Annotated in this window: 33 protein-coding genes and 2 tRNA genes; 24 read left to right on the forward strand and 11 right to left on the reverse strand. The window is 48.3% G+C overall.

Annotation, left to right across the window (positions count from 1 at the left end):
- The 4 genes from Q8W22_RS14890 to Q8W22_RS14905 all read right to left on the reverse strand — a co-directional run.
- Nucleotides 1–276: hypothetical protein (locus tag Q8W22_RS14890; RefSeq protein WP_305452877.1), on the reverse strand; the 276-nt coding region annotated here is incomplete at its 3' end.
- Between the two features lie 48 nt (nt 277–324).
- Entirely contained in the window at nt 325–912 is a 588-nt protein-coding gene (locus Q8W22_RS14895) for a DUF2057 family protein (protein ID WP_303434396.1), read from the reverse strand.
- 275 nt (nt 913–1,187) lie between these two features.
- On the reverse strand, nt 1,188–2,126 hold the full coding sequence (locus Q8W22_RS14900) for a porin (RefSeq protein ID WP_303434397.1): 939 nt from the start codon (nt 2,124–2,126) through the stop codon (nt 1,188–1,190).
- 130 nt (nt 2,127–2,256) lie between these two features.
- Complete coding sequence (locus Q8W22_RS14905; RefSeq protein WP_305413140.1) at nt 2,257–3,243, reverse strand: TRAP transporter substrate-binding protein; 987 nt, start codon at nt 3,241–3,243, stop codon at nt 2,257–2,259.
- A 394-nt stretch (nt 3,244–3,637) separates the two neighbouring features.
- On the opposite strand from Q8W22_RS14905, the gene Q8W22_RS14910 reads away from it, so the two are divergent.
- The 6 genes from Q8W22_RS14910 to Q8W22_RS14935 all read left to right on the forward strand — a co-directional run bounded on the left by Q8W22_RS14910 (nt 3,638) and on the right by Q8W22_RS14935 (nt 10,840).
- Nucleotides 3,638–5,500, forward strand: a complete 1,863-nt coding sequence (locus Q8W22_RS14910) for an ATP-binding protein (protein WP_305413142.1) — start codon at nt 3,638–3,640, stop codon at nt 5,498–5,500.
- Complete coding sequence (locus Q8W22_RS14915) at nt 5,497–6,852, forward strand: sigma-54 dependent transcriptional regulator (RefSeq protein ID WP_303434400.1); 1,356 nt, start codon at nt 5,497–5,499, stop codon at nt 6,850–6,852. Before Q8W22_RS14910 ends, Q8W22_RS14915 begins: the two co-directional genes overlap by 4 nt.
- A gap of 378 nt (nt 6,853–7,230) precedes the next feature.
- Nucleotides 7,231–7,764 (forward strand): TRAP transporter small permease, encoded by a 534-nt coding sequence (locus Q8W22_RS14920; RefSeq protein ID WP_303434401.1) that lies wholly within the window; start codon nt 7,231–7,233, stop codon nt 7,762–7,764.
- Complete coding sequence (locus Q8W22_RS14925; RefSeq protein ID WP_305452878.1) at nt 7,764–9,152, forward strand: TRAP transporter large permease; 1,389 nt, start codon at nt 7,764–7,766, stop codon at nt 9,150–9,152. The genes Q8W22_RS14920 and Q8W22_RS14925 overlap by 1 nt, the downstream gene beginning before the upstream one ends.
- 458 nt (nt 9,153–9,610) lie before the next feature.
- Nucleotides 9,611–10,105, forward strand: a complete 495-nt coding sequence (locus Q8W22_RS14930; RefSeq protein ID WP_303434428.1) for a TIGR00645 family protein — start codon at nt 9,611–9,613, stop codon at nt 10,103–10,105.
- Nucleotides 10,106–10,213: 108 nt separating this feature from the next.
- Nucleotides 10,214–10,840 carry a MarC family protein gene (locus Q8W22_RS14935; RefSeq protein ID WP_305413145.1) on the forward strand — a complete coding sequence of 209 codons (627 nt, stop codon included), beginning with the start codon at nt 10,214–10,216 and terminating at the stop codon, nt 10,838–10,840.
- Between the two features lie 13 nt (nt 10,841–10,853).
- Here the strand turns inward: Q8W22_RS14935 and Q8W22_RS14940 are convergent, their stop codons facing one another.
- Nucleotides 10,854–11,063, reverse strand: a complete 210-nt coding sequence (locus Q8W22_RS14940) for a hypothetical protein (protein WP_303434405.1) — start codon at nt 11,061–11,063, stop codon at nt 10,854–10,856.
- Nucleotides 11,060–12,283, reverse strand: a complete 1,224-nt coding sequence (locus Q8W22_RS14945; protein ID WP_305452879.1) for a GNAT family N-acetyltransferase — start codon at nt 12,281–12,283, stop codon at nt 11,060–11,062. The genes Q8W22_RS14940 and Q8W22_RS14945 overlap by 4 nt, the downstream gene beginning before the upstream one ends.
- A 152-nt stretch (nt 12,284–12,435) precedes the next feature.
- Between Q8W22_RS14945 and Q8W22_RS14950 the strand changes: the two genes are divergently transcribed.
- The 3 genes from Q8W22_RS14950 (at nt 12,436) to Q8W22_RS14960 (ending at nt 16,466) form a co-directional block, all read left to right on the forward strand.
- On the forward strand, nt 12,436–12,894 hold the full coding sequence (locus Q8W22_RS14950) for an HIT domain-containing protein (protein ID WP_303434407.1): 459 nt from the start codon (nt 12,436–12,438) through the stop codon (nt 12,892–12,894).
- Between the two features lie 20 nt (nt 12,895–12,914).
- Nucleotides 12,915–13,715 (forward strand): hydroxyacylglutathione hydrolase C-terminal domain-containing protein, encoded by an 801-nt coding sequence (locus tag Q8W22_RS14955; protein WP_303434408.1) that lies wholly within the window; start codon nt 12,915–12,917, stop codon nt 13,713–13,715.
- A 309-nt stretch (nt 13,716–14,024) separates the two neighbouring features.
- Nucleotides 14,025–16,466, forward strand: coding sequence for a glycosyltransferase family 2 protein (locus Q8W22_RS14960; protein ID WP_305452880.1), 2,442 nt, complete (start codon nt 14,025–14,027; stop codon nt 16,464–16,466).
- 572 nt (nt 16,467–17,038) lie between these two features.
- Here Q8W22_RS14960 and Q8W22_RS14965 read toward each other — a convergent pair.
- On the reverse strand, nt 17,039–17,740 hold the full coding sequence (locus tag Q8W22_RS14965; RefSeq protein WP_305452881.1) for a uracil-DNA glycosylase family protein: 702 nt from the start codon (nt 17,738–17,740) through the stop codon (nt 17,039–17,041).
- A 185-nt stretch (nt 17,741–17,925) separates the two neighbouring features.
- Between Q8W22_RS14965 and aspS the strand changes: the two genes are divergently transcribed.
- The 5 genes from aspS to Q8W22_RS14990 all read left to right on the forward strand — a co-directional run bounded on the left by aspS (nt 17,926) and on the right by Q8W22_RS14990 (nt 24,201).
- On the forward strand, nt 17,926–19,710 hold the full coding sequence (gene aspS / locus Q8W22_RS14970; protein ID WP_303434411.1) for an aspartate--tRNA ligase: 1,785 nt from the start codon (nt 17,926–17,928) through the stop codon (nt 19,708–19,710).
- Between the two features lie 217 nt (nt 19,711–19,927).
- Complete coding sequence (locus Q8W22_RS14975) at nt 19,928–21,310, forward strand: DUF1566 domain-containing protein (RefSeq protein ID WP_305452882.1); 1,383 nt, start codon at nt 19,928–19,930, stop codon at nt 21,308–21,310.
- Nucleotides 21,303–21,836 carry a DUF1566 domain-containing protein gene (locus tag Q8W22_RS14980; RefSeq protein WP_303434413.1) on the forward strand — a complete coding sequence of 178 codons (534 nt, stop codon included), beginning with the start codon at nt 21,303–21,305 and terminating at the stop codon, nt 21,834–21,836. Before Q8W22_RS14975 ends, Q8W22_RS14980 begins: the two co-directional genes overlap by 8 nt.
- 85 nt (nt 21,837–21,921) lie before the next feature.
- Nucleotides 21,922–23,670 carry a DUF1566 domain-containing protein gene (locus tag Q8W22_RS14985; RefSeq protein ID WP_305452883.1) on the forward strand — a complete coding sequence of 583 codons (1,749 nt, stop codon included), beginning with the start codon at nt 21,922–21,924 and terminating at the stop codon, nt 23,668–23,670.
- A gap of 57 nt (nt 23,671–23,727) precedes the next feature.
- The gene (locus tag Q8W22_RS14990) at nt 23,728–24,201 is read left to right on the forward strand and encodes a DUF1566 domain-containing protein (protein WP_305452884.1); all 474 of its coding nucleotides are present in this window, start codon (nt 23,728–23,730) and stop codon (nt 24,199–24,201) included.
- A 152-nt stretch (nt 24,202–24,353) separates the two neighbouring features.
- On the opposite strand, the gene acnB is transcribed toward Q8W22_RS14990, so the two are convergent.
- Nucleotides 24,354–26,957 carry a bifunctional aconitate hydratase 2/2-methylisocitrate dehydratase gene (gene acnB, locus Q8W22_RS14995; RefSeq protein ID WP_305413153.1) on the reverse strand — a complete coding sequence of 868 codons (2,604 nt, stop codon included), beginning with the start codon at nt 26,955–26,957 and terminating at the stop codon, nt 24,354–24,356.
- Nucleotides 26,958–27,301: 344 nt separating this feature from the next.
- Here acnB and pdxB point away from each other — a divergent pair, with 344 nt between their 5' ends.
- Nucleotides 27,302–28,444 (forward strand): 4-phosphoerythronate dehydrogenase PdxB, encoded by a 1,143-nt coding sequence (gene pdxB / locus Q8W22_RS15000; protein WP_305452885.1) that lies wholly within the window; start codon nt 27,302–27,304, stop codon nt 28,442–28,444.
- Nucleotides 28,445–28,468: 24 nt separating this feature from the next.
- Here pdxB and Q8W22_RS15005 read toward each other — a convergent pair whose 3' ends face one another.
- Together Q8W22_RS15005 and Q8W22_RS15010 are read right to left on the reverse strand one after the other, a co-directional pair.
- Nucleotides 28,469–28,891: a hypothetical protein gene (locus Q8W22_RS15005; protein ID WP_305452886.1), complete on the reverse strand. Its 423-nt coding sequence runs from the start codon at nt 28,889–28,891 to the stop codon at nt 28,469–28,471.
- 29 nt (nt 28,892–28,920) lie between these two features.
- Complete coding sequence (locus Q8W22_RS15010; protein ID WP_303434419.1) at nt 28,921–30,138, reverse strand: pyridoxal phosphate-dependent aminotransferase; 1,218 nt, start codon at nt 30,136–30,138, stop codon at nt 28,921–28,923.
- A gap of 272 nt (nt 30,139–30,410) precedes the next feature.
- Here Q8W22_RS15010 and msrB point away from each other — a divergent pair, with 272 nt between their 5' ends.
- The 7 genes from msrB to Q8W22_RS15045 all read left to right on the forward strand — a co-directional run bounded on the left by msrB (nt 30,411) and on the right by Q8W22_RS15045 (nt 38,743).
- Nucleotides 30,411–30,851, forward strand: coding sequence for a peptide-methionine (R)-S-oxide reductase MsrB (msrB, locus tag Q8W22_RS15015; protein ID WP_303434420.1), 441 nt, complete (start codon nt 30,411–30,413; stop codon nt 30,849–30,851).
- Nucleotides 30,852–31,066: 215 nt separating this feature from the next.
- Nucleotides 31,067–31,810 carry an ABC transporter permease gene (locus Q8W22_RS15020; RefSeq protein ID WP_305452887.1) on the forward strand — a complete coding sequence of 248 codons (744 nt, stop codon included), beginning with the start codon at nt 31,067–31,069 and terminating at the stop codon, nt 31,808–31,810.
- Complete coding sequence (locus tag Q8W22_RS15025; RefSeq protein ID WP_303434422.1) at nt 31,807–32,466, forward strand: ABC transporter ATP-binding protein; 660 nt, start codon at nt 31,807–31,809, stop codon at nt 32,464–32,466. Before Q8W22_RS15020 ends, Q8W22_RS15025 begins: the two co-directional genes overlap by 4 nt.
- A 21-nt stretch (nt 32,467–32,487) precedes the next feature.
- Nucleotides 32,488–33,753: a lipopolysaccharide biosynthesis protein gene (locus Q8W22_RS15030; RefSeq protein WP_305452888.1), complete on the forward strand. Its 1,266-nt coding sequence runs from the start codon at nt 32,488–32,490 to the stop codon at nt 33,751–33,753.
- 3 nt (nt 33,754–33,756) lie between these two features.
- The gene (locus tag Q8W22_RS15035) at nt 33,757–35,367 is read left to right on the forward strand and encodes a polysaccharide biosynthesis/export family protein (RefSeq protein ID WP_303434424.1); all 1,611 of its coding nucleotides are present in this window, start codon (nt 33,757–33,759) and stop codon (nt 35,365–35,367) included.
- A 13-nt stretch (nt 35,368–35,380) separates the two neighbouring features.
- Nucleotides 35,381–37,588: a glycosyltransferase family 2 protein gene (locus tag Q8W22_RS15040; RefSeq protein ID WP_305452889.1), complete on the forward strand. Its 2,208-nt coding sequence runs from the start codon at nt 35,381–35,383 to the stop codon at nt 37,586–37,588.
- A 3-nt stretch (nt 37,589–37,591) separates the two neighbouring features.
- Nucleotides 37,592–38,743 carry a glycosyltransferase family 2 protein gene (locus tag Q8W22_RS15045; RefSeq protein ID WP_303434426.1) on the forward strand — a complete coding sequence of 384 codons (1,152 nt, stop codon included), beginning with the start codon at nt 37,592–37,594 and terminating at the stop codon, nt 38,741–38,743.
- 259 nt (nt 38,744–39,002) lie between these two features.
- Here Q8W22_RS15045 and Q8W22_RS15050 read toward each other — a convergent pair whose 3' ends face one another.
- Nucleotides 39,003–40,220: a glycosyltransferase gene (locus tag Q8W22_RS15050; RefSeq protein ID WP_305452890.1), complete on the reverse strand. Its 1,218-nt coding sequence runs from the start codon at nt 40,218–40,220 to the stop codon at nt 39,003–39,005.
- Nucleotides 40,221–40,772: 552 nt separating this feature from the next.
- Between Q8W22_RS15050 and Q8W22_RS15055 the strand changes: the two genes are divergently transcribed.
- Both Q8W22_RS15055 and Q8W22_RS15060 read left to right on the forward strand, forming a co-directional pair.
- A tRNA-Glu gene (locus Q8W22_RS15055) sits at nt 40,773–40,848 on the forward strand.
- A 41-nt stretch (nt 40,849–40,889) separates the two neighbouring features.
- A tRNA-Gly gene (locus Q8W22_RS15060) sits at nt 40,890–40,965 on the forward strand.
- Nucleotide 40,966 lies beyond the last annotated feature (1 nt).

The following is a 40,966-nucleotide window of genomic DNA, read 5'->3' on the forward strand; positions in this document are numbered from 1 at the left end:
TTCTGGCTCATGGTTGGCACCTCTGTTGGTGAAGAGTTTATCTCTTCTTGAGGTGTCCGGGATATTCAACCAGAACAACCCGGCGATATGGTGGCTGCCGGACGTTGTCTGGTCGGGCTGTTGGGTCAACCCAGGCCTGAGTTGCTGTTGCGGCCATGGTTGGCCAATGATCCAGCGCATCGGGTCTGTCAGCCGGATACGGTCGCGACAGTATTGGCCAGTGAAGGCTGGCAGCAGTGGTTGCTTAACCAGAGTATTGATGGGCAGTAAGCGCATAAACGCAGCAACTCTTGCCTGATCGGTGGGGAGTTGCCTTGCGGGATGTTATTGCTGCTGCTGTAACCACTGCTGGAAGGCGGCCTTGTCATTGTCGCTACTGGCGGCCCAGATATCCTGTAGCTGTTCCAATCGGGTGACACCGCCCTGAATGCTGTCGGCTGCGACGTAGGTGACATTATCTTTCTGCTTGATAACCGGTTGGCCGGTGATTTTGTGATTATCACCAATCAGCCAGATCGGAGAGCTGCTTTGTAATTCTTCGGCCTGGTCTCGGTCCCTGACTGGGGCATGGGTCAAAACATAGCGTTGGCTGGCACGAAAATCACTGTCGATGGCAACCGGTTGCCAGCGAATCAGATAGCCGGATTCGTCAGGCGTATTCCAGTTTTCTTCGTACTGCACCACGATGCGCTGGCTGCCTTCGGTGAGCAACAGTCGGTATTGGCCGGTGTAGAGGTTGGGTGAGTCGACATTCTGACCATTGATTGCCAGTACTCGCAGGGTTGACGGCACAATGACCTCGACATCGCCCTGGCCCAGGGTAGGGAGGTCGTTCGACGGCTGCACGGAGGAGACCGAGCAGGCCCAGAGCAGGGAGGTCATGGCAACGAATATGGCTTGCAGAATTTTCATTAGTACACAATCTTCAGTAGCAGGTGTTGGGTAGTGTCTGGTAATGCCTTTGGGTGGAGTCTTCTGACCGTATACCGGTGAGGTACTGGATGGCGCTGGTATCGTGTCAGTATCAAAGACCAAAAAGCCCACTCAGCAGAGTGGGCTTATGGGGGCTACGATAGCTCATCAGATTGCGTCAGCCCATACCACACAGGTCTTAAGTGCTCTCCGTATCCGTGTTACTACCTGTACTACGACGGAGGGAGTATGGGCCGATGATTTCTGTTAGCGACTCAGAAGTCGTAGCGCACACCCAGCTCGGCCAGGGTTTTGGCATCGCCATGGTCGCGGACAGTATCCAGGCGCTCAACCGACAGCCAGACTTGCATTTGCTTGTCGAGGGCGTTGACGTATTCCACTTTTTTGGAGGCCAGATCGCCGCTGTCATCACAGCTGTTCAGAGCGTAACGGGCGTGTACTTTATGGACACCCATTTTGTAGGCACCGTATACCGCGTTGGTGGCAGTTGCTTCACCTGAGCAAATGTTGCTGGTGGTGAAGTCGTAGTCACTTTGGGCGCGTTGGGTAAAGGCAGACAGTGTCAGCTGGTCTGCGGTGTACCAGACGCGAGCACCCAGCAGCATGCCTTCGTTGTCACCGGTCTTGTCTTTCAAAAGCGCAACCTGGCCTTTGAAATTGCCAGTCTTGTATTCGGCACCGGCTTGTAATGAGTCGATGTTGTTGCCGTCAGAGCTGTTGCCGGAACCGGTATTTTCGGTCTGGATACCAGCACCGACCGTCAGGCCACCGTTTTTGTAGTAGTAATGGGTCAGGCCGTCATCACGAATGCTGTACATACGCAGGCTGTCTGAACCATTGCTGAAATAAGCGCCACGAACAAATTTGTGCCATACCGTGGTTTGTGAACCGTGGTACAACTCACCAAATTTGCCTTTGATACCGACGTAACCCAGACGCAGGCTCAAGCCTTCTTTTTGGTGGTAGTGGTCAACTTCGTATTCCAGCTGGGCAACAGCGGTCAGGCCGTGGTCCAGCTTTTTGCTGCTTTTGATACCAATACGAGACAGTTCGTCATCGCTGCCGATGGCTTTGTCGTCTTTATTCAGGGCAATCCGGAGAGAACCGTAAAAATCCACGTTGGCTTCTGCGGCGAAGGCAGCGGTGGTCATCAGGCTCAGGGAAATGGCTGTTGCGATCCTGGTCAGTTTCATTGTTTCACTCTCATTATTGTTATTGGCCTATGGCCGATCTTCGTTATCAACACATGTGCGTTATTACCGGCCTGAATGTTTCAGGGCCGGTAATGGGCAGGGTCATACAAGGTCGTACAAGTAGAAGGTCTTACTGGTTGTTGGCTTCCAGAGCGGCGCCAATCAGGTCTGGACCAATTTCGTCGGCAAACATGTTCCAGACAGGTTTCATGGCATCAACCCACTGTTGACGCTCGGCATCTGTCAGGGTCAGTACGGTTGTTTTGCCGGAATCGATGATTTTTTGACGATCTTCAGCATCTTTTTGCAGGGCAATGGTGTTGCCGTATGCGATGGATTCATCCATGGCGGCTTTCAGCTTGGCGCGAACGTCGTCAGACAGGCCGTACCAGAATTCGGCAGAAGTCACGACCATGTAGTCGAGCAGACCATGGTTGGTTTCGGTAGCGTATTTTTGAACTTCAAAGAATTTCTTTGAATAGGTGTTGGACCAGGTGTTTTCCTGACCATCAATGGCTTTGGTTTGCAGCAGGGTAAATACTTCAGAGAACGGCTTTTTCAGCGGAATTGCTTGTACGGCTTCAAACTGAGCCTGCAATACATCGGATGTCATGATGCGGTACTTCTGACCGGCAATGTCCGCAGGCACACGGATCGGGTTGCTATCGGTCAGCTGTTTCATGCCGTTGTGCAGGTAGCCCAGACCAACCAGCAGTTTGCTTTCCATGGATTTCAGCAGTTTCTGACCTTCAGGGCCTTTTTGAAAGCGATCAACAGCGTTGATGTCTTTGAATAGGAAAGGCAGGTCGAAAATTTGCAGTTGGTCGGTGTACTTCTGGAACTTGGACAAGGCTGGCGCAGCGATTTCAACATCACCCAGCTGCATGGCTTGCAGGACGCTGGAGTCAGTGAACAGCTGTGAGTTAGGGTATACCTTGACTTCAACCTGACCTGGTAAAGCCGATTCTGCCAGCTCCTTGAATTTCAGGGCCATTTGGCCTTTGGGCGTATTTTCTGCCACGACGTGGGAAAACTTGATTTCAATCGGCGCGGCTGCGGCCTGATTAAACGTTACCAGGCTGGCGCAAGCCAGAATAGTGGCGACTAAGGTTTTCATGGACGATCCTCACTCTTAATTTTTATTGGTGTATTGGATGTTGAATATTCTGGAAATGTCCTGGAATAAGTGTGTGACCAGAACGATTTCATTAGGGTGGGAGGGTAAGCAACCAGTATGCCAATCAATTGGTCTGAATGGGGATGTTAGCCGTTTGGCTAATGCCTCTGCCTTGCGGTAGCTATCGTTGAGCGAATGCTTAAAATGCCGTTGCTGCGGGGCTTGTACTGGCTCAACCCGGTATTTTGCGGGGCTGGGCTAAGGCTCCAGGAGCTGGTCCGTCATCTGCTGTGGCCATGACGGGCAGTGCGCCAGAGTAAATGTCCGGTCTGTTTTTTATTTTTAAGGGTGTTTTTATGCACGTTGAATATATCAAATGGGTGGAATGCCACCCATGATATCGGCGTTTGATCATGACTCGAAAGATGAGCCGCTACATCTGGTACATGAAGGTGAGCGGCGTTCCATGACTTTTTTGTTGACGGCGTTGCTATTGGGCTGGGTGATCAGTGTGGTGCTGGTGATTGCCGCGGTCTGGCAGGTGCAAGAGGAAGAAGCGCTGGAGGAGCTGGCGGCAGACGCGACGGTAATGGCAGGCAGTATCAGTCAGCGCTTGCAGCAATACAGTGGCATCGCTGATGCTGTGTCGAATTTGCGCACGCTGAAAACCGTGCTGGGTGCGCCGGTTCCTGCTGGGCTGGATAAATTGAACCGGTTTCTGCAGCAAACCAATCGCAGTCTGGGCAGCGATACCCTGTTTGTTCTGGGTCTGGATGGCGAGGTTATTGGCGCGAGCAATTACGGCACCGAGAACAGCTCTGTTGGGCATAACTTTGCCTTTCGACCTTATTTTCAACAGGCGGCACTGGGGGAAAGCGTCAGTTATTACGCCGTGGGTATGATTACCAAAGGCCGCGGCTATTATTTTGCCGCGCCGATTCGCAGAGAGGGTAAGGTCCTGGGAGTGGTGGTGGTGCATGTTCTGCTGGAGTCGGTGTTTGAGCGTCTGGCTGCCGGGCAGAATGACTTTTTGCTGGTGGGCTACGACTCGATTATTTTTGCTTCTTCGAATCCGGATTGGCAAATGCGCAGTCTGCAGCGCTTGCCAGAAGCACAGCGCGAGGCGATCCGGCAGTCGCGCCGGTATGGTGATTATTCGCTGTCTCCCATCGCCAATCATTCTGACCGTACGCCCGATGTCTTTAACGATACCTATGTTCAGCTGGCTTCCGGGGGTGTGGTGCAGCGTTACCTGGTAGGGCGGGCGCTGGTGCGGCAAGCCGGTTGGCATGTATTTGCCCTGATGCCGCGGGTGGCGTTGCTGCAGCGTATCTTGCAGTTCTGTGTTTATTATACGCTGGTGTACGGCTTGCTGGTTCTGTTCTGGTTGTATTGGCGCAAGCGCACCGAGGTGCAGCGACATGTCAACAGTATGAATATGGAGCTGGAGCGGCGGGTGTCGTCGCTGACGTCAGAATTAACCGAGTCCAATACCGAGCTGCAGCAACTGGTGGCGCATTACCAGCGTACCCAGAGTGAACTGGAAGCGACCCAGGATCAGCTGATCCAGACAGCCAAGCTGGCGGTATTGGGAGAGTTGTCGGCCGGTATCAATCATGAGCTGAATCAGCCGCTGCTGGCCTTGCAGACGTATGCCGAAAACAGTCAGAAATTGCTGGCCCGGGAGCGTTTTGGGCTGGTGGCCGATAACTTACATGAAATCCTGCAGATTACCGATTCCATGCACGCCATTGTGTCGCGCTTCAAGGTGTTTGCGCGGCGCTCGCCGCCGGACCCCCGGCTGGTGGATGTTAATGAAATCATCTCGGCGGCGCTGATGATCATGAAACCTCTGTTAAGGAAGGCTGGTGTGGGTATTGGGGTGGAATTACCCCCAAATGGGCAAATGATCCTGTGTGAGCCGGTGCAGATCCAGCAGGTATTGATCAATTTGTTAACCAATGCGTCGGAGGCCATGGAAGGCATCGACGACGCCAGGGTTCTGGTTCGGGTAGAAGATTGTGATGGCCAGATCCGTATTCTGGTGATCGACAATGGCCCGGGGATTGCTAAAGAGCTGCAAAGCAAGATATTTCAGCCTTTTTTTACCACCAAAAGCAAAGGGTTGGGAATCGGTTTGGCATTGTCACGGCGGATTCTGGAAACCCTGTCGGGCAGTCTGGTCGCCGAGTCTGATACCCATGGCGGAACGGTTTTTGTGATGACGCTGCGCAAACATAAGGGAGTGGATGAATGATCGAAGTCTTGGTCGTTGATGATGAAGAAGGCGTGCGCAAGGCGCTGGCTCAAACATTGGAAATCGAAGGGTTTGAGGTGATCACCGCCGCCAACGGCAAAGAAGCGTTGGCGCACGTCACAGGAGACTGGTCGGGCGTGGTGATCACAGACATTAATATGCCAGTGATGGATGGCATGGAATTGATGCATGAAATCCGTCTGGTGGATGCCGATATGCCGGTCATCCTGCTAACTGGCCATGGTGATGTGTCGATTGCGGTAGAAGCCATGCGTCAGGGGGCGTATGACTTTCTGGAGAAGCCGTTTTCAACCGACCATCTGCTGGAGACGGTGCAGCGCGCCCACGAAAAACGCCTGCTGACCCTGGAAAACCGCAAACTGCGTGAAGAAGTCGAAGTGCAGTCGCGGCCGGGGCCTCGCATTATCGGTAATCATATCGATATGAAAAAGCTGCGCGACACCCTGAATCATATTAAAGATACACCGGCGGACGTGCTGATTAATGGTGATACCGGCTGCGGCAAGGAGCTGGTTGCGCGTTATCTGCATACCCATAGCAAGCGCAGCGACAAGGCCTTTGTGGCGATTAACTGCGGTGCGATTCCGGAAAGCCTGATTGAAAGCGAGCTGTTTGGTCATGAGGCCGGAGCCTTTACCGGAGCCGGGAAAAAGCGCGTAGGTAAATTCCAGTACGCAAATGGCGGGACGCTGTTTCTGGACGAAATTGAAAGTATGCCGATGGTGCTGCAGATCAAGATGTTGCGGGTGCTGGAAGAACGCAAGGTCGAGCCTCTGGGGGGGAATCAGCAGATTGATCTGGACGTTCGTGTGGTGGCGGCGACCAAGGTTGATCTGAAGGAAATGAGTGATCGGGGAGAGTTTCGGCTCGATCTGTATTACCGCCTGAATATGGTTCAGGTGCATATTCCGCCGCTGCGCGACCGGCGTGAAGATGTTCCTGTGTTGTTTGAGCATTTTGTCTGGGCGGCCGCTAACCGCTACGGCTCGGAAGTGAATGCCCTGACGGCGGGTCAACGGCAGAACCTGCTGGCCCATGACTGGCCCGGTAACGTGCGTGAGCTACGTAATCTGGCGGAGTGTTTTGTGCTGCTGGGTGGCGAACGGGCGTTCGATAGCTTGTTGAAGTCTGGTGGGACAGCAGGAAGAATTTCGCTGTCGGAGCAAGTCAGTCGTTACGAAGAAATGCTGTTGCGGGAAATCCTCTCACGCCATCAGGGACGACTGAAAGACGCCCAGGAAGAGATGGGGCTGGGGCGCAAGACCTTGTATGAAAAAATGAAAAAATTTGGTTTGGACAAGGAAATGTTCAAGCAGGCAGGGGATGACTAATACCCAAATGACGCTTCTGATGGGTGATTTTCCACCCATTTTTGAAGGTAAATGGCTCTCGGCTGAAAACACTGGACGGCTTTTCGGCTGAATTTATCCGGGCACTTCCGTGTCCGGGGCAGAAATCTCCTCTTCGCTATTTTTTTGCCATTTAACCGGCCCTGCGGCCAATGCCGCGTTAAAAGTCAGGGTTTATCCTTGATGCAGCCACGTTGTTGTGGTCCTGGGTTCGGTCTGGTTCTCGTTTGTTGCAAAAACCATCGCAATATCGCGCTATTGATTTATTTGTTGGCATAGCTATTGCTGATGCCGTGGAGATAACAATACGTACGATTTTCCCGCAGGCCACCTCGGCCGAAAACAATAAAAGGAGAACAGATGGTGAAGTTTATCAATCGTCTGGAAGATATATTGATTGGCTCATTGCTGGTCTGTATTACCTTGCTGGTGTTTGCTGAAGTGGTTATGCGCTTTGGTTTCAGTACCGGTATTCATTGGGCTCAGGAAACGACGCTGTTTATGTCGGCCTGGATGGTATTGCTGGGGGCTGCCTGGGCAGTACGAGAACGTTCCCATATTTGTGTTGATGCTCTGCTGGAACGATTTTCTGCCAATACCCGTAAGTGGGTAATGTTGTTCTCCATTGCTGTCGCGCTGGTTTATTGCGCTTTGTTTTTACAAAGTTCCTGGGTGTATGTCTCCAAGTTACATCTGATCGGTATCGAGCTGGAAGATATTCCTATTCCCAAGTGGACCGTGGTGTCTGGTCTGCTGGTCGGGTTCAGCCTGCTGGCTCTGCGTTTGGTTGAGCTGGGCGTGGCCGTCTGGAAAGGCGAGGCCAATGGTTTCCATGAACACCGGGAATCACTGCTGCATGAAGATGGCTGTGATGAAGCAGAGGAGAAAGCATAATGGTCGCGTTAACCCTGTTCTTGTTGTTGTTTGTCGGTATGGCGCTGGGCTTGCCGATTGCTGTGGCGCTGGGCTTCTCTTCCATGACCGCCATTTTGCTGTTTACCAATGATTCCATGGCGTCGATTGCGCTCAAGCTGTTTGAAGCAGTTTCTGAGCACTACACCTTGCTGGCGATTCCGTTCTTTATTCTGTCGTCTTCTTTTTTGTCATCTGGTGGGGTTGCCCGTCGTTTGATTGATTTCGCTACGGCGGCGATTGGTCACGTTCGTGGTGGTCTGGCGATGGCGTCAGTACTGGCCTGTATGCTGTTTGCCGCGGTATCCGGTTCTTCCCCGGCGACAGTAGCCGCGGTAGGTTCGATTGTTTTGGTCGGTATGGTGCGTGCAGGTTATCCGTTGTCGTTTGCAGCAGGTGCGATTTCTACTGCTGGTACATTGGGTATTCTGATTCCGCCATCGATTGTGATGCTGGTGTACTCTGCGGCGACAGAAGTGTCGGCCTCTCGTATGTTTATGGCGGGTTTTGTACCGGGCATTCTGATTGGTCTGATTCTGATGGTGACTATTTATATTGTTGCCCGGCGTAAAAACTTGCCTGCTGAACCCTTTGTTGGTTTTACCGCCATTCTGAAAGCAGCGTGGAGCGCATCCGGCGGTCTGATGCTGATTATCCTGGTACTCGGGTCCATTTACGCGGGTGTGGCTTCACCAACCGAAGCGGCGGCTGTAGCGGCAGTGTATGGTTTCCTGGTGGCTATTTGGGGATACCGGGATATTGGCCCTCTGAAAGGTCAGCCCTGGCATAAGGACGGTGAAAATACCGTGGCGATGCTGGCGCGTAATATGGTGTTGTTACCGGTAGGTATCTTCCGTTCGGTTTATCACCCGGAAGTGGGTGGGATTGTTCGTGATGCTGCTCGGGTGTCCATTACTCTGCTGTTTATTATTGCCAATGCCATGTTGTTTGCTCACGTTCTGACTTCTGAGCAGATTCCTCATCAGTTGGCGGCAACAATTACCGATTGGGGGCTGCCAGCCTGGGGCTTCCTGATTGTGATGAACATCTTGTTGCTGATGGCGGGTAACTTTATGGAGCCGTCTGCGATTCTGCTGATCATGGCGCCGATTCTGCTGCCAATTGCCTTGCAGCTGGGTATTGACCCGATTCACCTTGGTATCATCATGGTGGTGAATATGGAGCTGGGGATGCTGACACCGCCGGTGGGGCTGAATCTGTTTGTAACAGCGGGTATTACCGGCAAGAGCATTGGCTGGGCGATCAAGGCCTGTGCGCCATGGTTGCTGCTGATGCTGGTGTGCCTGATTGCGATTACCTTTATACCGGAAATCAGCTTGTGGTTACCTAACTATCTGGATGGTCTCTAACGCCAGAGAGTGGGTGTGTTGCCGGGTGGTGAATCCTCCCGCGCTTTTTTGTTGATACTCTACGATTTGCAACAGCGACTTTTGCCCGGCTCTGCCGGGCTTTTTTTATGCTGCTACCAGACAGGGAAAGAAGGCTGAAGATGGCTGGTAGTAGAAGGGTCTTTACAGCATAAAGCTGAACGTACCGGATTCGGTTTGATGGCAGCTTGGGGAATCCCGGACTGCTATCTGTTGAGGCAGGTGTTGTTGGCCAGTAAACCACTGCTTTGGGGTCGTTAATAATTGGCCTGGAAATTGCCGAGAAGTTTTGGCAGAGATGTTGATTGTGGTAATGTCCTTCCTCCAGGCACTGCCAACCGTGTTTCTGTGCAGGGAGCCGAGCCAGGTATCGCTAATCGCTATTGGAGCGCACTGTCTGTTGTGGACGCCTGGCATAACACAAAGGAGTTAATACCGTGATTGAGCAGATGTTTGAACGTCTTATCTATGCATCACGCTGGATTCAGGCACCGATTTATTTGGGGTTGAGTCTGGCGCTGGTGGCTCTGGCCATCAAGTTTTTTGCTGAGCTGGTGCATTTGCTGCCGCATATTCTTGAAGTCAGTGAAACCGATATGGTGCTGGTGTTGCTGTCATTGGTGGATATGGCCCTGGTGGGTGGGTTGATCGTGATGGTGATGTTTTCCGGTTATGAAAATTTTGTCTCGCGTATGGATCTGGATGAAGGCGCGGAAAAACTGGATTGGCTGGGCAAGCTGGATACCGGTTCCTTAAAAAACAAGGTGGCTGCTTCCATTGTTGCAATTTCCTCGATTCATCTGCTTAAAGTGTTTATGAATGCCGAGAATATCAATAATGACAAATTGCTCTGGTATGTGGTGATCCATCTCACGTTTGTATCGTCGGCGGTGGCGATGGGGATGCTCGACAAGATTACTCGCAAGGCTCACTAAGGCTTTCAGCCCACGCCTGTCTCATACCTGTGTTGTTTCCTGACGCCATCCTGAGTGGTGTCGGGAACTGCCCACCGGTATTTTTATTCCTCTGTTTTCTGGATATCTATGAACGAGTGGATCAAGCAGTTTGTGCTGTTGTGGTCGGTGATCGATCCGATTGGCACCATACCGGTATTTATTGCGGTAACAGCCTCAATAAAGAACCCGGTAATGATCCGGCGTATCGCGTACAAGGCCATTACGATTGCGGCCTTGGTAATGCTGTTTTTTGTGATGATGGGCGAAATGCTGCTGGATGCGATGGGCATTCCTCTGGAGGCGTTTCAGGTGGCCGGTGGCCTGGTTTTGTTTCTGTTTGCTTTGTCGATGATTTTTGGTGAAAGCAAGCCGGAGGAAGAAATCAGTATGGTCGCCAAGGGAATGCAAACGGCGGTTTTCCCGCTGGCGATTCCTTCGGTTGCGTCTCCTGGAGCGATGATGGCCGCGGTGTTGCTAACGGATAATCATCGCTTTTCCTTCGTTCACCAGATAGGCACCAGTATGGTGATTCTTTCGGTGCTGATGATTACCCTGGTGTTTATGCTGCTTGCCAGCCGGATTCTGAAAATCATAGGCGAAGGCGGGGCTAGTGTGATCAGCCGGGTGATGGGGTTGATTCTGGCGGCTGTTGCGGTTAATTCCGTGTTGGCCGGTATCCAGATTTATTTTGGTCTTGAGCGCTTTTCATCCTGATTGGCTGTGGCCCTTATGCTTGATGAATGTAGGGCTCGGTGGCTGTCGGGTCGGCCAGATGGTCGAATTCCGGGGTGCGCTCTGCCCGCAAGGCGACCCATCCGGCAACGTCTTCACGCCATTCTTCCATTGGTCTTAAACGCGGCGCTGCCAGCAATTTGGCTTCGGTTCCTTTGTTGGTAAAAACCAGAATATGCTCAACTTTGTAGGCTTGCAGGCTCATGGTGGCGTTTGCTCGTTATCAGACAGGGGGTTGGGTGGCGAAGTGTGCGATGTCGTTGGCAGCTCGTCAAAGGCATTTTCACGGAATGGCAGTAAAGTGGTGGCTTGCTGCTGATAGGCCAGTATCTGGGGCGTTTCCTGGTCAATAAAATTAGCTACAGCGGCCTGGAAGTCGGGGTGCTGTAACTGGTGCAGGCTGGAGGTGATCACCGGCTCAAAGCCACGACTGATTTTGTGTTCGCCCTGGGTACCGGGATCAAAATGATCTAACCCCTGTTCGAGGCAAAACTCGATGCCCTGGTAATAGCAGGCTTCGAAGTGAAGTCCGTCTATTTCCTTTACGCATCCCCAGTAACGACCGTACAGGGTGTGGTCATCAAAAAAATACAGGGCGCTGGCCAGGTGTTGTCCATCATGGCTGGCTTCGACCAGCATCATTTGCTGGTTCATGGTGGCTGCCAGCTGTAAGAAAAAGGCATTGTTCAGATAACCCTGCTGGCCGCGTTTCCGGTACGTCAGCTGATAACACCGATAAAACCGCTTTATGGCGGCGGGTGTCAGCTGTTCCCCTGTCAGGCGACAGAGCTGGATATTCATATCGCTCAGGCGCTGCCGTTCCTTGCGCACACTTTTCCGTTTGCGACTGGTAAAAAAGCTGAGGAAATGGTCGAAGCTGCTGTATCGGCGATTAAACCAATGGAATTGGCAAGCCCGCCGGATTAACAACCCCTGTGGTTCACTGAGGGTGGCCAGTTCGGCCAGGTCGCTGGCATTGGGGAAATTCAGATGCCAACCGGACATTTCCTGATCGCGGGTATGGTGCTGCAGTGCCTGTATCGCGGATTGCCAGGGAGGGGCTGAGTCGCGGTGACGATAAAGTAGACGTGGGCCGGTTGCCGGGGTAAAGGGGGCGGCGCATAACAGCTTGGGGTAATAACGAAAACCGTGGCGTTGATAGGCATCGGCCCAGCTCCAGTCAAAGACGTATTCGCCATAGCTGTGTTGCTTGCGGAACAGTGGCAAGATCCAGTCTGTCTGGCCGTTGTGGTCTTGGTGCAGCAAATATTCCGGCTGCCAACCGGAATCGTCACCCATGCAGCGGCTGTCTTCCAGTGCTTGCAAAAAAGCGTAGTGCAAAAAAGGGTAGCGCCCTGGTAGCAAGGCTTGCCAGTCGTTTGCCGGGATGTCGGCTATCTGCGATATAACTTGAAATGTCGCCATGAATCAGTGACCTGAGTGTGGAGATTGCCTACTATGAAGATAAAATGTAAGAAGATAAATGCTTGCCCGGGCGGTGGGCGCTTCAGACTGATCGGTTTGCTGATGGTTTGGAAACGCTGCTGACCGAACGTCAAGAACAAGGAGAAAGTACTATGTTTTCCCTCGATAGCCGCCTTCAGGCTGATACCGTATTTGTTGGACGCCTGCCATTGTGTCAGGTGTTGCTGATGAACGACAGTCGTTACCCCTGGGTGATTCTGGTGCCTTTGCGCAAAGATGCCAGAGAGTATTTCCATTTGTCGGTTGCCGATCAGACCCAGATGATGCTGGAGTCTGCCTGGGTGGCCGAAAAAATGGCCGATCATTATGGGGCCAAATCCATGAACGTTGCGGAGCTGGGTAATGTGGTGCCACAGTTACACGTCCATCATGTGGTACGTAATGAAAACGATCCTGCCTGGCCCGGCCCGGTATGGGGTCACAGCCCCGCTGTCCCTTATGGTGTGGATGCGCTGGAGCAACGGGTGCATGAATTGAAAGACTTGTTATCCAGTCATTTTATTGAAGATATGACGGGCGAAGATGATATTGAAAATAACATCTACTGGTAACGGATAAGGGAGAGGCTGTTATGATCGTGTTACGACGTTATATGAATAACAATCTGCGTAATTACAACTACCTGATCGGGTGCGAAGAGACGCGTCAGGCGATTGCCGTGGATCCGCTGGGTGCCGATGAGATGCTGGCACTGGCAGAGGCGCAAGGGTATGAGATCAAGCTGATTCTTAATACCCATGAGCATCACGATCATATTGACGGCAACCCGCGGGTTCAGCAAGTCACAGGGGCGGCTATCTGGGCGCATAAGAACGCGGCGGATCGCATCCCGAATGTAGCTCGTTGGCTGGTGGCCGGTGATGTGGTTGAGTTGGGCACAATTCGTTTGCGGGTGTTGTTTACTCCGGGTCACACCATGGCGCATTTGTGTTTGCTGAGTGACGATGGTGGGCCGGATGGCCAGCCGCTACTGTTTTCTGGTGACACCCTGTTTAATGCCTGTGCTGGCAACTGCAGCCGGGGTGGGGATGTGGACACCATGTACGATACTTTTGTGTCGCAATTCCAGCCGTTGCCGGATGACACCCTGATGTATCCGGGTCACGACTACATGAAAAACAACCTCGGTTTTGCGTTGAGTCGTGAGCCGGATAATGACATGGCCCAGTACTGGCTGGATCAGGTGGCTGCATTTTCCGCCGAAGAGATGCCGGTGATGACACTGGGGCAGGAGCGTACTTATAACCCGTTTTTGCGTTTGCATCAGCCGCAAATCCGGGCGCAATTACAGGTGCAGTTTCCTGAGATGGAGGTCGCCGCGGCGGACCGGGATGTTTTCCGCGCTTTGCGTGCTCTCAGGGATGCGTGGTGACTAGTCAGTTATTTATTTTTTCTGGGTGTTTAACAGGGAAGATATGTGTTAGGTATACCAAACTAGTGTCGGGACGGTTTTTACGATCTAGGTAAGTATCTGAGCGCTGACAGTCTATTACTCAACTATCATTGTAAGTGTCCTTTCATTGTAAGTGTCATTATTTGAACCATTATTTGACTGCTACAGATCGGATAGTTGACTGAAGTATAAACAAAACATTACAATTGATTGCAAAATTTTGGACCCTCAAAAAGAGAAATTTCAATGGGATTGGGTATAAGAGTCACGCTTAAAAGAATATTAGGAATGGAATCTAATATTAGCCAAAAAAAAGTAGTCGAATGCAGTGATGCTGCAGAAGTGCCTGGTCAGGAAAAAGTAGTTGAATCTGGTGGCGATGTAGAAGTGCCAGATCAGGCAAAAGTTGTCGAATCTGGTGGTGCTGAAGAAGTGCCAGATCAGGAAAAAGTTGTCGAATACAGTAGTGCTGAAGAAGTGCCAGATCAGGCAAAAGTTGTCGAATCCAGTAGTGCTGCAGAAGTGCCAGATCAGGAAAAAGTTGTCGAATCTGGTGGTGCTGCAGAAGTGCCAGACCAGGAAAAAGTTGTCGAATCAAGTGATGTTATAAGGATATCCACGTTGCCTAATGAAATAACTGCTTATTATAATGTTATAAAAGAATCAGGTTTGCTTGAGGAAGATTATTATATTTCAGCTTATGGTGATTGCGCCCCTTATGAAGATGCTGTTCTTCATTACCTGATGGAAGGGGCAAGTAAATACTATAATCCATCCCAATACTTTTCAACAACATATTATTTGGCTAGTAATGCTGATGTTAAAAATAGTGGTGTTAACCCTTTGTATCACTATATATGTTATGGAGAAAAAGAAGGAAGGGCGCCCAATGCCTTTTTTTCCCCTAGTGCTTACCTTAGATTGAATCCGGATTTGGAAAGTTTTGGTCAAACACTGCTGCGCCATTATCATCTTTACGGGCGTAAGGAAGGACGATTCTACTCAGACTCTGTCAGTGTTTCTAAAAAGGCCGCAAGTCCATATGATGAATGGATAAACAAACATGAGTCAGAGCCTTTTCAATATATTGTTAAAGAACAGCGATCTTTTGCTATCCAGCCGCTCATTTCAATTGTAGTGCCTGTATATAATCCGGATAGAGAGTTTTTGGCGGCCTGTATTGAGTCTGTTATGGCTCAGTCTTATGAGAACTGGGAGCTGTGTTTGGCAGATGATCAATCTACCAAGCCACATGTACGAGAAGTACTGGAAAGCTATCAAACAATAGATTCTCGTATCAAGGTAGTATTTCGCGAAAAAAATGGTCATATATCTGCAGCCAGTAATAGTGCTCTTGAAGTAGCAACTGGCGAATGGACAGCTCTTTTGGATCACGATGATTTACTACAACAGCATGCGTTATTTTATGTCGTAAAAGCTTTGAATGATAATGAGAATGTATCTTTTGTCTACAGTGATGAAGACAAGGTTGATGAAGCTGGTAATCGTATTGACCCTCATTTTAAATCCGATTGGAATCCGGATTTACTCTATGGTCAAAACTACGTGTCCCACCTGGGTGTATATCAAACGGATATAATTAAGCGGATTGGTGGTTTTCGAGTTGGCTATGAAGGTAGCCAGGATTACGATTTGTTATTGCGGTATTCTCGAGAGATTGACCAAAAGAATATTGTACATATTCCACGAGTCCTTTATCACTGGCGTATACTGGAAGGCTCTACGGCTATGGGCTCTGATGAAAAGCCCTACACTACCGATGCAGGAATAAAAGCACTGGAGGATCACTTTGCCGCATTGGGTAAAAATGTGAAGGTTGAAAAAGGTAAGTATGCCAACCTTTATAAGATAAGCTGGCCGTCAGTAGATGAAAATGGCAAGGAACCTTTGGTCTCATTGATTATACCGACCCACAATGGTCGAGATATTACTCAGCAAGCCATTGATTCCATTCTGGAAAAAAGTACTTATCAAAACTTCGAAATTTTATTGGTAGACAATAACTCAAACGATCCAGAGGCTCTGGCTTATTTTGATGAAGTTGGTCAGCATCCAAAAGTGACTCTGCTGAAATACCCTTATCCTTTTAACTACTCGGCGATCAATAACTTTGCAGCCAAAAAAGCAAAAGGCAGTATCATAGGGCTTATTAACAATGACGTAGAGGTTATTACGCCAGATTGGTTAACGGAAATGGTTTCTCATGCCCAACGGGAAGACATCGGTTGTGTGGGTGCCATGTTGTATTATCATAATGACACGATTCAGCATGCCGGTGTCATTATAGGCTTGGGAGGGGTAGCAGGGCACTCCCATAAACACTTCCCTAGAAATCACGCAGGTTATTTCCGCCGTTTGCAATCAGTGCAAAATTTGACTGCGGTTACTGCTGCCTGTTTGCTTATTCGCAAGAGTGTGTTTGATGAAGTGAATGGTCTCAATGAAAAAGATCTGACCGTTGCTTTTAATGATGTGGACTTTTGTTTGAAAGTGAACAAAGCCGGTTACCGAAACCTTTGGACACCGTATGCTGAGTTGTATCACTACGAGTCTATTAGCCGTGGTGAAGAAGATAATCCAGAAAAACTTGAACGTTTTAGAAAAGAAATTGATTATATGAGAACAACCTGGGAAACAGACGGGTACTTTGATAGATACTACAATCCTCACTTGACCATAGGGCGTGAAGATTTCTCTATAGGTGATTAATCCGGGATTTTGACGGTATTGAAAAATAAAGGGAATAAAGAGCTGACAAAGTGAGGTTGACAGGTGTTTACCGCTCAGTCGGCTATGGGGAGTTCCATGTTTATATGCTTCGCCCTTTACTTATCAGTGATGAGCAGCAGCGCGTGAGGTCTTTTACACTTGGCATTCTCTCCGCCGGGATGGCTGGTGAGCGGCTGTCAGTATTATCAGCAGGTTCGCTAGCCCTATGATGGTAGGCGTTACACTGATTTAGTGTAACGGGTAACCCAACATTGATTGCCACCGTATCTCTGGTTGAAAAGATCAGGGTTTTCCAATGTGTATGCATGTTTTTTGCTGAGCGCTGAGAGACATTGTGTAACACTTTTGGAAGCCTGTTCTGGTTGTGTGTTGTCCAGATTTTGCTGGATGGCTATGGCTACGATGGGTTACTGGTTTTGATATGGGTATGAGTATATCTATATATAACCAAAGTGTAATGTAGTGCTGCCGTGTTGTGGTGTCAAGTATTTCCAGTGTGGAACGAGTGTGCAGACAGCAGAGTAGATTGGGCACAGCCGAGGTGGATTCTGTCAGAAAAGTAAGGTGTCCAGCTGCCGTCTTAATGTCGGGATCGTCTGGGCTTCGAACCAGGGGTTCTTGCTGAGCCAGTGTCGGTTTCTGGGTGATGGGTGGGGCAGCACAAAAAATGGCTCGGGCACATCCTGACAATGCTTGACTCGCTCTGTCAGGGTTTTGTATTGGCGCAGAAAAGCTTTCGGCAAGTAGTAGTTCTGGGCGTATTGGCCAATCAATAATATCAGTTGCAATTCGGGCATGCGTGCAAGCAGATCTGCATGCCAGCGGGGTGCGCACTCCGCTCTGGGCGGTAAGTCACCACTTTTGCCTTTGCCGGGGTAGCACAAGCCCATCGGCACGATGGCAATCTTCTCCTCGTTATAAAATTGCTCCGGCGTCAGCTGTAACCATTCACGTAAGCGTTTGCCGCTGGCATCATCCCAGGGAATACCGCTGACTTGCACCTTGCTGCCCGGTGCCTGGCCGATGATCAGCAGGCGGGCGCTGGCGCTGATTTGAATTATTGGTCGTGGTGGGCAGGGCAGATGTGCGGCACAGAGCTGGCATTGCCGGACTTGCTGCAGCAAGTCCGGCAGGCTCTGTACTGACAGTGGGGCTGATGGTTCCGGGGTTAATGTCTGGTCGGTACTCATACGTTCCTGTGGATTCTGTCGCGCTGGCGATGTCGGTGTCTGCGTGTTGCTGTGGGTTGTCATATCAATTTCTCCGCAAGATTCCTGCTTGAAGTTGTCTGCCCCGGAGCCGGAGTATTTTGCACCGGGTACTCGGGTAGGAGTGTCGATAGGGCTGAATTCCGTTATAATGCCTGCCTTTTAAAATTTGTACGTCGTTGATTCGATATGTCAGCGCCGTGACACTCACACGTTAGCAGGACCATACGATGCGCACTCACTATTGTGGTGATATCAACGAAACCTTGATCGATCAAACCGTTACTTTCTGTGGCTGGGTTCACCGTCGCCGTGACCATGGTGGCGTTATCTTCCTGGATGTTCGCGACCGTGAAGGTCTGGTTCAGGTGGTTTTTGACCCGGATACCGTTGACGCTTTTAATACCGCTGATAGCGTGCGTTCTGAATATGTTTTGCAAATCACCGGCCGCGTTCGTGGTCGTCCGGAAGGTACCACCAATGCCAATATGAAAACGGGCATGATTGAGGTACTGGGTAAAGAGGTTGTGGTACTGAACAAGGCCCTGACGCCGCCATTTCCTCTGGATGGTTACACCGATGTGGGCGAAGATATCCGCCTGAAATACCGTTATATGGATATGCGCCGCCCGGAGATGCAAGACAAGCTGCGTTTCCGTTCCAAGGTGACATCGGCAGTGCGTCGTTACCTCGATGATACCGGCTTCCTGGATATCGAAACCCCGATTCTGACTCGCGCCACTCCTGAAGGCGCTCGTGATTACCTGGTGCCGAGCCGGACTCATGAAGGCTCTTTCTTTGCCTTGCCGCAGTCGCCACAGCTGTTCAAGCAGCTGCTGATGGTATCTGGCTTCGACCGTTATTATCAGATCGCCAAGTGTTTCCGTGATGAAGACTTGCGCGCTGACCGTCAGCCTGAATTTACCCAGATTGATATCGAAGCCTCGTTTATAAACGAAGACACCATCATGGATCTGACCCAGGACATGATCAAAGGCATCTTCCAGCAGGAGCTGGGCGTTGACCTGGGTGATTTTCCTCGCATGCCGTACGCTGAAGCAATGAACAAGTACGGTTCCGACAAGCCGGATATGCGTATTCCGATGGAGATTGTCGATGTTGCAGAATTCCTGCAAGACATCGAATTCAAGGTCTTTGCCGCTCCGGCGAAAGATCCGCATGGCCGTGTTGCCGCGTTAAAAGTTACTGGTGGTGCCGAGCTGAGCCGTAAGCAGATTGACGAATACACCAAGTTTGTCAGCATCTACGGTGCCAAGGGTCTGGCGTGGATCAAGGTCAACGATATCGAGAAAGGCGTTGAAGGCCTGCAGTCTCCGATCATCAAGTTTATCGGTAATGATAATACGATGAAAATCATGGAGAAAATCGAAGCGCAAAATGGCGATATCGTTTTCTTCGGTGCCGATAAAACCAAGGTGGTTAACGAAGCACTGGGTGCGCTGCGCTGCAAATTGGGTGAAGACCTGAACATGTACACCAGCGAGTGGGCGGCATTGTGGGTGGTCGATTTCCCGATGTTTGAAGCTAATGACGACGGTTCGATTTCAGCTCTGCACCACCCGTTTACCGCCCCAAGCTGTTCCGCTGAAGAACTGGAAGCCAAGCCTCTGGAAGCTCTGTCCCGTGCCTACGATATGGTTCTGAACGGCTGTGAGCTGGGTGGTGGGTCGATTCGTATCCATGACCAAGCCATGCAGGAAGCGGTGTTCCGTGCCTTGGGAATCAGCGAAGAAGAGCAGCAGGAAAAATTTGGCTTCCTGCTGGATGCACTGAAATTTGGTTGCCCGCCGCACGGTGGTTTGGCCTTTGGTCTGGATCGTTTGATCATGCTGATGACCGGTGCCAGCTCGATTCGTGAAGTCATTGCCTTTCCGAAAACCCAGTCAGCGGCCTGTGTGATGACCAAGGCACCGGGTGAAGTGAGTAATACTCAGCTGCGCGATTTGCACATCCGCTTGCGTGACAAGCCCAAGGCAGAGCCTGCGGCGGAATAAGCCAGCCTGGTTGCTGCGTTTGTGATTGCTGCTTTGTGATGAAGAACGGGAGCCTGCTTGTGAATGCAGGCTCCCGTTTTTGTATGTCATGCTGACACGACGACGTATCGGCTGGTGATGGCTGGCAGTATATTTATGTCGGCTATCGCTTGTCTGGTCGAATTCTGCTTTATTGTCGCTATAATTTGATTATTCATCGACACTTCAGGTGTGAACTTTGTTATTGCGTGCCCTTTGCCTGTCTGGCTGCTTATATATTCTTTCCGGTTGCGCTTCTTCCAGTGACGACACAAATATTGCCCCTTCTGTTACGGTAACGTCTGAGCTCTCGGTAGCGGGTGGCGAAAGTGTAACCCTGACTGTGGTGGCCAGTGACTCCGATGGCACTATTGAGTCCTATCTCTGGGAGCAAGTCTCGGGTGACGATGTCGAGCTGGAAGGAGAAACCACCGATACGCTTGAATTTGATGCCCCTGCAGGGCTGAGCGGTTATGAGCTGGAGTTCCGCATCACGGTAACGGACAACGAAGGAGGCAGCTCCAGTGTAACCGTAACAGTGACCGTGGCTGAGGGGATTGAGTCCCCCGATAATTTTCTGGTGCGTTCTCCCGTGGATTCTGCTGGCGTTGTGTTTGGCTGGGATGCCATCAGTTTGTCGGATGATGCCGATGGCGAGATAAGCTACTCCCTGTATTACGCTCAGGAGACTTTTCAGAATCTCAGTGATCTGGATGACTATGATGAGCTGGACGGTACCGGGGTCGAGACGGATATCACGGATACCAGCTATCAGATGGACCTCTCGAACGGTGAGCAATACTATTTTTTGCTGACGGCTTCCTATGTCAGTGACACGCTGGCAGTAGAAAGCCAGCCCACGGCGGAGGTGGCGCGAGTTATTGGCAAGGATTTTTCGGCCACGGATGAATTGAATGATACCAGTGTCACTGAATGTGTGGACACCGAAGGGGAGTGGGCCAGCTGTCCGGTTGATGACCGGCCAGGGCAGGATGCCGAATATGGCCGCACTGCAGAGGAAGAAGCCGGTAGCCTGACCAAAACCGGTACTGGTCTGGGAGGGTTTGACTGGACTTTGCTGGATGAGGATGGCAGTGAGCTGTCTCCGGGCAGTGAGCTGGCGGAATGTATTCGTGACAATGTCACTGGCATGACCATAGAGCTGAAAAGTTCGACCACGAATTTGCGTGATCCGGTCCATCAGTTCAGCTGGTACCAGGACGATGACACACTGAATGGCGGTTATGCCGGGCTGGAAGACGGCCCTGAATGTGTTTCCGGTGTGTGCAATACCAGTGCTTATGCGGCTGCTCTGAATCTCCAGACTCTCTGTGGTGCAAGTGACTGGCGTTTGCCGGTGGTCGCAGAATTACGCTCGGTTGCCGATATTGCCGGTGCTTGCCTGGATGATGGTGGCGGCTGCAAGCTGGCTCTGGATTATTACTATTGGACTGCCACCACACGCGCTGATTCCCCGGATCAGGCCTGGATGGTCAATTTGTACGGTAAGGCTGACACCTCTTACGACAAGCAGGCCAGTGCCCGTGTGATTATGGTGAGTGATGGTACTTCAGATGAATAAATATTGGCTGAAGCGGTTGTCGCTGTCGTTGTGCCTTGGCTCGGGAACCCTGTTCAGCGCTCTGGTGACTGCTGAACAACAATGTCTTGATACCGTAGCGGCTAGCATCAGTGACGATCGTTTTGAAATACAGCAGGATGGCTCGGTTTATGACGCTACTTACGGTTTGTTGTGGTTTAGCTGTCTTTATGGCCAGACCTGGGATGACGGCGAGTGCTCCGGTACAGCCACCGGTTTGACACTGACGGAAGCTTACCTTTATGCAGATGAGGCGGTTCTGGCGGGTTATGACAGTTGGCGGCTCCCCAATATCAATGAGTTGCAAAGTCTGGTGGAGTGGCAGTGTGTCAGTCCGGCGATCGATACCGATTATTTCCCGGAAATCACCAGTGGCTATTTCTGGAGTGCTTCGGCCAGAAACAACAGCAGTGACCAGCCAACAACCTTGATGGTGGATTTTTATAATGGTCGTGTACGGGATACCTTGTATCTTAATGGCTACCTGATTCTGGTGAGGGATATGTGATGGCCTCTAATCTATATGTGATACCCAAGAAGACCCTTCTGACAGACAGGCGGCTGAAATGATGAATGCTAGTACCGGAGTCGGCATGGTGAAATATATCCTGATCTTGATGCTGGTGGGGGTTATGGCCGGCTGTGGTTCACAGAGCGGCCCGGAATCGACCAGTGATAGTGATGACAGTTCGGAAACCGATACTGACACTGATGACGACGATGACACTGATGATGAGGACAGTGACAGCGATAATATTGCGCCTGTTGCCAATGCTGGCAGCGACCAGTCCAGTTATGAGGGGGCTACGGTTTCCTTGCCTGGCTCGGGTATCGATGAAGACGGCACTGTGGTCTTGTATGAATGGGCTCAACTCAGTGGTACTGATGCCGAGATAGTGAACCCGAATTCAGCGAATACGTCAGTGGTGCTGCCGGATTTGACGGTGGCCGAAGACATGATTTTCAGTCTGACGGTGACGGATGATGACGGTGCCAGTGATACCGATACCATGACCCTGAGTGTCGCGGTTGAATATGATGAAACGGGCAACCTGGAACCAACGGTAGACGCTGGCAAGGACCAGGAGGTCAATGTTGGAGAAACCGTTTATCTGGAAGGGGAGGCGTCTGACCAGGACGGTAATATTGTCTCTTATGAGTGGATTCAGTCGACCGGAACCGATATTACGCTATCCGATGAAACAGATCCGGAGGCCACTTTTGTGGCCCCTGATGTCACCGAAGACAGTATTGTGACTCTGGTATTGAAAGTCACCGATGAGCAGGGGGCGGTGTCTTCCGACGAGGTACTGATTACCATATTTCCGGATCTGGCTGCGCCGGATAATCTGGCGGCTGAGTCGGATGAAGACGGCATTACCCTGACTTGGGATGAGGTGGATTCGGCGGAGTCCTATAATGTTTATTATGCCCGGGAGACTATTCCGTCGGATGATATCGCCAATTACAGCAGTTATCTGGGTGGTACGCTGGAGATGGATATTACGACCACCAGCTTTTTGCTGGAGTCGGACAATGATTTATTGACCTATTATTTTCGGGTCACCGCCGCCCGGGATGATTATGAAAGCAGTGCCAGTGACGAGGTCATTGCATCCACCACGATCGCGGTGACGGTGGGGGCAACCGGAAACCGTAATGATACCGGTCTGACGACCTGCTATGAAGAATCTGAAGCCGGTACTTCTTGCCCGATTGATGATTTCCCTCAGCAGGATGGCGACGAAGGCCGGGATGCGGATGATGACCTGGTCAAAACCGGATATGGCGATGCGGGCTTTGATTTTCTGAAAATCGACAGTGAAGGCAACGCTGTTGGAGAAAGTGTCGAGGACTGGCGCTGTGTTTTTGATGTCAATACCGGATTGTTGTGGGAATCCAAGCTGGAAGACGAATATGTTGCGCAAAGTGTTGATGAGCGCTTCACCTGGTACAGTACGGATAACAGCCTGGTGAGTGGCACTCTGGGCGAGGAAGGAGATACCAGTGCGTGTTATATCGACATGAATTGTAATACCCAGAACTATATTGCCTATATAAACGATCTGGAATTATGTGGCTATTCCAATTGGCGTTTGCCAACGGTGGATGAGCTGGTGACTATTGTTCATCATGGTGAAACCTCGCCAACGATTGATACTGACCTGTTCCCTAATACCCGTTATGTATCAAAACAAGGCTACTGGACGTCGGATATCAACTATGACGGCGTCAAGGCCTGGGTGGTTGATTTCTCGGATGGTGATGTCACATTGACGTCGATGGAAAGTTCCTCGGTCGGAATTTATCGATCGATTCGTCTGGTCGTTGGAGAGGAATAGCTTGTGCGATTAAATATAGGGTGTCTTGCTATAGCTGCGCTGTTGTCTTCAGTGGCAGTGGCTGATTCTGATAATGAGTGTCTGTCTTTGGGAGATTTGACGGATAACGATGATGGCACAGTGACCGACGCCGACGCCGGGTTGATGTGGTCCATGTGTCCTTTGAACATGACCTGGACGGACGGCGATTGTGTTGGTGAGGATGAAGACGAACAGGGTTACCTCAGCTGGTCATTGGCGTTGAATTACGCCTCCGAGCTGGTTCTGGGGGACTATAGCGACTGGCGTTTGCCTAACATCAATGAACTCAGAACGCTGGTGGAGCGTAACTGTTCGAGCTTTGCAATCAATGATGCGGTTATCTGGATCGATACGGACAATTATGTGGTGAAGTACTGGTCATCGACCACCTATGTCTCATCACCGGATACGGCCCGGGTGGTTGACTTCCAGAGTGGCGGTGAAGAAGCGGTATCGAAAGGGGAGTATGACTACACCGCGGTCGCTCGTGCGGTGCGGGATATTGATTAACCCTGCGCGGTCAGGATTGCTCCGTTACCCTTGAGGGGCCAGTGGGCAAGCAATAAAAAACCCCGATGCTGAAGTCAGTATCGGGGTTTTTTATTTGCCTGTGATTTTTATCGAGTCAACAGCACCGGCAAAGGCCGGTGCTGTTGGCGGGATTACTTGTCAGAAGCGATAACAGCGGTGGCTGCTTTTTTGGTGTACTCGTCCATCTTGTCGAAGTTCAGGTACTTGTAGATATCAGCCGACATGCTGTTCAGCTTGTTGGCGTATTCCATGTACTCTTCGGTGGTTGGCAGTTTGCCCAGAATCGCACCAACGGAAGCCAGTTCCGCTGAGGTCAGGTAGACGTTGGCGCCATCACCCAGACGGTTCGGGAAGTTACGGGTAGAGGTAGACAGTACGGTGGTGCCAGCTTGAACCCGTGCCTGGTTACCCATACACAGAGAACACCCTGGCATTTCAGTACGAACACCGGAAGTACCGTAGATGTTGAAGTAGCCTTCTTCCATCAACTGGGCTTCATCCATCTTGGTCGGTGGAGACATCCAGAAGCGAGTGGCCAAACCCCCTTTGTGCTGGGACAGCAGTTTACCAGCGGCACGGAAGTGACCGATGTTGGTCATACAAGAACCAACGAATACTTCGTCGACTTTGACGCCAGCAACGTCAGACAATGTTTTGGCATCATCCGGATCGTTCGGGCAGCAAACGATAGGCTCTTTGATTTCGTCAAGGTTGATTTCAACGATGTGAGCGTATTCGGCATCTGCGTCTGCGCGCATCAGTTTTGGATCTGCCAGCCATGCTTCCATGGCTTGGGCACGACGTTCCAGAGTGCGTGGATCGCCATAACCTTCAGAAATCATCCAGCGCAACATAACGATGTTGGATTTCAGGTATTCAGCAACGGACTCTTCAGACAGGGTTACAGTACAACCTGCAGCGGAGCGTTCAGCAGAGGCGTCGGACAGCTCAAATGCCTGTTCAACGGTCAGCTGATCCAGACCTTCGATTTCCAGTACGCGACCAGAGAATTCGTTGATCTTGCCTTTCTTCTCAACCGTCAGGATGCCTTGCTTGATACCGTACAGCGGAATGGCGTGTACCAGATCACGCAGGGTAATGCCTGGTTGCATGGTGCCGCTGAAACGAACCAGGATGGACTCAGGCATATCCAGAGGCATCACACCGGTTGCTGCGGCGAAAGCCACCAGACCGGAACCGGCAGGGAAAGAGATACCCATTGGGAAACGGGTGTGTGAGTCACCACCGGTACCAACGGTATCTGGCAGCAACATACGGTTCAGCCAGGAGTGGATGATACCGTCGCCAGGACGCAGTGAAACGCCACCACGGGTCATGATGAAGTCAGGCAGGCTGTGCTGCATGGCAACGTCAATCGGTTTTGGATAGGCCGCTGTGTGACAGAAGGATTGCATTACCAGGTCGGCAGAGAAACCAAGACAAGCCAGATCTTTCAGTTCATCACGGGTCATTGGACCGGTAGTGTCCTGAGAACCGACAGTAGTCATTTTGGGTTCGCAGTAAGTGCCTGGGCGTACACCCTGGCCTTCTTCCAGACCACAGGCTTTACCAACCATTTTCTGGGCCAGAGAGAAGCCTTTGCCGGAATCGACAGGATCAACTGGCAGACGGAACAGGTCAGTCGCGCCCAAACCCAGTGCTTCGCGTGCTTTGGTAGTCAGACCACGACCAATGATCAGTGGAATACGGCCACCGGCCTGAACTTCATCCAGAATAACATCTGACTTGAATTTGAATTCAGAGATGACTTCTCCGGCTTCGTTCAGGATTTTGCCTTCGTATGGACGGATATCAATCACGTCGCCCATGTTCATATTGTCAACAGGTGCTTCGAAGACCAGCGCGCCGGCATCTTCCATGGTGTTGAAGAAGATAGGTGCTACTTTGGAACCGATACACACACCACCACCGCGTTTGTTGGGAACGCCAGGCAGGTCATCACCAAAGAACCACAGTACGGAGTTGGTGGCGGATTTACGGGAAGAACCAGTACCCACAACGTCACCAACAAAAGCAACTGGCAGGCCTTTGGCCTTGATTTCCTCGATTTGGCTCATTGGGCCGGTGACGCCGTGTTCTTCAGGTGTCAAACCGTCGCGAGTCATTTTATAGGCTGCGCGCGCATGCAGAGGAATATCAGGGCGGGACCATGCATCTGGAGCTGGAGACAGGTCATCGGTGTTGGTTTCGCCAGTGACCTTGAATACGGTCATCTTGATGCTTTCGGCGACTTTATCTTTTTGGGTGAACCATTCGGCGTTGGCCCAGGATTCCATAATGGATTTGGCAACGGCGTTGCCAGCGTCCATTTTGTCTTTGACGTCGTTAAAGGCATCAAACATCAGCAGGGTGGATTTCAGCTCTTTTCCGGCCAGTTCAGCCAGGTCAGCGTCGTCCAGCAGTTCCACCAGAGTGGCGATGTTGTAACCGCCTTGCATCATGCCAAGTAATTGGACGGCCTTCTCTTTGGAAACCAGAGGAGAGGTCGCATCACCTTTGGCAATGGCGCTCAGGAAACCGGCTTTAACATAAGCGGCTTCATCAACACCGGGTGGAATGCGGTTTTCCAGCAGATCAACCAGAGTTTCTTCTTCGCCAGCAGGTGGCGATTTCAGCAGGTCGACCAGAGCGGCGGTCTGTTCAGCATCCAGCGCTTTGGGTGGGATGCCTTGCTCTGCTCTCTCAGCAACGTGAGCACGATAAGCTTCTAACACGGTGTTTTCCTCATCTCTATGAATCTTCAGATTCACCCGGGTTCCCCTTGTGAGGGTGCCGGCAACCTTCAGATTGTGTTGTTCCATTGGGAATTCAGGGGCGGCAGTATACTCGATTACAGCCTTTCGGTTAAGGAATCCAATAGTCGTAATTGCTTTTGATGTCAGGGTTCTTACCGATAACGATTATTCACCGGGGAAATGGGCTGCGCCGGGATGATTGTTATTCGCAATACACTCCGGTGAGACTGCCAGCTTGTTCTTTGGTCGGACCCGGTGACCATTGTAATGACGGGTGTGGCTTGACAGAATGTTTGTCTGTACCTCAATTGGATAATACCCTTGTGCGAATAGCCGCTGACGAAAACATCCCTCTTGTCGATTCTTTTTTTTCTGAATTTGGTGAGATTCGGCGCCTTGATGGCCGCAACCTGACATCAGACCAATTACTGGATATCGATATTTTGCTGGTACGGTCGGTGACCCGGGTCAACAAAGCCTTGTTGGCAGGGACTTCGGTCAAATTTGTTGGTACCGCCACCATTGGTACAGATCATGTTGATCTTGATTATTTACAGCAGGAAAACATCGGTTTTGCCAGTGCGCCTGGCTGTAATGCACAAGCGGTAGTGGATTATGTCTTGAGTGCTATCAGTGTGCTGGTGGATGTGCGTGGCATCGTCTTTGCCGATCTTTCAGTGGGCATTATTGGTGTTGGTAATGTTGGCTTGTGCCTGCGCCGACGACTTGAGGAAATGGGTGTCACCGTGGTTGCAACCGATCCATTCAAGGAGGCAGCCGACGTCGGGCCACTGTCGTCACTGGAGGAAGTATTGCAGGCTGACATTGTCAGCTTGCATACGCCGTTGGTCCGCGATGGCGAATTTCCTACTTATCACCTGATTGGGGCTGAACAGCTGGATCAGATGAAGCCGGATGCCTGTCTGATCAACAGTAGTCGGGGGGCAGTAGTTAACAATACGGAACTATTGGCACACCTCCGGGCGCATGGTGATTTTGAAGCGATTCTGGATGTGTGGGAAAAAGAGCCCGATCTGGATATTGCCTTGATGCATCGGTGCATGTTGGCGACACCGCATATTGCTGGTTATTCCCTGGATGGAAAAATGCGTGGTACGGAAATGATCTATCAGGCTGTATGTGATTTTCTCGGGTTGCCAATACGGCGCAAGCTGGCACAGTTTTTACCAGAACCGGGTATTCGGCGCGTCAATTTTTCTGATCAGGTGCCGTTAAACCAGGCGTTACGGACTGCCATTCGTGCATCCTATGAAATACGGGTTGACGACGGCAAAATGCGCTCGGCCATGTCGCGGGCGGAGAATGTAAAGCAGACGTTTGATCGCTTGCGCCGGGATTATCCGTTGCGTCGTGATATACCTACCATGAAGGTTGGCGTGCCAGCCAAGTGTGTTGATTTGCAGCAACTGCTGGCATCAGCCGGGTTTGCCGTCCGGACCAAATAACACCACAGGGTGGCTATTGCTGGATCAGGGAGTGATCAGGTTGGTCTGAATGATCTGGCTGATCCAGGTCGTGTCATTCTGCAAGCGAGCAAATTCCAATACTTGTATCACCGGTGTTGGTGTTTCTGCTGTTGTATTGTCAGCGCTTGGAGAGGTGCTTTTGGATGGGGACAGCAGTCGCATCAGCGCCTTGCTGGTCAAGACAAAGTCATCGATGGATTCTTGCCGATCCTGGCCGCTGAAACGTATGTAGCCTTCCTCTTTTAACCAGCTCAAAGTGCCCATGGCCGACAGATGGCGATTGCTGTGCAGGCCAAAATCGTCCATCTGGTCCGGCCCGGAAATATCCTCAACAAAGAGGGTATGGGGCCGGGGGAAATGCTTGAAGCCTATCAGCAGGATGGTTGCGCAGTCCTTGAAAAAATCGTCGATATGAACGTCAAGCATGGCCGATTCCAATGGGTCAAATAATGATTTCAGACAGGGGTATAACCCCGGAAAAATTGATCAATCCGGCTCATTGCCAGTGACAGATCCTCTGGTCTTGGTAAAAATACCACACGAAAATGATCGGGCGACTTCCAGTTAAAGGCAGTGCCATGCACGACCAGGATTTTTTGCTGTTCCAGCAAGTCCAGCACCATGCGCTCATCATCCAGAATGTTGAATCTATCCTTATCTACTTTGGGAAAGCAATACAAGGCTCCTTTGGGTTTGACGCAGCTGACCCCGGGAATATTATTGAGCGTTTCCCAGGCAATGTCCCGTTGTTGGCAAATCCGGCCGCCCTTTGCTACGAGGTCGTCGATACTTTGATAACCTCCCAGCGCAGTCTGGATTGCGTACATGGCAGGTACATTGGCGCATAGCCTCATTGAAGCCAGCATTTCCAAGCCTTCGATATAATCTCTGGCTTTGTGTCTGGCACCACTGATAATCATCCAGCCGGAACGAAAACCCGCCAGGCGGTAGTTTTTGGATAAACCGTTAAACGTGATAATCAACAAGTCATCCGCCAGGGAGGCTGTTGACGTGTGAGTGACGCCATCGAAAAGGATTTTGTCGTAGATTTCATCTGAAAATACGATCAGCCCATGCTCTCTGGCGATCTCCAGCATACCCAGCAGCAACTCGGTCGGGTACACCGCCCCCGTTGGATTGTTGGGGTTGATCAGCACCATGGCGCGGGTACGGTCTGTGATTTTGGCACGTATGTCGTCGAGATCGGGATACCACTCCGATTGCTCGTCACAGATGTAATGGACGGCCCGTCCTCCGGCGAGGGCAACTGCACCCGTCCATAACGGGTAATCCGGAGCGGGAACCAGCACTTCATCACCGTTGTTCAACAAGCCTTGCATTGAGGCGACAATCAGCTCACTGACGCCATTACCAACGATAATGTCTTCCAAACCAACGTTAGCAATGTTTTTCTGCTGGGCGTATTGCATGATGGCTTTGCGAGCAGAAAAAAGTCCCTTGGAGTCGGCGTAACCCTCGGAATCAGGCAGGTTATGAATAACATCCTGGATGATTTCTTCGGGGGCATCGAGACCAAACGGTTTAGGGTTGCCTATATTTAACTTGAGGATGCGGTGACCTTCTTCTTCCATCCGTTTGGCGGCCTGAAGAACCGGGCCTCTGAGGTCGTAAAAAACATTGGCTAGCTTGTTGGACTTGCGAACTTCCTGCATTAAAGGGGGCCTGTGTATGAATCGGGTTCTGTAGGTGTATAGAAGCTACAGTGCAACCGAATAAAAAGTAGGGAATCAGCCGATGTCGTCGTGTAACGCCTGATCGGCAGGGCAGAAATGATACTCCCGAGATCGTAAAGCTTAAAGTCCCTGAGAGGGGATGGTTGCTGTAATGGCAATGGATCGACCAGAAATCTGGAAGGATGATATTGTCTGCCGGAAAGGTAAGGTTTGATGTCACCTGTGGCGTAACAAGTAAGAGGAAATGAGCGATGACCAGCAAGACCGATAACACCCAAAAAGAGCGAAGCGGCCGCAGAGTAGAGCGCAGCGCAGAGGAATGGCGAGCTTTACTTGATCCTCATACCTACTTTGTCACTCGGGAAGCTGGAACCGAGCGGCCTTTTACTGGCCAGTACTATAAAACAGAAGACCTGGGGGTGTACTGTTGCACTTGTTGTGGTGAGCCGTTATTTGTGTCCGATACCAAGTTCGATGCCGGGTGCGGCTGGCCCAGCTTTTATCAGGAGCTGGACGGTGCTGTGGACAAGCGTACCGACCGATCTCATGGTATGGTGCGAACGGAAGTGCTTTGTGCAACCTGTGATGCACATCTCGGGCATGTGTTTGATGATGGCCCAGCCCCCACCGGACTGAGGTTCTGTATAAACTCAGCTTCTCTTGTATTCCATACTGTGAATCAGGCTACCTAATTGTAGTAATTGATATTACTTGACACTTTTTGGCAGGAAATTTTTGTGTATACTCAGCGACAATTATTTTCAAAGCGGATACTGATTATGGTTTGTAAATTGAAAGAATTTGTGCTTTGAAACCTGCTTGATGCCAAGAGATCCAATAAAGGTTGAAAAAATCTGTGATTGAACGCCGACCAACACGATCATCGTTGCAGATTATGAGAGATACGGTGTACGCGCTTTTTATCCGGGAATTACGTACTCGTTTCGGTGGAAGTCGTTTGGGTTATTTCTGGGCCATTGCTGAGCCGGCAGGGCAGGCGGCTGTGTTGACGACTATCTTTTCTCTAATGGGGCGTACCAGTCTGTCAGGCGTAGAGATTCCGGTTTTAATGCTTGTAGGTCTGGTTCCTTTTAAATTGTTCACCAAACTTATTTCTCAATTAAGTAATGCCGTTCTGTCCAATAAAGGCCTTATGGCATACCGGCAAGTCGAGCCTATTGACCCAATTATTACACGCTTACTTATCGAGTTGGCGACGATGGCAATTGTTTTTGTAACACTCATGTTTTCAATGTACTGGTTTTTGGGGTACAAGGTTACACCCGTATCTCTCCCTGGGGTTTTGCTGGCAATATTTTTATTGATGGCCCTGGCGGTCGGAATTGCTCTTATTTTATGTGTTTTATTTGAATATTTTCCAGATATGTCTAAAGTTGTAGGCGTTATAATGACACCAATGATGATTGTTTCTGGTGTGTTTTTTAGTGCCTCTATGGTCCCGACTCAATACTGGGGGTTACTTGACTGGAATCCAGCATTTCATTGTCTTGAATTGATTCGAGAATCTTATTTTTATGGATATGATCCTGGATTCTCCTCATTGGAATTTGTTGTGAAAGTTGTAATTATTGCTGATTTTATTGGGATGCTTCTTTTTGTTTCTTATAGAACGAAGTTGGTTTCATCATGATAAGGCTTGAAAATATATCAAAATGGTATCCAACAAAGTCTGGACGTCATTATATTTTCAAAAATATTGATTTCCAAATACCAATGGATAAGAATATTGGTGTTCTTGGCAGGAATGGCGCAGGTAAATCCACATTTATTAGAATGCTGGGTGGGTCTGAGTATCCAAGTTCTGGAAATATTATCTCTGATTTAAGGATTTCATGGCCTCTTGGTCTTCAGGGGGGGATTCAAGGTAGCATGACTGGTAGAGAAAACGCTCGTTTTGTTGCCCGTATTCATGGTATTAAAAATACCTGTCAAATGGAAGCCAAGGTAGAGGAGTTTGCTGAAATTGGATCATACTTTGATGAGCCAATGAAAAGTTATTCGTCTGGTATGCGATCTCGGGTCTTGTTGGGAATAACTATAGCTTTAGATTTTGATTTTGATGTACTCCTGATTGATGAAATAACCGCAGTTGGGGATGCGAAATTTAAAAATAAAGCAGCGACTTTGCTTAAAAAACGATTTGCTTCAACTCGTATTGTTATGGTTAATCATTCTATTAGCCAGCTTAAGAACTTTTGTAGTGCCGGGTTGGTTATACATAATGGTGGGCTTAAATATTTTGAAAATATTGATGATGCAATTAGTTATTATGGAAATGCTTCATAATGAGGTGGGTGGATTGCTATTATGAAGCAAAATAGAACACATAAACAAAATCAGTATGAGCGTGCCAAGCTGATCCGGGAACGTTTTGTACACCCAGAATTTAATGTTTTTAAAGACCCTGCCGATGATGAAAAAGTGCGTGAGGATAATGTTAAGGCAGATGTGATCAAAGAAGATGCAAACAAGAAAAATGCAAGCAATTGGATGGGGGTATTCTTTAAAAAGAATATGTTTTTTATTGCATTCTTTGTTTTGTATTCCTTGATTGCGATATATTACTTGGCCTTTTCTTCTCCAAGGTTTATTTCAGAATCTCAATTCGTGGTTAAAGAATCGGGTTCTCAATCCAGTGTGAGTGGTCTGTCAATTTTTGCTGGATTTGGTTCAGGTACCAATGACGCACTGCTTGTCAAAGCCTATATTAGCTCAAGAAATTTGGCTCTGAAACTGGATTCAGAAGTGGGCTTGAGAGCTCACTACCAGAATGAAAATATAGATTTTTTCAGTAAACTGCCAATCGATTCTACGATAGAGCAATATTATGAGTATTATAAGAAACATATTCTCATCTCCCATGACGAAGTGTCGGGTATATTAACGGTTGAAGTTCAGGCTTTTGATCCGGAATATGCGAAATTGGTTGCCGATAAAATAATTGATCTCAGTGAAGTGTTTATCAATAATATTGGCGATAAAATGTTCAAAGAACAAGTTGAGTATGCCAGAGAAGAGGTTGTTCGCGCTCATGGTCTGCTATCTGAATGGCAGACAAAGCTGATTGTTTTTCAGGAAACTAATAAACTGTTGAGTCCTCAAGAGGAAGGTGGGGGTATCGTAACTGGTATAAACGAGCTTCAAATCTCGATTATCAAACAGAAGGCCAAGCTTAAAGAGCTTCAGGCTGTTATGCATGATAATACAACCGAGGTATTGGCACAGAAAAATCTTCTTTCAGCTTTGAATCGTCAGTTAGAAGAGGAGAAAAAGAAAGTGACTGATTCAGATAATAATGGCTTGAATCGCCTTACTGTTGAGTATCAGGAGCTTTCGATGTCGGTAGAAATGACATCTGATTTATATCGCTCGGCGCTAGTCAGTCTGGATTCTGTCAGGAGTCAGGCTGTTCAAAAATTAAAGCATCTGCTTATTGTAGAAAATCCTAGTGTGACGGATGAGCCGAAATATCCTAATAAGCTTCATAAGTTGGTGACATGGTTACTTATTCTAATATTAATATTTGGTCTGATTTCTCTTTTGGTGGCTATTATCAGGGAGCATAAGGAATAAATGATGAATTTTCTGTTGGCTTCAATGCTGTTGTTTTTCGGGGTGGTCGTTAATGCTCTTGAAGTATCCCAAGGGGTAGATGATTCTGAATCCAGTATGCAATTGGATGCCACTCCCTCTGCACCGCTTTACGCTGATTGGCTATTTGAGGGAGGGTTTGGTGAGACTTCTTTTAATGGGCTTAACCCGGTTTACAAGGTGAGCCAGGGTGATACTTTGTTAGTCCAAATTTGGGGAGGAGTTGACTTTCAAGGGGAAGTTATTGTTGACCCGAGAGGAAATATATTTATTCCCAGAGTTGGTCCTATTAATGTTCAGGGAGTAGAGAATAAATCACTTAACGAGGTCGTTCTCAAGTCGATAAAGCGCGTTTTCAAGTCTAATGTCGATGCCTATGTTACCTTGATGGGTAGCCAAACGGTGAAAGTATTTGTGTCCGGAATGGTAGAGAAACCAGGTGTATATGAAGGGCAAAGTGCCGATAGCATTCTACGATATATTGACGCCGCAGGCGGGATTAAAAGAGATCTTGGTGGTTATAGAAACGTACGGGTTATTCGTCAGGGGGATGAAGTTTCCAGAATAGACCTGTATCGGTTTTTGAAAAGAGGGGAAATGCCCGATGTTCAACTTCAGAACGGAGATTTGATTTTAGTTGGCTCTCGTTCTGGTTATATAGAAGTTGAAGGTGGAGCCGGGTTTAATGGCAAGTTTGAATTGAGGGATGACAGGGAGCTGTTAACAACAATTATAGATTATGTAGCGTTAAACGAGTCAGCGACACACGTTACTCTGCTTGAGCCAAGTGGGACGGATATCAATGCCTATCAGTATTCTCTTGATGATATAAATGATGTGGTTGTCAAAGCTGGTTCAACCGTGAAAATATCATCTCAATTGCGGCCTAAGAGTATCAGTGTTGAGGTGCTCGGTGAGCACAACTCTTCTACAGAAATGGTGCTCCCATGGGGCAGTACCTTGGATGACCTTATTAATAGAATTGAATTTTCGACTCTGTCTGATCGTAATTCCCTTCAGCTTTATCGGAAATCTGTGGCCAATCGTCAGAAAGAAATGCTGATGGCATCGCTATCTGCTCTTGAGCAAAGTGTGTTGACCGCCAGATCGGCAACAAAAGAAACCGCAGAACTTAGAAAAGCGGAAGCAGAGACAGTTTTGCAATGGGTTGAGCGGGCAAAAAAAATACAGCCGAAAGGACAGGTTGTATTGCTTGACGGGTATGATCCAGCTCAAATTGTGCTTGACCAGGGTGATAAAGTTGTTGTGCCAATTAAAAGAAACCTCGTCATGATTCATGGGGAGGTTCTGTTTCCTACTGCTGTTTCTTACCAGCCGAAAATGAATGTTAAAAATTATGTAGATCAGGCTGGTGGCGCAATGAGTAAATTATCAGGACTAAATGTTTTAATTATGAAAAGTAATGGTACCTTTGTTCAAGCGTCATCTGATTTGGGTGATAGAAAACTAGTCCGGCCCGGTGATGAAATATTTGTTCTTGCCAAGCCCAAGCTTAAGGCTCTGCAGCTGACCAAGGATATAAGTCAGGTTATATATCAAATTGCAGTGTCTGCGGCTGTCGCACTTGCCTTGTAAAGGGATTGGTTTTATGTTGAAAGGAATTAGAAAGAAGTTTTTTGAAATAGATTTCAGATTTTCCATGGAGATGGGTGGAGATCTGGCAGAGCGAGATGTTGGCCATTACACAGCTACTGGATCGGATCCTCAATTCTATTTGCCGAAACTTTTAAGTGGTTGGTACATGATAGAATTATGCATTAACTCAGATATTCCTGCTCAAGAGTCGAAATTCTATTACGATGTCGGAGATGGTTGTTCGGAAGAGAACAGCTATAACTTGATTTACATGACAGGAAAACTTGTCAAACGCGTTGCCTATTTTCCCAAAGGCTCACGGGTAAGATTTGATCCTATGAGCTGTCAGTGCAATTTCGATATTGAGCACTTCTCTATGGTGAAGCTAAGCTCTTCTAATGCCAAGCGCTTGATTGACAAAAAATTGGCATCCAGAAAATTGTCGGGTGGCATGTCAGAATATAATGAAATATTTAAATTCAAATTTTCCGGGTATTCAGAGTGGATGGCCCTGGTAGAGGGTGGACTCGTTCAAAAACGATTGGAGCAATGTAATACGCTGGCATCAGATACTGATATGCCAATGTTGTCTGTGGTGATTCCGGTGTATAAACCGGACCTGGAATTATTTCGTCGATGTGTGCAATCGGTGCTATCGCAGAGCTATCAGAAATTGGAGCTGTGTTTGGCAGATGATTGCTCTGGTTTGGATGAGTTGAAGGAAATGATGGTTGACCTTCAAAGCCAAGATAATCGGGTCAAAGTCGTTTTTCGGGAGCAAAATGGTCATATCTCTGTCGCAACCAATGATGCACTAGCATTGGCAACAGGTGATTATATTGTATTTATGGATCATGATGATGAATTATCGCCGTATGCTCTGGAGGTTGTCGCAGATGAAATTGTCAGGAATCCTGAGGCGGATATTTTTTATTCGGACGAAGATAAAATAGACGCTTTGGGGCGTCGAATAGATCCCCATTTCAAGTCTGGTTTTGATCCTGAGCGAATATTGGCTCAAAATTATATGTCGCATATGTCTGTGATTCGAACGGATTTGGTGCGTCGTGTTGGAGGGCTTAGAAAAGGAGTTGAAGGGAGTCAGGATCACGATCTTGTTTTGCGGTGCCTTGATGCCATTAACTGGAATCGGAAAGGTGTTATTCATATTCCATTTATTTTATATCATTGGCGTATGGTTGAAGGCTCTACAGCCTTGGCATCCGATCAGAAAAGTTATACTGCTGTATCTGGTTTGAAAGCGGTATCGGATGTACTTTCCAGTAATACTTTGGTTGATAGCGTGGAACCTGGTGATGTTCCAAATACATATCGGGTGATATGGAAAAGGCGCCCCGATATCAAGGTATCTATTATAATGCCAACAAAAAATGGTGGCGATCTGGTTCGTTGTGCAGTTGAGTCTATATATGAGAAAACAACGCATAAGAATTTTGAAATAATCCTTGTCGATAATAATTCTGATGATCCAAAGGATATTGCGTATTTCAAAGAACTTGATTCAAAAGGAATGGTGAGACTGCTGGAGTATCCTCACCCATTTAACTATTCTGCGATTAATAATTATGCCGTTCGATATGCTCAGGGTGACGTTGTTGTTCTGTTGAATAATGATGTAGAGGTGATTGACGGTGCCTGGCTTGAAGAGCTTGTTGCCCATGCCATGCGTCCCGGGGTGGGTTGCGTGGGCGGAAAGTTACTGTACAGCAATGGGCTGATTCAGCATGCTGGCATTCTTTTGGGATCAGGAGGTGTTGCAGGGCATCAATTCAAGCTGCTACCCCAGGATTCTCCGGGTGAAGATGCACAGTTAGCAGTCGTTCGGCAGACCAGCGCGGTGACGGCTGCATGTCTTGCGGTGAAAAAAACCGTTTTTGATGAGGTGGAAGGGTTTGATGAGGATCATCTTGCTGTCGCCTTCAATGATGTAGACTTTTGCGTCAAAGTGCATTTTTCCGGTTACCGAAATATCTGGACTCCCCATGTACTTTTGTATCATCATGAGTCTTTGAGTCGGGGATACGAAGATACTCCGGAGAAACAGCAGCGTTTTGCCAGTGAGGTTGAGTTTATGCAGAATAAATGGGGAGACCGTCTTAAAACAGATGAATTTTATAATAATAATCTTTCATTGATTGGTGAAAAGTCCCTTTATGGTTGCCGATTCGATTATACCGATATATCTTTGCTAGGGGCGTGATAGATGAAGGTTGCAATAGTTTCAATTCTTAAAAATGAAGCAGAATATATACTAGAGTGGATTGCGTATCATCGCTATGTGCTCGGTGTAGATGATTTTTTTATTGCTGATAATGTCAGTGATGATGGTAGCAGCGAGTTGCTGGAAGCATTGGATCAGGCAGGGATTATACATCGTATCCATCATCCGCGTGTTTCTCAAGAAATTGGTGTTCAAAAACCAGCATATGACAGAATTATAAAAGAGTATTCAAAAGACTATGATTACTTTTTGTTTCTGGATGCCGATGAGTTTTTGGTTAATGAAACTGGTAAGGGTTTAAAAGACTGGATAAAACGAGCGGAAAATAATGATGATTTCGCTGGGTTTGTATTAAATTGGAGAATATTTGGATCATCTGGTCGAAAATTGCCTGGGCAAGGGCTAGTTGTTGAAAGGTTCAGTCGCTGCTCCAGGGTTAATGAGCCTCGGAATTCTCATATAAAAACACTGGTTAAATGTGACCTTATTGGTGATATGCGGATACATCATTGTGCTATTACATCGGGCTCTTTTTATAATGAGAACATTGAACGTGCAGTTTTTTCATCAGCAATGTTAGAACGATCTGCTAATGTGATTGATCAACCATCTCCATTTACGGTAAATATTAATAATAAAAAACTTTACGTCGCTCACTTTGTTGTTAAATCGTATAAAGAACACTTCGATAAGAAAAGTCGAAAAGGATCCGGTGCAGGCTCAGCGACTCGAGAGAAAGGATTGGCATATTTTAAAGAGCATGATTTGAATCAGGCCATATCATTTGATCTGTTTAAACACTCTTTATCTATTCGTACTGGGATATCTTTTCTGATTAAAGAATTGGCAGAGAAAACTCATTATTACTCGTATATTCAGTTTGCTATTGATAAATCCGCTGAAAATATTGCGGGTTGGGTGATTTCTGATTCAATGGCCGACATAGTGCTTGTGATAGCTTATAATGACGAAGAAGAAGAATGTAATCTAAATATAAAACGCCCAGATCTCGTAGAAAAAAACATGACAGATATAATGATGTCAGGATTTAAATATCCAGTACCAAAAGATACTGATCTGGATAGTTTTACGGTTAGGGTAAAAGGAACTGATTTTTATGTTTGGGGCGGATGAATTGTGATTTTGAAGATAATAAGTGGGTGTTTTAATTGTTTTTTAAGTTTAAAAATCAATTGCTAGTAAAATCACAGATTTACCTGAAGAAAACCGGCTATGGCCGGTTTTTCATTTTTTGGTATAAGTAGATGTTATTTTGTTGTAGATGATCGCAGTATTTTCAATATGCTTGTCCGATAAATCATTAATTAGGCCGCTACTGTTACAGTTGTTTTTCTTTCTTTGTTTGGGTTTAATATCAGCTTATTCTGACAGCTCAAGTTGCGGATTTTCTTCTGGAACTTCTGAACGGATTCAGAGTTGAATCTTTGAAAAACTGTTTTGGTGATCGAATAAGTTTTTTGAATTTTTTTTGTTGTTTTTTATAGCGATGGTGGTTTTCTTTTCTGGTGTTTAACTTGTTGAAGCTGCGAATAGAGGTGTCGCTGTCAAATTTTTTGACTATATCGTCAGGACAATAGAAATACGCATTTTCAGAGGTCTGTAATGCGCTCAGAGATGCTTGGTGATATTGTTTTTTGCTGCTGAGGGTCTTTAGTGCCAATTCAAATTCGTCCTGACTGTTGAATAGTTTTAATCCATCGCAAAAATATCTGTCAAAATCTGGATTTTGGGAGGCTACGACTGGTACTCCAAGGGCTGCGCTCTCCCAGAATTTCAGGGCACTTTTGCAGTTGTTAAACGGGTTTTTTAATAATGGAGCAATGGTTATCCAGCTGCTGTCAATATACTGGCTTAGCTCGTTATAAGGTAGTTTTTTAGTTGTAGATACTCGGTCTAGATTTTCTAATGTTGGAGGTATTCCAATATCTCCGATGATATGCAGTTTTGTATCTGAATTTTTTTTAATCCAGTTTTCTAAAGCAGATTCTATTACTTTGAAGTTGCTGGTATGGTTAGCTGTTCCTGGAAAATATCGAATTATTTTGTTGTTGAATCTGTCTTTGATAGAATTGTTTTGAACCGGTTTTTCGAAAGATGGTATCTGGTTTGGTGTGAAATAGTAGAGGCATTGTGGATGAATTTCTTTTGCTGCCTTGATGAGCTCTGTAGTTGACATGTGGCAACGATGGAATAACAGTAGCGCAGCTTTGGAGCGCCGCGCATTCTTTTTTGCTGACGCCAAGCTTTCTTTGTTGCAGAGAACCATTGGAGAGGAATAGGCCAAGTCTGGTCTAAATAATAGATCATCAAAATCAGCTTCTGCCGTAATACCAAGATTGTAAATATTTTTTATAACTTTAATCAGTTTTCTTGATATTCTTGGGCGATGAAATATTATCTTTGAATAATTTTTCAGAGAGATTTTTTTTATTTCTGACATATGAATTATGTCACTTTTAATGCCATTGGCCGAGTTTTTCATGGCTTGATAGATGCAGCGATATCGAGCCGAGGCATCATTGGCGTAATATTGACCTCTTTTCGAAAAACTTACATAAAGAATGGTTTCTTTCTGCTTGGCAATTTCCATTTAATTCACTGCATTAAAGCTAAAATATTTCTATGGTATATAGAAGGATTGGTGTTTGGTAGAGCAGTCGAACTGTAATTCAGAATTTCCATGGTTTGTATTGACATACTGAGTCGGTTGAAGCGTGCCAGTTTTGTTTGTAGCCGTTCTTTAAGGCATGAAATGACTTCCAAATTTACTCCTGTCAGGGCTGGGGAGTGACTCCTTTCCTGAAGGCTGCCTGCTCAGCATCTTCCGATGCAGAGTTGGTGCAGGCTTCGGTAGGTAGTGGCAACGTGTTCAGAAGGGCCCTGCTAGTGTGTTCAAGGTGAGTATGATGAGTTGTATGTTACCCAGAGCGCTGTTACCTGCAATTATGTTGAAAAATACCAGTAACATCAACCAAAGCTTCTCGCCGTTATTGTCAAGGCATTATAACTCCGCGTAGATGTGGTGTAAGTATGTTTCTATGGCTCATCAATGAGCTTGGCAGCTACCTGTCTCGCCTAATTGTTTTCGATAGGGGCTTGCATTAAAAAATAAGGTAAGTAAAATGCGCACCACTTCAGAGACGTCCCCATCGTCTAGAGGCCTAGGACACTGCCCTTTCACGGCGGCAACAGGGGTTCGAATCCCCTTGGGGATGCCATATTCTTGATGTGCATTTTGGTAGATCAAGTAGTGGTACAGGCGGGAATAGCTCAGTTGGTAGAGCACGACCTTGCCAAGGTCGGGGTCGCGAGTTCGAATCTCGTTTCCCGCTCCAT

Source organism: Oceanobacter sp. 1_MG-2023 (assembly GCF_030689025.1).
In the GTDB taxonomy this organism is placed as follows: Bacteria; Pseudomonadota; Gammaproteobacteria; order Pseudomonadales; family Oceanobacteraceae; genus Oceanobacter.

Bases quoted from the DNA above. Each gene is read 5' to 3' on its own strand.
- Q8W22_RS15040 (WP_305452889.1), top strand. From the start codon at position 35,381: ATGTTGAAAGGAATTAGAAAGAAGTTTTTTGAAATAGATTTCAGATTT.
- Q8W22_RS15050 (WP_305452890.1), bottom strand. From the start codon at position 40,220: ATGGAAATTGCCAAGCAGAAAGAAACCATTCTTTATGTAAGTTTTTCG.
- Q8W22_RS15035 (WP_303434424.1), top strand. From the start codon at position 33,757: ATGAATTTTCTGTTGGCTTCAATGCTGTTGTTTTTCGGGGTGGTCGTT.
- Q8W22_RS14900 (WP_303434397.1), bottom strand. From the start codon at position 2,126: ATGAAACTGACCAGGATCGCAACAGCCATTTCCCTGAGCCTGATGACC.
- Q8W22_RS14910 (WP_305413142.1), top strand. From the start codon at position 3,638: ATGATATCGGCGTTTGATCATGACTCGAAAGATGAGCCGCTACATCTG.
- Q8W22_RS15030 (WP_305452888.1), top strand. From the start codon at position 32,488: ATGAAGCAAAATAGAACACATAAACAAAATCAGTATGAGCGTGCCAAG.
- Q8W22_RS14895 (WP_303434396.1), bottom strand. From the start codon at position 912: ATGAAAATTCTGCAAGCCATATTCGTTGCCATGACCTCCCTGCTCTGG.
- Q8W22_RS14940 (WP_303434405.1), bottom strand. From the start codon at position 11,063: ATGAGCCTGCAAGCCTACAAAGTTGAGCATATTCTGGTTTTTACCAAC.
- Q8W22_RS14945 (WP_305452879.1), bottom strand. From the start codon at position 12,283: ATGGCGACATTTCAAGTTATATCGCAGATAGCCGACATCCCGGCAAAC.
- msrB (WP_303434420.1), top strand. From the start codon at position 30,411: ATGACCAGCAAGACCGATAACACCCAAAAAGAGCGAAGCGGCCGCAGA.
- Q8W22_RS14905 (WP_305413140.1), bottom strand. From the start codon at position 3,243: ATGAAAACCTTAGTCGCCACTATTCTGGCTTGCGCCAGCCTGGTAACG.
- Q8W22_RS14965 (WP_305452881.1), bottom strand. From the start codon at position 17,740: ATGACAACCCACAGCAACACGCAGACACCGACATCGCCAGCGCGACAG.
- aspS (WP_303434411.1), top strand. From the start codon at position 17,926: ATGCGCACTCACTATTGTGGTGATATCAACGAAACCTTGATCGATCAA.
- Q8W22_RS14950 (WP_303434407.1), top strand. From the start codon at position 12,436: ATGTTTTCCCTCGATAGCCGCCTTCAGGCTGATACCGTATTTGTTGGA.
- Q8W22_RS14960 (WP_305452880.1), top strand. From the start codon at position 14,025: ATGGAATCTAATATTAGCCAAAAAAAAGTAGTCGAATGCAGTGATGCT.
- Q8W22_RS14985 (WP_305452883.1), top strand. From the start codon at position 21,922: ATGGTGAAATATATCCTGATCTTGATGCTGGTGGGGGTTATGGCCGGC.
- Q8W22_RS14925 (WP_305452878.1), top strand. From the start codon at position 7,764: ATGGTCGCGTTAACCCTGTTCTTGTTGTTGTTTGTCGGTATGGCGCTG.
- Q8W22_RS15045 (WP_303434426.1), top strand. From the start codon at position 37,592: ATGAAGGTTGCAATAGTTTCAATTCTTAAAAATGAAGCAGAATATATA.
- Q8W22_RS14915 (WP_303434400.1), top strand. From the start codon at position 5,497: ATGATCGAAGTCTTGGTCGTTGATGATGAAGAAGGCGTGCGCAAGGCG.
- Q8W22_RS15010 (WP_303434419.1), bottom strand. From the start codon at position 30,138: ATGCAGGAAGTTCGCAAGTCCAACAAGCTAGCCAATGTTTTTTACGAC.
- Q8W22_RS15005 (WP_305452886.1), bottom strand. From the start codon at position 28,891: ATGCTTGACGTTCATATCGACGATTTTTTCAAGGACTGCGCAACCATC.
- Q8W22_RS14935 (WP_305413145.1), top strand. From the start codon at position 10,214: ATGAACGAGTGGATCAAGCAGTTTGTGCTGTTGTGGTCGGTGATCGAT.
- Q8W22_RS14980 (WP_303434413.1), top strand. From the start codon at position 21,303: ATGAATAAATATTGGCTGAAGCGGTTGTCGCTGTCGTTGTGCCTTGGC.
- Q8W22_RS15025 (WP_303434422.1), top strand. From the start codon at position 31,807: ATGATAAGGCTTGAAAATATATCAAAATGGTATCCAACAAAGTCTGGA.
- Q8W22_RS14920 (WP_303434401.1), top strand. From the start codon at position 7,231: ATGGTGAAGTTTATCAATCGTCTGGAAGATATATTGATTGGCTCATTG.
- Q8W22_RS14955 (WP_303434408.1), top strand. From the start codon at position 12,915: ATGATCGTGTTACGACGTTATATGAATAACAATCTGCGTAATTACAAC.